At 68.5% G+C, this 55,722-nt stretch carries 56 protein-coding genes and 12 pseudogenes (2 of these 68 cut by a window edge); 37 read left to right on the top strand and 31 right to left on the bottom strand.

Translation table 11 applies throughout. The features are described 5' to 3' along the window. The 3 genes from QF035_RS51290 to QF035_RS51280 all read right to left on the bottom strand — a co-directional run. Positions 1-81: the 5' end (the start) of a DUF2267 domain-containing protein gene (locus tag QF035_RS51290; protein WP_307529666.1), read on the bottom strand. Its footprint begins 363 nt before the window's first position; 81 of the gene's 444 nt are visible here — the first part of the coding sequence; it begins with the start codon at positions 79-81; the stop codon falls past the left edge of the window. Between the two features lie 58 nt (positions 82-139). Further along, entirely contained in the window at positions 140-535 is a 396-nt protein-coding gene (locus QF035_RS51285; RefSeq protein WP_307529664.1) for a DUF2267 domain-containing protein, read from the bottom strand. A 100-nt stretch (positions 536-635) separates the two neighbouring features. Next, entirely contained in the window at positions 636-1,067 is a 432-nt protein-coding gene (locus QF035_RS51280; RefSeq protein ID WP_307529662.1) for an Hsp20/alpha crystallin family protein, read from the bottom strand. Between the two features lie 128 nt (positions 1,068-1,195). On the opposite strand from QF035_RS51280, the gene QF035_RS51275 reads away from it, so the two are divergent. Then, the gene (locus QF035_RS51275; protein WP_307529661.1) at positions 1,196-1,828 is read left to right on the top strand and encodes a type III effector protein; all 633 of its coding nucleotides are present in this window, start codon (positions 1,196-1,198) and stop codon (positions 1,826-1,828) included. A 145-nt stretch (positions 1,829-1,973) separates the two neighbouring features. On the opposite strand, the gene QF035_RS51270 is transcribed toward QF035_RS51275, so the two are convergent. Then, a complete protein-coding gene (locus QF035_RS51270; protein WP_307529659.1) occupies positions 1,974-2,879 on the bottom strand; it encodes an ETEC_3214 domain-containing protein in 906 nt (301 codons plus the stop codon). A 255-nt stretch (positions 2,880-3,134) separates the two neighbouring features. On the opposite strand from QF035_RS51270, the gene QF035_RS51265 reads away from it, so the two are divergent. Next, entirely contained in the window at positions 3,135-3,629 is a 495-nt protein-coding gene (locus tag QF035_RS51265) for a hypothetical protein (protein WP_307529657.1), read from the top strand. Between the two features lie 631 nt (positions 3,630-4,260). Continuing rightward, positions 4,261-5,241, top strand: a complete 981-nt coding sequence (locus QF035_RS51260) for a GNAT family N-acetyltransferase (RefSeq protein ID WP_307529655.1) — start codon at positions 4,261-4,263, stop codon at positions 5,239-5,241. Between the two features lie 324 nt (positions 5,242-5,565). Here the strand turns inward: QF035_RS51260 and QF035_RS51255 are convergent, their stop codons facing one another. Continuing rightward, positions 5,566-6,132: a chromate transporter gene (locus tag QF035_RS51255; protein ID WP_307529653.1), complete on the bottom strand. Its 567-nt coding sequence runs from the start codon at positions 6,130-6,132 to the stop codon at positions 5,566-5,568. A gap of 328 nt (positions 6,133-6,460) precedes the next feature. Then, a pseudogene (locus QF035_RS56020) lies at positions 6,461-6,964 on the bottom strand (chromate transporter); the annotation flags it as partial. A 188-nt stretch (positions 6,965-7,152) separates the two neighbouring features. On the opposite strand from QF035_RS56020, the gene QF035_RS51245 reads away from it, so the two are divergent. The 4 genes from QF035_RS51245 (at position 7,153) to QF035_RS51230 (ending at position 9,631) form a co-directional block, all read left to right on the top strand. After that, a complete protein-coding gene (locus tag QF035_RS51245) occupies positions 7,153-7,683 on the top strand; it encodes a Chromate resistance protein ChrB (protein ID WP_307529649.1) in 531 nt (176 codons plus the stop codon). Then, positions 7,680-8,114, top strand: coding sequence for a chromate resistance protein ChrB domain-containing protein (locus tag QF035_RS51240; protein WP_307529647.1), 435 nt, complete (start codon positions 7,680-7,682; stop codon positions 8,112-8,114). The genes QF035_RS51245 and QF035_RS51240 overlap by 4 nt, the downstream gene beginning before the upstream one ends. A 152-nt stretch (positions 8,115-8,266) precedes the next feature. Next, positions 8,267-8,791, top strand: coding sequence for a MarR family winged helix-turn-helix transcriptional regulator (locus QF035_RS51235; protein WP_307529645.1), 525 nt, complete (start codon positions 8,267-8,269; stop codon positions 8,789-8,791). Positions 8,792-8,797: 6 nt separating this feature from the next. Continuing rightward, positions 8,798-9,631: an EamA family transporter gene (locus QF035_RS51230; RefSeq protein WP_307529643.1), complete on the top strand. Its 834-nt coding sequence runs from the start codon at positions 8,798-8,800 to the stop codon at positions 9,629-9,631. Between the two features lie 42 nt (positions 9,632-9,673). Here the strand turns inward: QF035_RS51230 and QF035_RS51225 are convergent. Beyond that, a pseudogene (locus tag QF035_RS51225) lies at positions 9,674-9,820 on the bottom strand (IS5/IS1182 family transposase); the annotation flags it as partial. A gap of 356 nt (positions 9,821-10,176) precedes the next feature. Here QF035_RS51225 and QF035_RS51220 point away from each other — a divergent pair. Beyond that, entirely contained in the window at positions 10,177-10,623 is a 447-nt protein-coding gene (locus QF035_RS51220) for an SsgA family sporulation/cell division regulator (RefSeq protein ID WP_307529642.1), read from the top strand. Between the two features lie 212 nt (positions 10,624-10,835). Here QF035_RS51220 and QF035_RS51215 read toward each other — a convergent pair. Further along, positions 10,836-10,992, bottom strand: a pseudogene (locus QF035_RS51215) (SRPBCC family protein); the annotation flags it as partial. Between the two features lie 179 nt (positions 10,993-11,171). On the opposite strand from QF035_RS51215, the gene QF035_RS51210 reads away from it, so the two are divergent. The 5 genes and pseudogenes from QF035_RS51210 to QF035_RS51195 all read left to right on the top strand — a co-directional run bounded on the left by QF035_RS51210 (position 11,172) and on the right by QF035_RS51195 (position 12,937). Next, entirely contained in the window at positions 11,172-11,489 is a 318-nt protein-coding gene (locus QF035_RS51210) for a DUF3040 domain-containing protein (RefSeq protein WP_307529639.1), read from the top strand. 70 nt (positions 11,490-11,559) lie between these two features. Then, positions 11,560-11,649: pseudogene (locus tag QF035_RS56015) on the top strand (hypothetical protein); the annotation flags it as partial. A gap of 32 nt (positions 11,650-11,681) precedes the next feature. Then, positions 11,682-11,828, top strand: a complete 147-nt coding sequence (locus tag QF035_RS51205) for a hypothetical protein (protein ID WP_307529637.1) — start codon at positions 11,682-11,684, stop codon at positions 11,826-11,828. A gap of 286 nt (positions 11,829-12,114) precedes the next feature. Further along, positions 12,115-12,294, top strand: a complete 180-nt coding sequence (locus tag QF035_RS51200) for a hypothetical protein (protein ID WP_373466881.1) — start codon at positions 12,115-12,117, stop codon at positions 12,292-12,294. A 460-nt stretch (positions 12,295-12,754) separates the two neighbouring features. Next, positions 12,755-12,937, top strand: a complete 183-nt coding sequence (locus QF035_RS51195) for a hypothetical protein (protein ID WP_307529636.1) — start codon at positions 12,755-12,757, stop codon at positions 12,935-12,937. Positions 12,938-13,249: 312 nt separating this feature from the next. Here QF035_RS51195 and QF035_RS51190 read toward each other — a convergent pair whose 3' ends face one another. Next, entirely contained in the window at positions 13,250-13,900 is a 651-nt protein-coding gene (locus tag QF035_RS51190; protein ID WP_307529634.1) for a hypothetical protein, read from the bottom strand. Between the two features lie 381 nt (positions 13,901-14,281). Here QF035_RS51190 and QF035_RS51185 point away from each other — a divergent pair, with 381 nt between their 5' ends. From QF035_RS51185 to QF035_RS51165, 5 genes are all read left to right on the top strand, one after another. Further along, positions 14,282-15,466: a lactonase family protein gene (locus QF035_RS51185; RefSeq protein ID WP_307529632.1), complete on the top strand. Its 1,185-nt coding sequence runs from the start codon at positions 14,282-14,284 to the stop codon at positions 15,464-15,466. A gap of 455 nt (positions 15,467-15,921) precedes the next feature. Then, positions 15,922-16,449 (top strand): TerD family protein, encoded by a 528-nt coding sequence (locus QF035_RS51180; RefSeq protein ID WP_307529629.1) that lies wholly within the window; start codon positions 15,922-15,924, stop codon positions 16,447-16,449. 359 nt (positions 16,450-16,808) lie between these two features. After that, positions 16,809-18,236, top strand: a complete 1,428-nt coding sequence (locus QF035_RS51175; RefSeq protein WP_307529627.1) for an IS701 family transposase — start codon at positions 16,809-16,811, stop codon at positions 18,234-18,236. Between the two features lie 169 nt (positions 18,237-18,405). Then, a complete protein-coding gene (locus QF035_RS51170) occupies positions 18,406-18,888 on the top strand; it encodes a helix-turn-helix domain-containing protein (RefSeq protein WP_307529625.1) in 483 nt (160 codons plus the stop codon). A 23-nt stretch (positions 18,889-18,911) separates the two neighbouring features. Continuing rightward, positions 18,912-19,439, top strand: a complete 528-nt coding sequence (locus QF035_RS51165) for a transposase (protein WP_307529623.1) — start codon at positions 18,912-18,914, stop codon at positions 19,437-19,439. Between the two features lie 72 nt (positions 19,440-19,511). On the opposite strand, the pseudogene QF035_RS51160 reads toward QF035_RS51165, so the two are convergent. The 3 genes and pseudogenes from QF035_RS51160 to QF035_RS56315 form a co-directional block, all read right to left on the bottom strand. Beyond that, positions 19,512-20,283: pseudogene (locus tag QF035_RS51160) on the bottom strand (transposase family protein). A gap of 219 nt (positions 20,284-20,502) precedes the next feature. Continuing rightward, positions 20,503-21,630, bottom strand: a complete 1,128-nt coding sequence (locus tag QF035_RS51155) for an amidohydrolase family protein (protein ID WP_307529621.1) — start codon at positions 21,628-21,630, stop codon at positions 20,503-20,505. A 506-nt stretch (positions 21,631-22,136) separates the two neighbouring features. Next, positions 22,137-22,367, bottom strand: a pseudogene (locus QF035_RS56315) (transposase); the annotation flags it as partial. Positions 22,368-22,417: 50 nt separating this feature from the next. Here QF035_RS56315 and QF035_RS51145 point away from each other — a divergent pair. Both QF035_RS51145 and QF035_RS51140 read left to right on the top strand, forming a co-directional pair. Then, positions 22,418-22,851 (top strand): annotated as a pseudogene (locus QF035_RS51145) (transposase); the annotation flags it as partial. A 514-nt stretch (positions 22,852-23,365) separates the two neighbouring features. Then, a pseudogene (locus QF035_RS51140) lies at positions 23,366-23,569 on the top strand (SDR family oxidoreductase); the annotation flags it as partial. A gap of 7 nt (positions 23,570-23,576) precedes the next feature. Here the strand turns inward: QF035_RS51140 and QF035_RS51135 are convergent. Then, positions 23,577-24,356 (bottom strand): polysaccharide lyase family 7 protein, encoded by a 780-nt coding sequence (locus tag QF035_RS51135; protein WP_307529619.1) that lies wholly within the window; start codon positions 24,354-24,356, stop codon positions 23,577-23,579. Positions 24,357-24,581: 225 nt separating this feature from the next. Here QF035_RS51135 and QF035_RS51130 point away from each other — a divergent pair, with 225 nt between their 5' ends. Beyond that, positions 24,582-26,492, top strand: a complete 1,911-nt coding sequence (locus QF035_RS51130) for a serine/threonine-protein kinase (RefSeq protein ID WP_307529618.1) — start codon at positions 24,582-24,584, stop codon at positions 26,490-26,492. A gap of 21 nt (positions 26,493-26,513) precedes the next feature. Here QF035_RS51130 and QF035_RS51125 read toward each other — a convergent pair whose 3' ends face one another. Both QF035_RS51125 and QF035_RS51120 read right to left on the bottom strand, forming a co-directional pair. Then, positions 26,514-27,302 (bottom strand): FHA domain-containing protein, encoded by a 789-nt coding sequence (locus QF035_RS51125; RefSeq protein ID WP_307529615.1) that lies wholly within the window; start codon positions 27,300-27,302, stop codon positions 26,514-26,516. Between the two features lie 363 nt (positions 27,303-27,665). Next, entirely contained in the window at positions 27,666-28,154 is a 489-nt protein-coding gene (locus tag QF035_RS51120; protein ID WP_307529613.1) for a hypothetical protein, read from the bottom strand. A gap of 745 nt (positions 28,155-28,899) precedes the next feature. On the opposite strand from QF035_RS51120, the gene QF035_RS51115 reads away from it, so the two are divergent. Together QF035_RS51115 and QF035_RS51110 are read left to right on the top strand one after the other, a co-directional pair. Next, positions 28,900-31,059: a hypothetical protein gene (locus tag QF035_RS51115; RefSeq protein WP_307529611.1), complete on the top strand. Its 2,160-nt coding sequence runs from the start codon at positions 28,900-28,902 to the stop codon at positions 31,057-31,059. Between the two features lie 5 nt (positions 31,060-31,064). Next, the gene (locus QF035_RS51110) at positions 31,065-32,684 is read left to right on the top strand and encodes an ABC transporter substrate-binding protein (RefSeq protein ID WP_307529609.1); all 1,620 of its coding nucleotides are present in this window, start codon (positions 31,065-31,067) and stop codon (positions 32,682-32,684) included. A gap of 464 nt (positions 32,685-33,148) precedes the next feature. Here the strand turns inward: QF035_RS51110 and QF035_RS51105 are convergent, their stop codons facing one another. The 3 genes from QF035_RS51105 to QF035_RS51095 form a co-directional block, all read right to left on the bottom strand. After that, positions 33,149-33,340 (bottom strand): DUF6381 family protein, encoded by a 192-nt coding sequence (locus QF035_RS51105; RefSeq protein ID WP_307529607.1) that lies wholly within the window; start codon positions 33,338-33,340, stop codon positions 33,149-33,151. A gap of 516 nt (positions 33,341-33,856) precedes the next feature. After that, positions 33,857-34,219, bottom strand: coding sequence for a DUF6256 family protein (locus tag QF035_RS51100; protein WP_307529606.1), 363 nt, complete (start codon positions 34,217-34,219; stop codon positions 33,857-33,859). Between the two features lie 16 nt (positions 34,220-34,235). Continuing rightward, complete coding sequence (locus QF035_RS51095; protein ID WP_307529605.1) at positions 34,236-34,478, bottom strand: DUF6186 family protein; 243 nt, start codon at positions 34,476-34,478, stop codon at positions 34,236-34,238. A gap of 505 nt (positions 34,479-34,983) precedes the next feature. Between QF035_RS51095 and QF035_RS51090 the strand changes: the two genes are divergently transcribed. Next, entirely contained in the window at positions 34,984-35,910 is a 927-nt protein-coding gene (locus QF035_RS51090) for a universal stress protein (RefSeq protein ID WP_307529603.1), read from the top strand. Positions 35,911-35,973: 63 nt separating this feature from the next. Here the strand turns inward: QF035_RS51090 and QF035_RS51085 are convergent. Beyond that, positions 35,974-36,124 (bottom strand): annotated as a pseudogene (locus QF035_RS51085) (transposase family protein); the annotation flags it as partial. A gap of 564 nt (positions 36,125-36,688) precedes the next feature. On the opposite strand from QF035_RS51085, the gene QF035_RS51080 reads away from it, so the two are divergent. Both QF035_RS51080 and QF035_RS51075 read left to right on the top strand, forming a co-directional pair. Further along, the gene (locus tag QF035_RS51080) at positions 36,689-37,132 is read left to right on the top strand and encodes a transposase (RefSeq protein ID WP_307529601.1); all 444 of its coding nucleotides are present in this window, start codon (positions 36,689-36,691) and stop codon (positions 37,130-37,132) included. Positions 37,133-37,466: 334 nt separating this feature from the next. Further along, a complete protein-coding gene (locus QF035_RS51075) occupies positions 37,467-37,859 on the top strand; it encodes a VOC family protein (RefSeq protein WP_307529599.1) in 393 nt (130 codons plus the stop codon). Positions 37,860-37,868: 9 nt separating this feature from the next. Here QF035_RS51075 and QF035_RS51070 read toward each other — a convergent pair. Continuing rightward, positions 37,869-38,343 (bottom strand): annotated as a pseudogene (locus QF035_RS51070) (IS5 family transposase); the annotation flags it as partial. A gap of 70 nt (positions 38,344-38,413) precedes the next feature. On the opposite strand from QF035_RS51070, the gene QF035_RS51065 reads away from it, so the two are divergent. Both QF035_RS51065 and QF035_RS51060 read left to right on the top strand, forming a co-directional pair. After that, the gene (locus QF035_RS51065) at positions 38,414-38,722 is read left to right on the top strand and encodes a transposase (RefSeq protein ID WP_307529597.1); all 309 of its coding nucleotides are present in this window, start codon (positions 38,414-38,416) and stop codon (positions 38,720-38,722) included. After that, the gene (locus QF035_RS51060; protein WP_307529595.1) at positions 38,719-39,636 is read left to right on the top strand and encodes an IS3 family transposase; all 918 of its coding nucleotides are present in this window, start codon (positions 38,719-38,721) and stop codon (positions 39,634-39,636) included. Before QF035_RS51065 ends, QF035_RS51060 begins: the two co-directional genes overlap by 4 nt. 30 nt (positions 39,637-39,666) lie before the next feature. On the opposite strand, the pseudogene QF035_RS51055 reads toward QF035_RS51060, so the two are convergent. The 9 genes and pseudogenes from QF035_RS51055 to QF035_RS51015 all read right to left on the bottom strand — a co-directional run. Further along, positions 39,667-39,971, bottom strand: a pseudogene (locus QF035_RS51055) (transposase); the annotation flags it as partial. 274 nt (positions 39,972-40,245) lie between these two features. After that, a complete protein-coding gene (gene istB, locus QF035_RS51050; RefSeq protein WP_093774766.1) occupies positions 40,246-41,019 on the bottom strand; it encodes an IS21-like element helper ATPase IstB in 774 nt (257 codons plus the stop codon). Positions 41,020-41,079: 60 nt separating this feature from the next. Then, entirely contained in the window at positions 41,080-42,555 is a 1,476-nt protein-coding gene (istA, locus tag QF035_RS51045) for an IS21 family transposase (RefSeq protein ID WP_373467034.1), read from the bottom strand. A gap of 152 nt (positions 42,556-42,707) precedes the next feature. Beyond that, positions 42,708-42,881 carry a DUF6480 family protein gene (locus tag QF035_RS51040; RefSeq protein ID WP_307529590.1) on the bottom strand — a complete coding sequence of 58 codons (174 nt, stop codon included), beginning with the start codon at positions 42,879-42,881 and terminating at the stop codon, positions 42,708-42,710. Between the two features lie 47 nt (positions 42,882-42,928). After that, entirely contained in the window at positions 42,929-43,678 is a 750-nt protein-coding gene (locus QF035_RS51035) for a transposase family protein (RefSeq protein ID WP_307529588.1), read from the bottom strand. Positions 43,679-43,852: 174 nt separating this feature from the next. Then, positions 43,853-44,275 (bottom strand): CBS domain-containing protein, encoded by a 423-nt coding sequence (locus tag QF035_RS51030; RefSeq protein WP_307529586.1) that lies wholly within the window; start codon positions 44,273-44,275, stop codon positions 43,853-43,855. A 722-nt stretch (positions 44,276-44,997) separates the two neighbouring features. After that, positions 44,998-45,660: a DUF6766 family protein gene (locus tag QF035_RS51025; RefSeq protein ID WP_307529584.1), complete on the bottom strand. Its 663-nt coding sequence runs from the start codon at positions 45,658-45,660 to the stop codon at positions 44,998-45,000. A 151-nt stretch (positions 45,661-45,811) separates the two neighbouring features. Beyond that, entirely contained in the window at positions 45,812-46,222 is a 411-nt protein-coding gene (locus QF035_RS51020; protein ID WP_307529582.1) for a hypothetical protein, read from the bottom strand. A 132-nt stretch (positions 46,223-46,354) separates the two neighbouring features. Continuing rightward, on the bottom strand, positions 46,355-46,849 hold the full coding sequence (locus QF035_RS51015; RefSeq protein WP_307529580.1) for a hypothetical protein: 495 nt from the start codon (positions 46,847-46,849) through the stop codon (positions 46,355-46,357). Positions 46,850-47,187: 338 nt separating this feature from the next. Here QF035_RS51015 and QF035_RS51010 point away from each other — a divergent pair, with 338 nt between their 5' ends. Next, on the top strand, positions 47,188-48,039 hold the full coding sequence (locus tag QF035_RS51010) for a TauD/TfdA family dioxygenase (RefSeq protein WP_307529578.1): 852 nt from the start codon (positions 47,188-47,190) through the stop codon (positions 48,037-48,039). 43 nt (positions 48,040-48,082) lie between these two features. Here the strand turns inward: QF035_RS51010 and QF035_RS51005 are convergent, their stop codons facing one another. Then, complete coding sequence (locus tag QF035_RS51005) at positions 48,083-48,691, bottom strand: TetR/AcrR family transcriptional regulator (protein ID WP_307529576.1); 609 nt, start codon at positions 48,689-48,691, stop codon at positions 48,083-48,085. Between the two features lie 236 nt (positions 48,692-48,927). Between QF035_RS51005 and QF035_RS51000 the strand changes: the two genes are divergently transcribed. From QF035_RS51000 to QF035_RS50970, 8 genes and pseudogenes are all read left to right on the top strand, one after another. Beyond that, positions 48,928-49,746 (top strand): ABC transporter ATP-binding protein, encoded by an 819-nt coding sequence (locus QF035_RS51000; RefSeq protein WP_307529574.1) that lies wholly within the window; start codon positions 48,928-48,930, stop codon positions 49,744-49,746. Further along, a complete protein-coding gene (locus QF035_RS50995) occupies positions 49,743-50,489 on the top strand; it encodes an ABC transporter permease (RefSeq protein WP_307529572.1) in 747 nt (248 codons plus the stop codon). Before QF035_RS51000 ends, QF035_RS50995 begins: the two co-directional genes overlap by 4 nt. Beyond that, positions 50,486-51,358 carry an ABC transporter permease gene (locus QF035_RS50990; protein WP_307529570.1) on the top strand — a complete coding sequence of 291 codons (873 nt, stop codon included), beginning with the start codon at positions 50,486-50,488 and terminating at the stop codon, positions 51,356-51,358. Before QF035_RS50995 ends, QF035_RS50990 begins: the two co-directional genes overlap by 4 nt. Positions 51,359-51,437: 79 nt before the next feature. Next, entirely contained in the window at positions 51,438-52,544 is a 1,107-nt protein-coding gene (locus QF035_RS50985) for an ABC transporter substrate-binding protein (RefSeq protein ID WP_307529568.1), read from the top strand. A gap of 101 nt (positions 52,545-52,645) precedes the next feature. After that, positions 52,646-53,062 (top strand): annotated as a pseudogene (locus QF035_RS56005) (hypothetical protein); the annotation flags it as partial. Next, a complete protein-coding gene (locus QF035_RS56000; RefSeq protein WP_373466878.1) occupies positions 53,050-53,427 on the top strand; it encodes a hypothetical protein in 378 nt (125 codons plus the stop codon). The pseudogene QF035_RS56005 and the gene QF035_RS56000, both read left to right, overlap by 13 nt. Before the next feature lie 195 nt (positions 53,428-53,622). Next, a complete protein-coding gene (locus QF035_RS50975; protein WP_245697538.1) occupies positions 53,623-53,919 on the top strand; it encodes a hypothetical protein in 297 nt (98 codons plus the stop codon). Continuing rightward, positions 53,916-54,308 (top strand): fic family toxin-antitoxin system, toxin component, encoded by a 393-nt coding sequence (locus tag QF035_RS50970; protein ID WP_307529564.1) that lies wholly within the window; start codon positions 53,916-53,918, stop codon positions 54,306-54,308. The genes QF035_RS50975 and QF035_RS50970 overlap by 4 nt, the downstream gene beginning before the upstream one ends. A gap of 144 nt (positions 54,309-54,452) precedes the next feature. On the opposite strand, the gene QF035_RS50965 is transcribed toward QF035_RS50970, so the two are convergent. Then, on the bottom strand, positions 54,453-55,722 hold the 3' portion of the coding sequence (locus QF035_RS50965; protein WP_307529562.1) for a heavy metal translocating P-type ATPase. Its footprint extends 719 nt past the window's final position; 1,270 of the gene's 1,989 nt are visible here — the last part of the coding sequence; the start codon falls outside the window, past its right edge; it ends in the stop codon at positions 54,453-54,455.

The raw sequence follows: 55,722 nt of genomic DNA, 5'->3' as shown, positions 1-55,722 counted from the left end.
GCGGACCTTCTCCAACATCTGCTCATACGCCGTCCCGTACGGCTGCTGGTGCTCAAGCGGTACGCGCGCGTCGGAGATCACTGCGGTGCATGCCTTTCGTGGAGTGGGGCGGCGCCCAGGTGGGCACCACTCGTCATGGTCAGATGGGCTGGGGGCGGCCGAAGAGGAGGTCGTAGCCGGCGGGAAGCTGGAGCAGAATCTGCCCCAGCAGGTCCACGTCGGCTGCGTCGGCGACGGTGGACAGCACGGCGCTGACGTCCCAGGCCGCGGTCTGCCCGGTGGCGCCCTCGATCCAGGCGGCAGCCGCCCGGACGAACCGCTCCGGCGGGAGCGGTTCGGCGCTCTGCAGCGGGTTGAGGAGGATCAGGGCGTAGCCCTCCGGCAGGCGCGCCGCGAGATGGGCGCGGACGTCGCCGACCAGATGCGCGCCGAGGAGGGCGAGCACCACGCGGGCCGCGCGGTCGGCTTCCTCCGTAGTTCCGTATTCGCCGCGTTCCTTTACGTGCTCGAGGAACACTTCGCGTCGCAGAGTCATCTCGGCCGCCGCCTCTTCCTCTTTGGACTGCCCAGGGGGTGCGGAGGGCGGGGTGGAGGGGGAGATCAGGTGCCTGTCCTCCGCACCCGTCCGGCCGGTGTCAGCCGGAGATCTCGTTTCGGCCGGAGCCGACGCCGATGGAGATCTTGCGGGGCTTGGCGCGCTCGGCGATCGGGATGCGCAGGGTGAGCACGCCCGCGTCGTAGTCGGCCTTGATGTGCTCGGTGTCGAGGGTGTCGGCGAGCACGATCTGGCGGGAGAAGACGCCCAGCGGCCGCTCCGACAGCTCCATCTGCACGTCATCGGCCTTCGCCGTCGGCCGTCGCTCGGCCTTGACGGTGAGCATGTTCCGCTCGACGTCGATGTCGAGCGCGTCTGCGCTGACGCCGGGAAGGTCGAAGGCCACCACGTACTCGTCACCCTCGCGGTAGGCGTCCATCGGCATCGCCGACGGGCGGGACCAGGTGCCTGGGCCCATCAGCTGCTGCGCCAGCCGGTCCAGCTCGCGGAAGGGATCAGTGCGCATCAACATCGTGAGAACACCTCCAGCAAGTTCAGGCAGTTGCTGCCAATGCGCTTCACTGACACCGTTGTAGCATGTCATCCAATGGATGACAAACACGGTGTCGTCCATGTGATGACAACCTGAGGGAGGTGTCCGTGACCGCATCCGACCAACCGGCCACGACCAGCAGGAACGCCCACAGCCCGGCGTCGTTCCTCGCCGCCGCAGCGGCCCTCACCGTCATAGACGACGCCCTGCACGACGCCCAGCGAGACTCTCCGGACACCCCGGCTGCTCCCGGTCCCGGGCCGGAGCAGGCGCTGGCCTCCCTGATGCTGCTGCGGCAGGTTCGCGAGCAGCTCGCCGGATGGGAGACCGGCCTGATCGAAACCGCCCGTGACGCGGGCGCCAGCTGGGCCGATCTCGCCCATCCCCTCGGCGTCGCCAGCCGCCAGGCAGCCGAACGCCGCTATCTGCGCGGCCGCCCCGGCCCCGCCGGGACCACCGGCGAGCAACGCGTGACGGCCACCCGCCAGGCCCGGGCCGCCGACCGCACCACCGCCACCTGGGCCCGCACCAACGCCGCCGACCTACGTCGCCTCGCCGGACAGATCACCGCCCTCACCGACCTCCCCGCCGCCGCTCGCCGCCCGCTCAACAAGCTCCACGCGGCCCTCGCCCACGACGACCCCGCCGACCTCATCGCCCCCCTGGCCGCCACCCGCCCCCACCTGACCGCCGCCCACCCCGACCTCGCCGCCCGGCTCGACACCCTCACACCCCCCTGAACCCACCCACTGTTCGGCCATCGCCCGGCTCCACGGCCGGCGAGGCATCGAGAAGGGGAAGGACCCGGCTCCCTCGACCTGCCGGTGATCTCGTCGACGTAGAACACGGAGTGCAGCCTCGTGCGGCTCGTGAGGGGCAGCAAGGTCACCGGCCGGGCAGAACCCGCTGCTTTTTCTCCCAGCGCTGGTACTTCAGACGCCACTGCCAATCCCGGAAACGCCGGTGGGCTCGGCTGATCCGGCTGTCCAGCGCCTGGTATTCGGGATCGGCGAGCCGGACCAGGTCTCCGTCCACGCCCAGGGAGATGCCAAAGAAGCTGCCGTCCTGGAGTTCCTCGTAGAGGGCGACTCCGCTGATGACCACCGTGTTGATCGGCGTGCTCGCCCGGTAGGCGTCCCGGCTGCCGGACCGGAGCCGGGTGCAGGAGTCGTCTTCGTCGTCGAACAGGTCGGAGGTGGCGGGGATGGCGTTGTAGCCGATGTCGTTAACGCCGACGTACCACGAGCGGTAACCGCCGATGTTTCCGAAGTAGTGGTTTTCGAAGTACCCGAAGCGGCGGGCACCGAGCCAGACCCGATGCTCGCTCTGGTCGTCAAGGGCCGCGAAGGAGGTCTTTCCGAGCCGGATCCGTGTCTGGCCGATCAGCACGCCCGGCCGAAACCACCAACTGGTTGTGGTGATCCCGTACATGACCACGACGTCATCCTCCGACCAGGTGACCAGGTAGCCCAGCCATGACAGGGGCCAGGTGCGGACGGTGATCTCCGCTTCCAGGTCCGCGTCGTCGGCTTCCTCCGGCTCAAGAGGGGCGAGACGCGTGCACGTCAGCTTCGACTGCCACTTCGGCTCACCGAGCAGGGCTTCGATGTACTCGTGCCGGACGCCGGGGGCGATCTTGCGGAGGGGCGTGGTGAGGTGGCGCCTGCGGCCGATGGTGCGGCGCCACCCTTCGGTGACCGCCTTGAGGATGGTCGAGGTGGCGACGAGCACACCTGCCAGTGTCCAGACGTTCAGCGTGGTGCTGTACCAGGGCTCGGGATCGGGCTGCATCGCTGAAGGATGCCGCACTTCCATCCGGCAGGCAGCAGTTGGCAGCCGCAGCCAATGCGGGCTCCCCAAACCCGATGCTGCGGGCATAGGTTGGAGCACGCAGGTGATCATCTTTCGGGGGTGGGTGTGGCAGGCCGGGATCTCAGGGCCCTGTTCAGCACAACCGACCGCGGCCTCAATGCACAGGAGGCGTTTACCAACCGTCAGTCCCAGTGAGAGGCCGTCGCGGCCGCGCTCCCCGACCACTTGCGCGCCGTGGCCGACCGGTCCTTCGACGTGGAGGACTTGAAGGCGCCCCGCACCAACGTGCTCGTGTTCCACGGCATCGGCGGCGTCGGAAAGACCACCCTTCCCCGGAAGGTCGAGGCCGCGCTCACTGGTGCCGAGCACCGGCCCGCACAGTGGGGCGAGCCCGCCTGGAGCGGTGAGCGGATCCTTCCCGTACGCGTCGACCTCGCCCGTTCAGCCAACATCAACCTCGAATGGATCGTCCTGACGGTCCGGCTTGCGCTCACCGAACTGGGCCGTCCGCTGCCCGCCTTTGACCTGGCTCTGCGCCGCTACTGGGAGGCGAACCATCCCGGCCAACCGCTGGAGGACTACCTACGCTGCGGAGGCCTGGCCTCCCGGGCCGGGCAGGCACTGCCCCAGCAGATGCAGTCCGCGCTCGCCGACGTCGCCCCGGCACTGCTGCTGTCGATTCGGACCGGTCGGCCACCCAGAGCGGTATCAGCGAGGCGGCGTTCGTAGCGGCTGTGGACCCACTCACTCGGTGCCCCGCACCCCGTACACCACGCTGGAGCGCGGGCCCGTGTCCGGGCCCGGACCACCACCGCCGGATCAGAGACATCAATCGAGACCGCCAGCACATCCGCCAAGTGCGGTAACAGGCAAGGAAGTTCAACAGTGCACAGTCAGATCCTGCCCATGATGCGGACCGGCCGACCACGGCACCCAGATGATCTCCGCCTACGAAAATCTTGCCAGAGCCGCCACATTCGTCCGTACTTCGATACCGCCTGAGACCCAGGTCGGGTGAGCAGGGTTTCGACAGCACGCAGCGTTACTACTCCACAGAAGATGAGTCAGAGACCGGATCACGACGGCGATTTTCATCACTCTGGGAAGCACCCGCCCGGGGCCGAGTCAATGTTCACGAGAACGGACAGCACCCGTCGGCTGACTCCCCGTCCCGGGCAGGGGGTGGCCTTCCTGGGCCTCGGTACCGCGACTGCTGCAGTTGCCGGCGGACAGGCAAGGCAGACCGGTCCGGTCCCTCGGTCCCTCGGTCCCTCGGTCCCTGGGTATCGGTGGACCTTTCGCCTCGCCTGCGGCGCACGCCCGTGGTGCGATGAAACAGGGGGTCGGGAAGGAGAGAGCGATGACCCCACCGGCAGGGGAACGCAAGAGTGGCACGGGCCCTGCGTCGGTCCACCCGCTGGGTGAGGCGGACCTGGATCGGGCCGACGAGATCTTCAGGGTCGCCTTCGGGACATTCCTCGGGGCTCCCGAGCCGAAGACGTTCTTCGGGACCGCCGACTACGTCCGCACCCGCTGGGCAGCCGATCCACAGGCGGCCTTCGCAGCGACGGTCGAGGGCGAAGTCGCCGGATCGAACTTCGCCGCCAACTGGGGCAGCGTCGGGTACTTCGGCCCGCTGACCGTACGTCCGGACCTGTGGGACCAGGGCATCGGCAGGCGCCTCATGGAGCCCGTCATGGACTGCTTCGACACCTGGAAGAACCGACACCTGGGCCTGTTCACCTTCTCGCACAGTCCCAAGCACCTGGAGCTCTACCGCCGGTACGGTTTCTGGCCCCGATTCCTCACAGCCATCATGAAGAAGCAGGTCACAGGCAGTGCCGCAGTCCCCGGCCGAGTGCTGTACGGCCAGCTGCCCGCCGCCGAGCAGCCCGACGCCCTGAGCCTCTGTCGCACACTGACCGAGGCCGTGTACGAGGGCCTGAGCCTGGAACGCGAGATCGTGGCCATGCACGCGCAGGGACTCGGTGACACCATCCTGCTCCAGGGCGCCGGCTCCGAGCTCGATGGCCTGGCCGTCTGCCACTGCGGAGCCGGGTCGGAGGCCGGAGAAGACGTGTGCTTCGTCAAATTCGGAGCCGTACGCCCTGGCCCGGAGGCCGCCAACCGGTTCGAACGACTGCTTGACGCGTGCGAGCGGCTCGCCGCCGAGCGCGGCCTGGGGCAACTGGACGCCGGAATGAGCCTGGCCCGCCAGGATGCCTACCGGCGAATGGTCGACCGCGGTTTCCGCACCTGGCTGCAGGGCGTGACCATGCACAGACCCAACGAACCCGGCTACAGCCACCCCGACGCCTACGTGATCGACGACTGGCGCTGAGACCTCGCCACACTCGGCCCACGAGGAAGGCCCAGTGCTGCCCGAACCCGTGAACATTCCGCGTCGGCGCCGACGGCCAGACGCCTCCCGGACCACTGTCGAAGTGCTGTCCCTTCTCATGAACAGAGCCAGCTCCTTGATCCTGATGTTCCTGAACCCCACCTTCCCGGTGTGGGCTTGAAGCCCGATGAAGTCCGGTGCCGGGTCAGTGGCGGCGGGCTTGCCGCGCCAGGTCTGGGTGTTCGTGAGCACCATGGAGCAACGCCGCAACGTCACTCTCTCCAGCGAGAGGACGACGCCCGGCTCCTCGGAGAGGGACACGGATCAGCTTCCGGTCAGTCCTGCCAGTGCGGCCACCAGGCCGAGGCCGGCGCACACGCCCAGGGTGCGCAGGACGCTCCAGCGCACTCGGAGGATGAGGACGACGGCGACCAGCGCGATGCCGAGGGCGACAGGGCGGAACGTGGCGAAGTCCGGTACTGCGAGGTGCAGCGGGCCGACGGTGTGGTCGTCCACGGTGGTGAAGAGGGTGTGTTCGGCGAAGTACAGCGCGAGGTTGGCGATGACGCCGACGATCGCGGCGGTGATGCCGCTGAGCGCGGAGGAGACGTGCCGGTTGCCGCGCAGCCGCTCGATGTAGGGGGCGCCGAGGAAGATGAACAGGAAGCACGGCACGAAGGTGACCCAGGTGGTCAGCAGCGCCCCGAGCAGGGCGGCCGCCCACGGGTCGAGCGAGCCGGGATCGCGGTAGGCGCCGAGGAACGCGACGAACTGCACCACCATGATCAGCGGTCCCGGCGTGGTCTCGGCCAGCGCCAGGCCGCGCACCATCTCTCCCGCGTTCAGCCAGCCGTAGGTCTGCACGGCCTGCTGGGCGACGTAGGCGAGCACCGCGTACGCGCCAGCCGAAGGTCACCAGGGCGGTGCCGGAGAAGAACAGCCCCTGAGTGGTGAACACGCTCCCCGTTCCGGTGAGGGCGGCGACGGCCGCGACCGGGACCGCCCACAACAGCAGGCCGATCAGCAGGATGCGCAGCGTGCGACGGCGGCTGGGCCGCTCGTGGTGCAGGGCGTCGTCGGGGATCAGCGGGGCCGGCCCGCCGTCGCCGGAGTCGTGGGCGGTGGGCTTGATGACGCCGGGGGCCCGGCGGGCGATCAACCATCCGGCTGCCCCGGCGACGACGATCACCACTGGGAACGGCACCTGGAACAGGGCGAGTGCGGCGAAGGAGGCCACCGCGAGCCCCACCAGGAGGGGGCGGGTGAGGGAGCGGCGGCCGACCCGCCACACCGCCTGGGCCACGATGGCCACCACAGCGGGGGCGAGCCCGGCGAACAGTCCGGTGACCGCGGTGGTCGTACCCAGGCCGACGTACAGCGCGGACAGGGCGAGCAACGCCACGACGCCGGGCAGCACGAAGAGAGTGCCGGCGGCCAGACCGCCCCGGGTGCCGTTGAGCAGCCAGCCGGTGTAGATCGCGAGCTGCTGGGCCTCAGGGCCGGGCAGCACCATGCAGTAGCTCAGGGCGTGGTTGAACCGCTGCTGGCCGATCCAGCGCTTCTCCTCCACCAGGGCCCGCTGCATCACGGCGATCTGTCCGGCCGGGCCGCCGAAGGTCTGCAGCGAGATCGCGAACCAGGTCCGCAGTGCCTGGCGGAACGGTATGAGATCGCCGCGGTCGGGTGGTGGCTGTTGCGGGGCCGGGTGGTCGGTGGAGGTCATCCGCGGAGGTCTCCGTCCCTGGACTCTCAGAAAAGTGCAACCATGGTTACATCGCAATATGGTGCGGTGGAAGGGAGCGCGGTTGCCGTGCGGATGAAGAGTTTGTTGCGGCCGTCGGCCACAGCCGGTCGGCCTGCTCCCCGTACCCTCGTGGCGATGGGAAACCAGCGCCGTCCGGGAACCCCCGCGTGACCGATCACGAACAGCCGCCCACGGCTCTGCCCGACCGCCCGGGCCAGTGGGTCCTGTTGTCCTACCGTCTGCCGCGCGAGCCCTCGACCCCGCGCATCACCGTCTGGCGCAAGCTCAAGCGCCTCGGTGTCGCCCAGATCAGCGACGGCCTGATCGCCCTGCCCGCGGACGCCCGCACCCGCGAGCAGCTGGACTGGATCGCCGAGGAGGTCACCGACTCCGGCGGCACCGCCACCGTGTGGATCGCCCACCCGGCCGCACTCGCCGAGGAACGCAAGCTCGCGCAGGCCATGGCCGACGCCCGCGCCGCCGAGTACGAGCAGGTCCGCGCCCAGGCCCAACAGGCCCGCCACCAGCCCGACGACGAACGGCAGCGCACCCTGCGCCGACTCCGCGCCGAACTGCGCCGCATCAACCGCCGCGACTACTTCCCTCCACCGCAACGACGCACCGCCGAAACCGCGGTGGCCGCCCTGCAACCCGCCAACACAGGGACCACCCCTGCTCCCGAAGAGAACTCCGCATGAAGTGGGCCACCCGCGCCGGCATCCACATCGACCGCGCCGCCTGCGCATGGCTGATCCGCCGCTTCGTCGACACCGACGCCGAGTTCGTGTTCGTCGCCGACCCGGCCGAGGTCCCCGCCGACACCACCCCCTTCGACATGCGCGGCGCCGAACTCGGCCACCACCACGGCGACTGCAGCTTCGAAACCATCCTCCGCCGCTACGACCTCACCACCGACGCGGCCCTCAAGCGCATCGCCGCGATCATCCACGAAGCCGACCTCGACGACGAACGCTTCGACGCCCCCGAAGCCCCCGGCCTCGACGTCGTCCTGCGCGGCCTGTCGATGATCGGCGACGACGAACACACCATGACCGTCACCAAGCCGGTCTTCGACGGCCTGTACGAGTACTACCGCCGCGCCACACTCCTGGGCCGCGAACCCGCGTGACGTAAAAGCAGCGGGCCTTCGGCCTTGCCGCTCGCCGCGCCGAATCCTGGCGCGCACGGGGCTGTCGAGAAGGGCTGGCCGCTCAGCCGGCCAGCCCCGCGTCGTCGCCTTCTTGGGTTGTGATTTGACTCGGTCGGCGTTATGCATGAGTCATGCATAACGCCGACCGAGTGTCGAACCTTCTGGGCGCTGCTGCGCTGGCCATCACTGATCGGACGCTGGCTCGTATCGCTGATGCGGCGGGGGTCAGTGCAAGCGCCGCGGCCGCCGTGGTCGTTTTGTCGACCTCGCCGGGCTTGGGCGTTACGGAGCTGGGACGCAGGATCGGACTCTCTCAGTCTGCGACTGCCCGCATGGTCGACTCTCTCGAAGCGGCAGGTCTCGCCCGACGCGACCCCAGCGCAGGGCGGCTGGTGCAGGTGACGCTGACGGATCATGGTCGGCTAACAGCCTCGAAGGTGCTCCGCGCGCGCGACGACGCTGTGGCTGAGGTGCTGTCCGGCTTCGACGGCGAGGAAACGACCGCTCTTGAGAGCCTGCTTTGCAAGCTGCTCGCACGCCTGTACCACGGCGTACAGAGCGCTGATCTGCTGTGTCGGCTGTGCGACAGGAGTAGCTGCGTCGAGGGCGCTGCGTGCCCGGTCGGGCAGGCCGAGCGCGACGAGGCTGGCGGGTGACGCTCGATGGGTGTTCTTGCGGCGCTGGGCTCGGCGATTTGCTACGGCGTGGCCGACTTCACGGGGGGTCTGCTGTCTCGGCGCGCGTACTTCGTGGTCGTCGCCCTCGCCGGACAAGCCGGGGGCCTGGTGCTGGCGCTGGTGACCGCCCCTTTGTTGTCCAAAGGCGTCCCGGACGTCGCCGAACTGGCGTGGGGTGCCGCGTCGGGTGTGGGCACGGGGATCGGGATGATCTTCCTCTACCGCGGAATGAGCCGCGGGTCGATGAGTTTGGTAGTGCCGGTCAGCGCCGTCACCGGCGTGGCACTGCCGGTCCTCGTTGGCGTCCTGCTGCTGGGCGATCGCCCGCAGGCTCTGTCCTGGTTCGGACTGACCGTCGCCGTACCTGCGCTGTGGCTCGTGAGCCGTACCGGTGACGGCAACCGCGAAGGACTGGGTTCGGCAGCGTCGAGCGACGGCCTCATAGCAGGGTGCGGCATCGCACTGCAGTACCTCGCTCTTGTGCAGGCTGGAGGAGGCATATGGCCGGTGGCCGCGGGCCGCCTCGCCGCTGTGATCACGTTGCTCCCCCTGGCCGCGCCCACTCGCAAACGTCCTCGAATCACGACGCGGAACCTGGTCGGCGCCGTGGCCACGGGTATGACAGCTGCCCTCGCGCTCATCCTCTACTCGCAAGCAGTTCGACAGCAGCTCACTGTCATCGCTGTGGCTCTGTCCTCTTTCTACCCCGCGATCCCTGTTCTGCTCGGCATCACGCTGCTGCGCGAACGCCTTGGAAGAATCCAGGTAACCGGTCTCGTAGCTGCAGGAGTTGCCATTGCCCTGCTGGCTCTCGGGTGAGGTGAATGCGGCACCAACCAGTTTCATGACGTCCGCAGTCGATCAGGGGGTGAGTCTGCGGTAGTTGATGAGAATGGCGGCGATCGCGGTGAAGGTCAGAAAGCGCTCTGGTTCGCGCTCGTAGCGGTCGTGCAGACGACGGCATCCGGCTAGCTGGGACAGGTATCGCGTTCTCCGTACTGGGAAACGAAATCCCAGATATCCGGCCCGAGCACTCCGGCAGCGGTCAGAAAGAGTCGCAGGCAGCCGACCGCACACCACCGCCGTTTGAATCGCACGCCATGCGGGAGCATCTCGACCCGGAGACGAAGAAGCGTGTCGAGGGCAGGCCCACCATGGACAAGGGCCGACCCGCCTGGGCAGGTGAGGAGATGCCTGTCCTGGCGGCTACTCACCATGAAGGGGCGGGCCTGGGCCTTGGGTTCCAGGAGTCGTTGCACCACCGCAATCGGGGGTACCCGTCATATCCCGTGCTTGAGACGGCAGGTACGAGGAAAGCTGGCGGCCATCGGTCTGTCACAGTCACGCTTCGGAAGTGATCACTCGTGTCAAAGCCAGTCACGCTGACGGAACTTCACCCCCACCGCACCACCACACTGCACCACCGTACGCACCTGGTCCGCGACGGCCGCCCTGCCGTACCCCTCGACCTGGAGTTGCACTACACGTCCCTGGACCCGTTCGCCGTCCGCATCAGCCTCAAACCCGACGGCGCCTCGATCCAATGGTCCCTGTCACGAGACGCTCTCCTGCTCGGGCTGCGCCGCCCTGAGGGGATCGGCGACGTGGCCGTATGGCCCGTCCAGCAGGCGGACGGCCGTGGATGGCTGCGTATCCGGCTCGGGCCTCTCAGAAGCTGCGCCGTCTTCCAGATGGAACTAGACGTGATCTCCAACTGGCTGGACGTCACCCTGCAACTCGTTCCCCAGAACACGGAGAGCCACCACCTGAACTGGGACGACTTCCTCGCGCCTCTGCTCGACCAGGACTGAGCTTGCCCCGAAACCCGGTCCGACACCTTCTGCCCCTGCCTCTTGGTGGGCGGAACGACTGAGGGCTTCGCCGTGGCAAGAACGCTGCCCACGTCATGACGCGGAGCCCACAAGCGAAAGACACCCTTCCATGCCGGAGAACGCTGCCTTGCGCAAGAAGGTCCGCGTGCAGTCTGAGCAATTCGTGACGGAGGGGCGCCGTTTCGAACCTGAGATCCGCTCTGGCGAGTGTCACCGCCCACCCACCGCCAGGTGATGCGGCCGTCCGGCAACTGGTCGACGATCTCGATGTCGAACTCGCCGCACCCCGCCGATCCTGGTGGTCCAGTGATTGTGCCGCTCGTCGAGCTGCCGGGCCTCCTCGACGCCTACGACTTGTGCGAGGCACCGAGCAGCCGGCAGAGCCGTACGAAGCCTCCGGCCCGGCCGTCCAGAGGCGTCGGTCGGCTTTCGCGGGGAACTCGTCCGGTCATCGGCACCAGGACTCCCGCGCCGACCAGGGTGGAGTTGCTCCGGTGCCCCAGCCCTGGACCAGTGAGGTGTTCACCGTGGAAAGCCGAAACGACCCTGATGACGTCGCGCTGTCGTCGCACGAACTCCTCGCCCTGGGGCGCATCGAGGCGGAACTCCGCCAGGACCGGCGCCTGGTCCGGCGGATGCGCCACCCGATAGCCCGGCCGTGGCTGCCCCTGTCGGTGGCCGCCCTGACGTGGACGTCACTGCTCCTCCTCGTCATGGGAATTCTCACCTCCAACGCGGCCGCCCTGTGGTGCCTCATCGCGCTGTGGCCCATCACCCTCCTGCTGGCTTTCCGGATGCTGCGCCGTCCGGCCGGCGCCGAGGACCGCACCAGGTCATGGCCGTGAACTCCGCGCCGTCGCCAGGCGGTTCGCGGCGGCGGGTCCGTTTGCGCGACAGCGACCTCCACAGGCCGGGATCACCCGGATCCGCTGCGGGCGAGGGTTTCGCTACGTCGATCCCGGCGGCCGCTCCATCACCGACCGAGCCGAGAAGCAACGCCTGCGCGACCTGGCCGTACCGCCCGCCTGGGAGGACGCGTGGATCTGCCCCGCGGCCAACGGCACATCCAGGCGACCGGCACCGACGCCGCGGGGATGTGCTGCTCGACCGGCCAGACGTCGCGCTCGGGCGACACGGCGTACAGCGAGATCGCGCTGTGTACGAGGCATACGCGCACTTCATGATGAGCACCAAGGGATCGACACGGGCGAGCAGCCCAGGACCACCGCACTCCTGACTCGGTCATCATCAGCGCGTTGGCCCCAGGGCCTTGGTCCAGCTGGTGCGTCCGATGCCCGTCCGCAGGTGAGAACGTCCTGTCCGGCACAACGAACCCCCGCACGATCCGCTTCCCAGCGCCCTCCGCCGCTCCCCGGACACCGCTCACGCCCCTGTTATGCACCTCGGATCACGGGGTACTCGCCAAGGCGCTCGGAGATCCGCCGCCACATGCTCCACCTGGGAGAGACCATGCCGGACTTCGGATGCTTCCTGTCGGGCGAGGAACACAGCCCGGCGGAAATCGTCGATCAGGCCCGGATGGCCGAGCAGACCGGTTTCGACGCACTCCGGATCGCGGACCACTACCGCCCGTGGGTCCATGGGGCTGCTGTGACGGAGGCATTGGGTCGTCGCGTCAGGTTCTCGTAAGAACTCGCCGCGCTGAGCCGCGACTTCGGGAGGGCTGGGTTGGCTGATGACGCCCGCGACGCTGGAATCAACCCTCACCCCGACTGCGGTTCGCAGGCGTGCGGTGGTACTACGCCGCTCCACAGGGCGCCGGGCAGGTGCGTACGTGGGGTCGGCCTCCGTTGCCGCTGACGTGATGACTGCCAGTCCCAGGAGGCTGTCGGGCCGGTATCGCGGCGCTGCGCAGGCCGAGGGCGCCAGGACGTCGCGTTCTTCTTGACCGGGCTCGTATACGCGGGCCCCGATGCATGGTGAACCATGCAGGTTCGGGTCAACGTAGTTGAAGCGGGAGGCGTACTGACCAGTTCTTACGAGAGGTTGACACGATCATCAACCAACTCCGCTCAGGCTCCTGAAGCGGCAAGCCTGGCCCCTCGCCACCGGACCGGAGTGGCGGTGGCAGAACCGCGAGGAGTCGAGCATGAGCAGGCCCAACGGGCGCGACAACCACAAGCCCGCAGCACCGAGTCCACTGAGTGTCATCGGCGGCGGATATCTGGCGACCGCAGCCGTCCGAGCCACTGCGGCCGTTGCCCCAGCCGACCATCCAGTCCGTTCCGCCACCGAAGCGGACCACGCCCTCGCCGTCCAGGACGACAGCTGACACAGACCGTCGGGAGTTACCGGCAGCCAACGCCGGTCATCCGGGGCCCAGTGTCGGCGGCTGCCACACCGTAGTGACCTGCCACATGTCCCTTCTGGTCGCATCGACTTCCTGCAGCGGTCGAAGACGCGTGGAGCGGCGATCCAGCCGAGGACATGTGCGCCCGCTCCTTGTGGCGCCGAGGCGAGGGCTGTACAGGAGGGTCATGTAGTAGGCGGCCACAGCCGGGGCTCGGTCCAGGCGGTCGCGTTGCCTTCCACGATGCCGGATCGGTAGATGTCCAGCACCTGTTCGGCATGGGCTGCGGCACGGTCACTCTCCGGTCACGTGATCGCCCGCTGGGTGGCGGGGCAGCATGCCGGTCTCGCCGGTGGGTCGCTCAACCACGGTCCCCCAGGCGAGCAGCGCGAAGCCCAGGGCGAAGCCGAGCATCGTCCATACGCCGCGTGGCCAGAAGATGTGGCTGTCGACGAAGGACCAGCCCGCCGCCAGGAGCACCACCGTGCCGGGAAGTACTCGGACACCGTGTTTCGCGAGCAGCGCGACCGCGGTGGCCGCGATGGCGCCGATGAGGGCGTAGGCGCCGGCCTGCCCCAGCGCCTCACCCGTGTCGTAGAGCGGGCGCTTGACCGGTCCGAGGCTCGCTGTCGCGCCGGCGTGCTCGACCGCGGTTCCGGCCGCGATGCCCGCGACCGCGTCGAGGCCCGTGTAGAAGGCCGCGTAGACGAAGGCACCCGCCCAGGCCACCACGGTGGCGAAACCCGCGAGGCCGAGGCGGGGCCGGTGCCACAAAGGAACCAGGAGACCGACCGTGAGCAACGGAAAGACCGGCAACAGTACGATGTGAAGGTGCGCCCAGTCCGCGGCCGTCGATCGGGACAGCCCATGCGGATGCGCGATGCCCGCCGCAGCCAGGACCAGTGGGGCGGCGGTGACGAGAGCAATGCGTCGGATGGTCGACATGCCTGCGAGCGTAGGTGCGTGAGGGCATCCGAAACAGCCGCGTAAGAGTTCCGTAAGACGCTTGCCGTCCTCAGACCGAGTGACTCGGTGATTCGCGAACACAGGGCTTGCCGGGCACGAGAACCCGCGCCCGGCGAGGAGGTTTCGTCGCCTGCCCGCGCCAGGGGTAAGCCCTGTCGTCCTGCCACCAGGACCGTGTTACAAGAGTCTGACGCGGCCACCGTTCCGCATCGGCACACCGCTCCCACTGGCCACTCTGGTGTCGTCCACAGCCGTGTACCGCACTGCGCCGACACAGAGGAACGGGACATAGATATGCACAGCAGCCGCAAGACCCACCGTCGCACGAGCCGGCCCGCCGACATACATGGCGGTCACCGGGTGAAGTCCAGGACACGGCGCATCGTGGTCGGCGGCGGGGCCCTGGCCATCGCCGGGGCCGCGACGGTGGCTGTGTCACTGGCCTCGGCGAGCCAGTACTCCGGGAGCACGGCCGGGGCCGACCATGCGGTCTTCGTCCAGGGCAACGAGCTGGACGGCAACACCATCCATGTGTTCGCGCGGGACGACGACGGCAAACTGAGTCCCTCGGAGACCTACGCGACCGGCGGCCAGGGCGGTGACCAGGTCGACGCACCCACAGACTCGCTCGCCTCCCAGGGCTCACTCGTCTACGACGACCCTTCGGGCATGCTGCTGGCCGTCAACGCGGGCAGCGGCACGGTGACCTCCTTCCGCGTCGAAGGGCAACAGCTCAAGGACCGACGCGTCGTGCACTCCGGCGGCAAGTTCCCGGCAAGTATCGCGGTGCACGGCACGGTCGCGTACGTCATGAACGCCGGCGGCGAGGGCAGCGTCCAGGGCTTCAGGGTCACCAGCAAGGGACTCAAGCCCCTGAAGGGGTCCTACCGTTCCCTGCGCCTGGACAACGAGGATATTCCGCGCTTCGACACCTCGCCGGGTGAGGTCGAGTTCGCCCCGGACGGGCGCAATCTGATCGTCACCACCAAGGGGAACAACACCGTCGAGGTCTTCCCGATGAAGCCGAACGGCCTGCCGGCCGTCGCCGACCCCGTTGTCAACGAGTCGGCCGGCGGCGTGCCGTTCGCGATCAGCTTCGACAGGACCGGGAAGCGGGTGCTGGTCGCCGAGGCCGAGAAGTCCACTGTCACCACGTACCAGGTGAAGCTCGACGGCAAGCTGAAGGTCCTTCAACAGCCCCTGGCCAACGGCCAGGAGGTCCTGTGCTGGCTGGAGCGCGCGGGCGACTTCTTCTACGGCGGCAACACCGGAAACTCCACCGTCACCGGATACCGCATGGACAAGCGGGGCAAGCTGGCCCTGACCAACGAGGTGGGCATCGCCACCCCGCCCTCCGCCAACTCGCAGGGCGTCATCGACCTCGCCGTGACCGAGGACGAGAAATTCGTCTACGTCCAGAACGCCGTCTCCGGCACCGTCGACGGCTTCCGCGTCGAAGCCAACGGTGCCCTCACCAAAGTCACGACGGCCGAGGGCCTGCCCGCCTTCGACGAGTCCGGCATGGAAGGCATCGCCGCCGTCTGACACCGGGACACGACCGTCACAGAGAGCCCCATCCAGACGCACAGACTTCCGCGGCCGCCCGGAGGGTTCCTCTAAATCGGAGAGCCGCCGTCCACAACGGAATCCCCAGGCCCTGAACTGGGGCTTCTCGTGGACCGGGTGACGTTGAACGAACTGCACCCTTGCATGCGCGGCCAAGAAGCCAGATGCTCACGCCCGGCGGTGCTGAGCGACGCGGCACCAGTTGCAGCCCCGGTCACGGGCCGCCGACGAGACGAGGCACTGCAGACGATCCAAGTCGTGCGCCGCCCCGCAGGTCGCCATACGCCTCAACCCCCTGCGCCGGCCAAAGCGTGTGCACACCTCGAGCCCATACGCGAGCTGCCGCCCGAGGCTTCAACAGGATGCCCGAGAGCCATACTTGACCATGCGGGGACCATCCTTTGACGACTCGATACGCGAGAGGCAGCAATCCGGTGAGCAGCGGCAACCAGGGCGTGCGGAAGGCCGAGGTACGACTCAAGTGGGACCCAAGTCCCTGGAACCAGCCACCCCACCATCTCGACATCATCGCCACGACCTACTCGGCGGACGCCCCGTACGGGAGACCGGTGTACATCGTCCACTTCGACAGCCGCTCACCGGACGGCACCATCAACATGAGCCGGCACAGCCAGACCGGCCAGGGCTTCGGCTACGTCGAAGTGATGACCCTGGAGCTCGATCGCCTCGCCCCCTCCTTCGCACGGGTGGTCGTGGGCGTGGCAATCCACCAGAACAGCGGCCCCAAAACCTTCGGTGACCTGTCGAACGCCGGAGTGCTCGTCGCCGAGGGCTACAAGGAACTCCTCAAGGACAACTTCGCGCAGGTCTCCGGATGCACCGCCACAACGGTCGCGGAGTTCACCCGGGACGCCTCCACATCATGGGAGTTTCACAAGATGGTCCGGGGGTTCGACAGCGACCCCGAAGTCTTCACCTCGGAGATGGGCAGCACCCCGTAACCCGACCGGCCGGCAAAGCCCGAGGCGCGACCGATCGCGGTGGCCCCGCCCCGCCCCGCCGCTGTACCAAAGCCGAGGATCGTCTACGCAGCAAGGCTCCGTCTTCCTGCGCCGCTCCATGGCCGATCTGTCATGGATACCGGCTGCGCCGGCCTGAGAACCGTACTCCGGGACCAGCGCTCGCGTGTTCGCTGCGGCGCCCGGCCTCTCAGGAGGGCGATACCGAAGGGCAGCAGGGCCATGGTGGACAGGCCGATGCAGCACCAGAAGAAGACCACTAGCGGTGGTTTGTTGACGGCGGGTTCGTGCGGGTGTAGGCCGTGAGGTGAAGGCGTCAACTACGGTCTGGGGAGCCTGAGATGACGAAGCGGCTGCCGTGTCCTCCCGCACCGGGCCCGTTGGAGGCGTACGCCGCCGGCTTCGACGATCTCTTCGGGACGTTGGCCCAGCGGCGGGGGTTTCGCGAATACCTGGCCGGCCTGTTGCTGCCCCGGGACCGCAACAAAACGCTCACCTGCCTGGCCGGCACGGAGCCCGTGGCGGGTGCCCAGCATGCGGCGGTGCAGCGCCTGCAGTTCTTCCTGTCCGAGTCGACCTGGGACGGCGCGCAAATCAACGCCCGCCGCCTTGAGCTGATGCTGGCCGACCCGGCGACCGCGCCGCATGACGGCGGGGTGCTGGTCATCGACGATTCCGGTGACCGCAAGGACGGCAGCGCAACCGCGCACGTGGGCAAGCAGTACCTCGGCTCGGTCGGGAAGATCGACCGTGGGGTGGTCACGGTGACCACCTGCTGGGCCGACGAACGCCTCTACTACCCGCTGCATGCCGTGCCCTACACCCCCGCCCACCACTTCCCCGGCGGGAAGAACGACCCGGCTTTCCGCACCAAGCTGCAGATCGGGGCCGCCCTGGCCCGCGCGGCAAAGACGGCCGGCGTGGTGTTCCGGGCGGTCGTCGCCGACTGCGCCTACGGCGACCACAACACCTTCCGCACCGAATTGTCCGACGCCCGGATGCCGTTCGTGATGGCCCTCAAACGCGGCCACGGCACCTGGCAGTACGAGGACGCCTTCCGGCCCGTCGACGCCGCCCGCGAACTGGCCTGGCACGGCCCGGAACAGAGCGGCGACTGGCAGCCGGTGACCCGCACCTTCCGCAACGGACGCACCGCGACCTGGTGGGCCGCCGACGCCCAGCTGGACTGGCGGGGTCCCAACGGTGTGATCCGGCTCGTGGTGGCCACCACCCACCCGGCCACTTTGCCCGAGACGTCCACCTGGTACCTGGCCACCAACCTGCCCCGGCCCGGATCACCCCGCGAGGCACACAGCCGCCACCCGGCCGCCGATCTCACCGAAGTGGTACGGCTCTCCGGGCTGCGGCACTGGGTCGAACAGAGCTACAAACAGGTCAAGGACGAACTCGGCCGGGCCGACTTCCAGGCCCGCTCCGACACCGGCATCCGCCGCCACCAGACCCTCGTGAACTGTGCCTTCAGCTTCTGCTGGAACACCTGGTTCACCCCCGACCCACTCGCCGGTGAGCACAAGCCGGCTCCTGCCCCAGAGAGGGGGCACACGACCGCCCCACCGGCCTCAGGCGGCCTGCTGGCCCCGGGCCATCCGCGCCATCCGTGGCTGGTTGATGCCCTGGGCCACGCTGCAACGCTGCTGCCGAGCCTGGACGACCAACCCCCCGCCCGCCGAACTCAATGCCCTGCTCCACGCCGTCAGCACCGGCAGACCCCTCGATCTCTACTGCCCGACCTAACAAACCACCGCTAGTGCTGGGTTCCTCTTTCGCTGGGTATATGTCCTGGTGGCGGGGTAGTTAACGGTGCTCGGGGGCGGGTGCTGGATCATGGCGTTACGGGCACGACCGGGGCGTGACGAGGACGAACGGGCCGTCGTTCGTCGATTGTCGCGGGCGCGGAAGGCTCCGCAGGATGCAGTGATGCGGGCCCGGATGATCGAGCTGAGCTGGTCGGAGCTACGGGTGCCGGCGATCGCCGTGGAGCTGGACTGCAGCCAAAAAAGGTTCGGTGCTGGTTGCACCGCTCCAACCGCTCAGGCCTGCCAGGGCTGGATGATCTGGGGTGGGCAGGGCCGCAAGCGACGGATCACCGAGGAGGAACGATCTCGGATCATCGCCCTGGTCAAGACGGTGCCACCGGGACGGCTGCGGTGGGAGCCCGTCGGAGAGCTATGGGCCTTCGACGAGTCCGGGCCACCCGAGTGGACTCCGGATTCTCTGGCCGCGGCAGCGCGGGCCGAGGGTATCGAGGTGGGCCGCTCACAGGTCCGGCGCATCCTGCTTGCCGAGGGCGTGCGCTGGCGCCGCACCCGGTCCTGGACGCGCTCGAAGGACCCGGACTTCGTCCCAAAAGGACAAGGATCATCGGCCTCTACACTCACCCGCCCGACGACGCGACGGTGATCTGCGCCGACGAGCTGGGGCCAGTGATCCCACGGACCTTCCCGCCCGCACCCGCCTGGTCACCCGACCGGCACCGGATCAAAGCGGAACTCGACCACAGCCGCGGACCCGAGAAAACCTGGGTCTACGGGGCCTTACGCATCCGGGACGGCCAGCAGATCACCATGGCCGCTTCCTCCCGCAACAGCGTCTTCTACCAGCAGTTCCTGCAACAGATCGAAGACGCCAACCCGACCGGCGAACTCTGGATCGTCACCGACAACCTGTCCAGTCACAACAGCCTGTCCACCCGGACCTGGCTCGAGGACCATCCCCGCATCCACCACGCGTTCATCCCCGTCGGCGGGTGCCGGCTCAACCTGCAGGAAGGCTGGTGGCGCATCTTCCGCAAAGCCGCCCTCGCCGGCCGGTCATCCGCGAACCGTGACAACATCGAACACGCCACCACCCTTGCAACCAGCCAGCTCAACTCCCGTGCCAAACCGTGGATCTGGGGCAGACCCGCACCGCCAACCCGCCGACTACGGCGCCGATACGTGTACGTCGTTTGAGGAACCCAGCACTAAAGGGTGTTGCAGAAGGCCGTGTTTTGGCAGGTCAAAGCCCGACCGCGGCTGTTGTGATCACGAGTTGAGGGCGAGGTTGTGCATGTGGGCGACGGCTTGGACCGCGTGGTGGAGGCCGTCGCCGAGCTGACGGCAGTCGCGGAGGATCTTGTAGTTCTTCATCCGGCCGATGACGTGTTCGACGCGGGCGCGGACCTTGCGGTGCTCGGCGTTGTCGGCTTCTTCGCCGGCCAGCAGGGGCCGGCCGGGTCGTTTGCGGTGCGGGACGGCCAGGCCGGTGTTGATGTAGGCGCCGTCGCCGAGCACCGTGACGCCCTGGCACCGGTCCGGCAGGCCGGAGTTGCGCCACACATGGGCGCCGGTTTTATTACCCGGGGCCGGACGGGCGGTGGCCACGACCAGGCGGGTGTCGGCATCAATGATGACCTGCACGTTCGCGGAGAACCGGTAGTTGCGGCTCGAAGCACCGACCTTGCGGTCGCGGACCGGAACAAGCGTGCCGTCCACGATCCACAGCCGGTCCGCAGCATCGACCGGACGGGAGGCCGGCTCGAGCGCGAGGAGGGGCCGCAACCGCTGGATGACCCGGCACACCGTGGCAGGCGAGACCCCGAACAGCGGAGCGAGCTGCCGCATGGTCAGGTTCGTCCGGTAGTAGACAGCCACCACCAGCACTCGGTCGGCAAGCGACAGACACCACGGACGGGCCGATGCGCGGCCCGTCACCACCTCGCTCCCGCACTACCTTCAGCAACCGCTCGAACTGCTTCATCCGCAGTCCCGCGACCGTCTCCACCCACAACGGATCAACCCTCAACACCCCACGCATACAAGGGAAATGCCCTGATCACAGCCTTCTGCAACACCCTTTAGCGCGACCCTTCGATCTCTAGAAGAGCATGCGATCCGCCGTTGTATGAAGACCGCGTGATGCGGCAGCCGCCATCGTATACTTTGGCTGTACTCTCGCCTTACAGACAAAGCATTCTCCACTTCTGCCGACGCTGGCGCGTCACTTCACGGGCATCATTCTGCCCGTCGGGACGTGTCAGACTTTAATTCCGAACAGTTTTTCCGCATTTCGGAACGCAATTTTTTCCTTGGCTTCGCGTGGCAAATCGACTCCCCGGAACCAGTCGGTTTGAGTTTTCATATTCGCAAACGGGTAGTCGGTTGCAAACATCACTCGATCCACACTTATGTACTTCAGCAGGAGATCGAGCAGTTCAGTCTGGGGGAATGCGCTGGTTGTGAACCAGGAATTTTCATGGAAATACTGCTCGAACGGCTTGTCCAGGCTCTTCTTGGTCACTTCGCTCATCTTCTCCACGACGCGTTTATAGAAGAACGGAAGGCCCTCTCCCATATGGCCGATGATAATCTGGAGCTTGGGATACCTGTCGAATACTCCTGAGGTGATCATTCGGAGGCACTGAGTAACGACTTCCTGGTGCCATCCATATGCAGAGATGCTGAGAACCTGGTCCTGGAACTCCTTCTGATATTCCGGCCGCATATTGCTGTAGTAGATTTCGAAAACCTCGTCAGGCGGCAGGCCCGGATGGATGTATATCGGCACATCAAGGGCTTCGGCGCGCGCCAGCAGGGGCTCAAAGTCGGGATGGTCGAGGAATTTCTTCCCGATGATTCCATTGGTCAAACATCCCAGGAAGCCATCTTCCCGAACTGTGCGTTCCAGTTCGTCTGCCGAGGCCTCCGGATTCTGCAGAGGCAAGGTTGCAAATGCCTTAAACCGCCCCGGATAGGTGGCCATCGGTCCATCGACAAGCAACTTGTTGAGACGATACGCAAAATCGATGCCCTTCTGACCTTTGACATTCTGCACACCTGGCGTATGTGCGGAGAGGATTTGAACGTTGAGCCCCGCCTCATCCATTGCACCGATGCGGCGCGGGCCGAGCTCGGCAAGACCAGTATCCTCGAGGAACAGCCTGTCGTTCAGCACCATCAACTCATGGGTGGAAAAGGTCTCTTCCGTGCCGATGAAGGGCAGGTCCTGGTCTCGCTGTGAAAAATCCGTAGTCTCGTTCGCTTCCGCGCGGGAGGCAATGGCATGCGTGGACAAGCCGGCACCAATGCCAAGTGCTGCCGTGCCGGCTAGAAAGCCGCGGCGTCCCGTCGTGAGGTGCTTCAGAGGGTTTGCGTTGGACTTCATGTCAGTTTCTCCTCAGGTGTTTATGTGGTGCGGCATCCGTCTGCAAGACACTTTCAGATCGACCCTTCGTCGTTACCAGGCGCGCCCAGGTGTCCACCCACGCCGCGTCCCCCTCAACCGCCCGGGCGGCGCTTTCCCTGACGGCGCTGCGTTGACTGCCATCACTAGCCTCCTACACACGGGTTACTTCGCTTATCTGGATGCCTACTTCCTACCAAGCGAACCTGAGACGAACGTTAATACGGTGCTCAGGCCGGTTGGCCGAACCAGGTGCCCAGCGCACGCACCAGCGTGGTGGCGTCGAGCTCAACTCCCGTGCCAAACCGTGGATCTGGGGCAGACCCGCACCGCCAACCCGCCGACTACGGCGCCGATACGTGTACACCGTTTGAGGAATCCAGCACTGGCAGGACTCCGTTAGGTTGCTCTGGCTCTTGGGTTTGGGCTGGTGGCGGATGTTCTGGGCAGGGGGCGGTGGCAGGTGGTGCAGGTGCCGGTCCAGCAGTTCAGCAGGTCCTGGATGGCGTCGAGGATCTGGTAGAGAGTGAGCCCGCTGTATCGGCTTTTGGGGCCAAGCGCTGTTCGGTGAGGAACGCGTGGGCTGCGGTGACCAGGGTGACGTGGTGATGCCAGCCGTTCCAGGATCGTCCCTCGAAGTGGTCCAGGCCCAGGCCGTGCTTGAGTTCGCGGTAGTCGTGCTCGATGCGCCAGCGGATCTTGGCCAGGCGGACCAGTTGAGGGTCTGTACGCTCACCAGTGCAATTGATGATCATGGAAGAGACATCAAGTGACTGACACGGTGACCGAGTTCGTGGCCGCCGATGACCAGGCGGAACCGTCGCCGGAGGCCGCGACGGTCGAGCAGAAACTGATCGACCAGCTCGTCGAGCAGGCCCGCAGCAAGGGGCTGCAGCTAACCGGCGAGGGCGGGCTGCTGCAGCAGCAGCTGACCAAGACGGTGCTGACGGACATCGGGCCGGTCGAGATCGACGTGCCCCGCGACCAGGAGGGCTCTCCTTCGAGCCGGCCATCGTCAAGAAGCGGCAGCGCCGGCTGACCGGCGTGGACGAGATGGTGCTCTCGCTGTCCGCAAAGGGCCTCACGCACGGGGAGATCTCCGCGCACCTGGCCGAGGTCTACGGCGCGGATGTGTCCAAGACGACCATCAGCACGATCACCGACACGGTGATGGACGGCATGGCCGAATGGCAGAACCGGCCACGGCGCGTCCCAGCAAAGTCCGCGAACTGTGCACCGCCCACGGCCTCGCAGCAGCCTGACCTCAACCAGCCGACTTCGTCAACGGAATCAGGCCCACGCATTACGAGACCATGGGGGTTCGTGACACCTGGTTCCGGCTCGTGCTCGGCAGTGATGTTTCGCCCGATCAGGACACGTGCAGGCAGTTCTGCCATGACACCCTGTGCTACCTCGTCCAAAAGGCGTCCGGCCGCACACGGCCACACCTTCGGGTGTGCGAGCCGCCAGAGTGCGGTTGGTGGAGACCTACAGAGTAACCACGACTGCCGCCGGCCGAGTGTGCACGACTCCTCGACCTGGCCATACCGCGGGAGTATGCGCCATGGCGCGGTGGGCCGCCCGTGCGCCGTGTCCACGGAGTACGATTTGGTTGCCGATTCGGGCCATAAGGGGATGCCAGCCCAAGCCCATGGCATCGCCGCCCCGCCATCGGTCTCGCGGCCATACGGCAGCAGTGCGGTGTGCGGTCTCAGGAGTGCCGGGCTTCGTCATGTCACCGCTGGACACCCGCCTGTCATCCGACCCCGAGAAGGTGACGGCACCGGCCGCGCGCACGGCGGTCGGGCGCAACGGCCTGGCCGAGGACTTCGCAGGTGCTGCGATGTTCCTGGCGAGCCGCGCCTCCGCGCACGCCACCGGAGAGTCGATCTCCGTCGATGGCGGGCTCTCCGTTCACTGAGGCGTCCTCAGGAGTGGGTGACCTTGATGCGGGAGATGCGGACCTCGCCGTAGTTGTCGTCGGCACACGGCTCGGAGTTGTCGCAGTTGGCCTGCGTGTAGACCCCTGCCTTGAAGTAGTTGGTGTCGCCGTCGTGGGAGATCGTGGTCTGCAGCCGGCCGTTGTAGTACGCGTTGATCTCTCCGTCTTTGGCCACGAACTTGGCCTCGAACTCGGTGCCCAGCTCGTAGTCGTCGGTGACGAGGCGGTGGTGGCGATCGTCGCCGTCGGTGATGTAGAGGCTGCTGCCTTCGAGGCGGAAGACGGTGACGTCGTCGTCCCCGCCGTGGACCTGCGCGCCGACCAGGTACGGCCTTTCCTCGGGCAGTGCCATGAACGCTTCCCTGACCACGAGGGTGTGGGTGCCGTCCGTGGTGGACCAGGCGGCCTCCTCCTCGCCGTCGTCGGTCATCTCCCGCAGCTCGGCGCGCGGGTAGCTGGAACCTCCCGTCGTCACACCGTTGACGGCGGCCCGGAACCTGACCGCGTCGCAGTCGGCGTCGGCCCGGAACCAGGGATCGGCGGAGAAGGTCGCCAGGTCGGGCTGGGTGATCTCGGTGGGGTCCTCGTCCTCGCCGGTGGGCAGGGTCAGCTTCCAGTCGGTCAGGTCGAGGACCTCGGACGGGTAAGTGCAGCCGGCTGCCCGCTTGTGCGGGGCCGGTGTGCCGGCCTGGGCGGGCAGCGTGAGCGTGGCGACCGAGACAGCGGCGGTGATGCCGGCCAGCACGATGCTCCGAGTGCTTGGCATGAAGGGTTTACTCCTGTCGCGGGATCGGGTTGGGTCGACGCGTACCGTAGGCGCCGTTGTCGGGACCGGTCCCGGAACCCGTGATCTCACGACGTCTACGCATGAATGCGACTGATGAAGGCTCTGGGTAGACCCTGCGTACGGCCCGCCCTACGCAGTAAGTTCGAACCATGCGCGCGGCCCCGAGCCGTGTTGTGATCCGGACTCGACCGAGGGGGAAGATCCGTGCGTTCCGGTGACGGGTTCGCCGACCGTTATGTCCTTAAGGAGGTCATCGGCGCGGGGCGGGGCGGCGATGTGTGGCTGGCCCACGACACGGTGGTGGGCCAGGACGTCGCGTTGAAACCGGAGCGTACCGACGGGGCGGGCGAGACCGCGGTGCGGCGGCTCCTGGGCGAACCGCGTGCCATGGCCAAGTTCCGCGACCATCCCCACGTCGTGACCCTTTTCGATGTCGTGACCGCGGAGCCGGAAACGGCCTGTGCGCAGACGTTCTGGTTCGTCATGGAGTACGTGCCCGGCGGCGGCGTGGACCGGCAGCCGACGGTCTCTCCCGCGCGGGCGGCCCGCATCGGTGCCGAGCTCGCCGACGCGCTGGCCGCCCTGCACGAAGCGGGCATCGTCCACTGTGACGTCAAGCCCGCCAACATCGGCCTCACCCGACACGGGGCCGCGAAGTTACTGGACTTCGGCGCCGCCTACCGGGTCGGCGGTACCGAGACCATCACCGTCAACGGCCCGTTCAGCTTCACCCCGGACTACGCCGCCCCCGAGCTGGCCCGGGGCAACGTGCCCCGGCCGGCCTCGGACGTGTTCTGCCTCGCCACCACCCTCCACGCGCTGGTCACCGGCGCGCCGCCGCGCGGCAGCCGACCCGAGGAGGACGCCGAGCGCGCCGGGACGGAAGCCGAGCGCCTGAGGCACTGGAAGGCGGAGCAGGGTGTAGTCGAGCTGGACGCCGCCGCCCTGGGACCGCTGTACCCGGCACTCACCGCCATGCTGCAACGCGATCCTCGGCAGCGCCCCGACGCCGCCGAGGTCAGGCGGCTCCTGGAGGACGTCGCCGGATCCGACCCGAAAGCCTCTGGGGACACGGCCACCACCGTCACCGGGCGACGAAGGTGGGGCCGGCCGCTGATCGTGGCCGCGCTCGGCATCAGCGCCGTACTGGCCCTGGGGCTCGTCGTCATCCCTGACGACAACGGCGGGAAGGCCGCCACTCAGCCCGGCCAGAGCCGGCTGGAGGAGGACGCCTCGGGCGGTGAACCGCAGGCCCTGATCGGCGATCCGCACATGGCCGACGTGTGCGCCCTGGCCGACCCCGCCGCTCTCGACCAGTTCGGCGACGGGGACGTCGAAGTGGACGTGGACTACGGCAACTTCGATCGCTGCGACGTGCTGGTGAGCATCGACGACAAGACCCGGATCGACGTGTCGATCAGCCTCCTTCGGGGCTCGCCGCCCGAGGGATCGAAGCCCTCCCGCACCATCGGGAGGATCGGCATCCGCCAGGAGCAGGCCGAGAGCGACGAGTGCGAGCTGCTGCTGACGTCCGACGGCGACACCGACGGCACCCAGGTCGGGGTCCGCGTCAACATGGGCAAGGGTTCCGTGGTCGGCGGCAACGCGACCCTGTGCACGGTCGCCGAGAAGGCCGCCGAGAGCGCGGCCGAGGTCCTCGACCGGGGTCCGGTCCCCCGTCGTTCGCCAGCCTACCCGCGCGCGTCGCTGGCCTGGGCGAACGCCTGCCGACTCCTCGACGCCAAGGCGCTGTCCGTTGTTCCCGGCCTCAAGGTCGACGTGCCGGACGTAGGTGTCGCGAACTGGAGCTGCGAGTGGTCGAGCGACGTCGACGAGCTGGATGCCGAGATCGGCTTCTTCCGCGATCAGCCCAAGTCCGCGGCGGACGGCGCCACCACCGTCAGGCTCAGCGGATATCGCACGGTCGTCGAACCGAACGATGACGGCGACACCTGTACGGCCTTCGTCGAGTACCGCAGGTACAGCGGCCAGGACGCCGAGACCGCCGCCGAGATGGTGCGCCTGGATGTCGGCGGGCGACAATCCACGGACAAGCTCTGCGAGATGGCCGAAGACCTCGCGGCCTCCGCCGCCGCCGAACTCCGCGCGCGATGACGCAAGGGCGTCGGCGCCTGCTCAGGGCGCGGAGTCCGGCCAGGCCGTGTCGTCCTCCATCAGGTCCAGGTCCGGCGGCACGAGCGTCGTGGACTCCACCAGCCCCCTGATCAGGTTGTGCAGCAGGCTGTTGTCGGCGGGGCGGCCCTGCGACTTGTCGTGCAACAGCTGATACCGGAAGCCGGTGTGGTGCAGGCGGCGGCGTACGGTCTCGATCCGGTGCTCGATCCGGCGCTCGCTCCAGTTGCCGTCCGGGCGGAGGTAGGCGAGCTGCTTGGCGGCGGTGGCGTACGTCAGGGGGCGCGGGTCCTCCTCGTACAGCAGATACCGCTGGCCCAGGACGACCAGCAGGAGCCGTTCGTCGTCGTCGAGCGCCCAGGTCTCCGGCCGGACGGTCTCCGCGCGCCGCCGGGACACCGGACCCTGGTCGTCATGCCCCGCGACATACAGCTCAACCAGGTGCTCGCGGTAGCCGGAGCCCTTCACGAACAGCGGGGTGTAACCGGTGGCGAGCGGGATCGGCTCGGTGGCGAGGTGCATCATCCCGCCGCGCGGCAGCCGGACGAGCTGCTGCCCGGTGTTGCGCAGCCACCACATGCCTTGACGGTACGTCAGCTCGCCGTGCCGACGGCTCACCCGCAGGTCGTCAACACCGACTCCCAGGTCCACGTCCGGCTTCTCACCGCGCCCGAAACGGACCGTCAGCCCCTGACGGGGCGGTGCGCTGAGCTCACCAGTGACCGTACGGGCATGCAGGGTCCCTGGCGTGGTGGGCGCGACACCACGTGCGAGGCTGGCGGAGAGGGGCATCGCGGGTCTCCTCAGTTCGTGGGCTTCGGATTCGACGGCTCCCGGTTCGCGAGCTTCCGGGGGCCGACAGTTTCTGGGTTCGAGAGCTTCTCGGCAGACGTCCGACGTACTGACCACCATCCGCACCCGTTGCGGGACCCCTCCCCAAAACGGGAGTCGGTACGCCGACTTCAGCGCTCCTCCTGGACGCTCCCTCCCGTCCTCCCGGTCCACGCTGCACAGCACCCACCGGAACCCGGCACCCCACGCCTTGTCCGGGGACCACCGGCCCGTATCTCCCCCGGTCTCGGTCATGAAACGGTCCGAAGCCCGCACTGACGGTGCGGCTCCGTTCCCGGGAGGGGTCCCGGGAGCCCGGTGGCATCAGGAGGCGAGGTACTCCCACTTCTGGGTCTTCGCACACTCTTCGAACCCGAAGCGTTTCGCTGCCGGGCCGACGGCCTTGGCCGCGTCCTCGTTGACGCCCATCTGCAGGGCCAGCACCAGGTCCATGCCGAGCCGGTAGTTCTGCAGCTGGCCCCTCAGATCGTCCAGGCCGGTGATGTACACGCCTACCTTGTCAAGCCAGCTGTCCAGTTGTGCCTGGCCCTCTCCCGGGTTGGGCATCTTGCGAACCTGGTCGCGCAGGGCTTTCAGGAGGTTCACCCGTTCACGCAGCTTTGACGCGTCGCCGGCACCGAGGCCCTGTCCGTACGCCAGGTCACCAGCGAACCGCTTGTTGATCGTGCGGCATGTGTCGTCTGCGTTCTGGATCAGTTGCTGCTTCGGCGAGCCGGGAGAGGAGGAGCAGCCGGCGACGGCCGACACCACAAGTCCCAGGACGACGGCGACCACACTCATCACCTTTGGCATGTCTTCACCATGATGCGTCCCCTCCGGGAGGGGTCCCGGATCAGGCACCGGATGCTCCTGGCATGGGCACGGCGCGGATGACTCGCAGATGATTCGGACCGCGGGGCCACTGCACATCCTGCTGCGGCAGCCGTGGCCGCGGCCTCACGCCGGATTGCCGTACGCGTTAGGGCGCGCGACTACCGAGAGGGAGACCACAGTGAAGTGGGGAGTTCGGCGGGCGCACGTCAGTCCTGGTCAGGTCGCGCAACTTCACCGACACCGTGAGCCAGGACCTGGTCCTGCTCAATCTGATGAACATGCCGCTGCCGGCCGGCCCACCTTGGGGCGACCAGGCCGGGACCAGCAGGAGGTCCCGGAGGTTCGGATCGGTCGTCTTGTCTGTCTCGTGGAAGGTGACGGTGCCGGACCGCAGCTGGGCTCGTGCGGAGCGCGAGTCCCGCTTCTGGTCCACTGCCTCCGATTCGAGGTGCGCTCGAGCCGGTCCCATCGGGGCGATCGTAGCGGCGGAGAGGATCCGAGATGCGAACTCCTCACCTGTCACCGCGACATACCCATGGCGTCACCAGCCTGACCGAGTCCATCGCTGCGTCACCACTGGGGCTCCGCATTCACTACTCCTCAACTCCCTTTCCACGTAAGCATCGTTGTCCGACAGAAGGACTCGTGTGCCACTGATTGTGTTCTGGCACATCGGTCACCGGTCATCCGCTCGCGGGCGGGAGAGCTCTTCCATGGGGGGTCCGTGGGTGAAGACCTGGGGTTCGAGAAACTCCTGGACGACGAGGAAGGGTTCTTCGCGCACCTGTTCGCGCGGTCACCGAAGGGAGCCAGCCGGGATCCGCTGTACGGCCTCGACCTTCCCGTGGTGCTGCTCACCGGCGGCCCCGGCATGGGCAAGGGGCGGCTGCTGCGCGTGGTGCGGGATCGTTTCGCCCCCAAGGTGCCGGTGATCCATCTGGACTGCGCCTCCCCGATGTACGCGGACCGGGCCCGGCCGGAACGGGGCGCCCGCTCGGACGTCACCGAGGCTCTCTTCGAGGTCGCCCGGCGGCTGTGCACCTGGCGCGGGACAGGCGGCTCGTTCGCCTTCCCGCGGCTCTTCGCGGGCCTTGCGATGATCGCCACCAACGTCACGGCGGGAACCCCTGCGGCGATCGCGGCGGAGGTCCAGCGGTACGAGGAACTGCCCCAGCGGGGCCGCCTCCACGGCCTGGGCACGGGCGACTTCTGGCGGGGCGTGCTCCGCGGCACCATCCGCAACCTGCTGACGACCCTGACCGGGCAGATGCTCGGCCCCTACCCGGCGGCAGCGGGCGCCGCGCTGCTGGACGCCCTCTTCGAGAGCCTGGCACCCCGGGGCAGAGCGGAACTGGAACGGATCTACGGCGCGTATCCCAGCGCGGGTGGTCAGCGCGAGCACGGGCTGCTCGATCTCGCCATCGACTTCAAGAAGGGCGGCGAGGACCGCAAGCTCGCGGAGAACTTCCTCTTCAGGGCCCTGCGCGAGGACCTCGAGGCGTCGTACGCCGGGGCGTTCGGCTGGCTGAGCCGGGTCGGCCGTCCGGGGTTGCTGCTGGACCACGCCGAGACGCCCCTGGGGGAGCGGCTGCTGAGCGCCGTACTCATCGACCGCCGGCGCGGGCAGTGCGACCGCGTGGTGATCGTGGGCACGGCGTGCCGGGAGGACGGCGGTGCCTTCCTTCACGGCGGCCTGCCTGCCCGGGTTCCCCCGACGGAGTTCCGGCCCGCCGACGGCGGCCCTCCCGCGTGGTCCCGGTCCACGCCGTCGGGAAGGGACGGGGCACCGCTGGCCGAGGGGGTGCTCCTGCTGCGCATGCCCTTGCTCACCGACGACCAGCTCACCGAGGAGACCCAGCGAAGACAGCAGCGCGGGGAACCGGAGGGCGGCGCCAACCGGCGCCGTATCGATGCCGCCGTGGCCCGGCTGAGCGGCGGACGGCCGCACACGGTGATCCGGCTGGCCACCGCTGCCGCCGCCTTCCGCATGCCGGCCGACGCCAACGACCGGGACCTCTTGGACGCCCCGTTCCCGTTCCCCGGAGGCGCCGCCGAGCGGCCGGTGGCGGACGTACTCCTGAAGGAACTGGTCGTGGACCAGCTGCCGGTGCGGCTGCCGGACGTACACCACGACCAGTGGCTCGATCTGCTCACCCACCTGTCGGTGGCACACGACGAGGAGTGCGCGGACGTCCTGCTCCGCCACCATCAGGCGGGCCGCGTCCATCACTTGACGGCGCATCAGGTCTCCCGGCATCTCACCGACACCGGATGGCCAAGCTGCGAACGGCACTTCATCGGGGACTTCGGACTGCGCCAACTGCTGGTGCACCGGCTGTACGGCCTCAGCCCCGACGGCGCCGTCTGGTACGCCGACCACCACCTGCTGCGCGACCACTACACAAGCCGTACGGCCGCCGAGGAGACGCCGGGCGGCGGGGCGTTCCGCTCGGTCACGGCGCACCGGATGAACCACCACCTGGTCTCCGGCGGCGTGGACGACGTGGTCCGCCATCTGACCACCACCCTGCCCGGCCGCCCCCAGGAGTGGTCCGCTGAGCTGCTGGAGATCGCCCAGGCGCCGTATCCGCGCGGGGCGGACGCCCGGCGCAAACGCGCCCAGGGCCTGGTGCCGGTGGACGGACCCGCGCTGCGCCGCACCGTCGACCAACTGCTGCACGCGGTGTGGCTGTGCGAGGAGCGCACCAGATCGACCGGCGAGACGGCCGAGACCCTGTCCACACTGCTCACCCGTCTCGTGGGCATGGACTTCGACGGCGCCGGACAACTCGACCCGACCGCCACGGAGTGGAAAGCCCTGGCAGCGAACGAGCAGCCGCTGCTGCGCTGCACATGTACCCCACGGCTCGGGCAAGGGAGATAACCGGGATGCCCAGATGGAAGAAGATCCTCATCGCGGTGCTGGGCCTGGGGCTGATCGTGGCGCTCGGCTTCACCGCCTGCGAACTCTCCCAGCGGGAGGACACCTGCGCCGACGGCGTCGTACGGACCGGCGGCGAGTGCATAGGCGTCAACAGCGAGGGCTACGACTTCGGCACCCCCGAGATCAAGGACGTAGCCCGGGCCATCGCCCAGGAGAACAAGAGGATCGACGGCCAGCCCCACGTCACGGTGGCGATGATGCTGCCGCTCCAGTCGGACAAGGCGGCGCTGCGCCGGCAGATGCGCAGCGACCTCCAGGGCGCGTATCTGGGGCAGCGGCAGGCCAACGAGGGCGAGGGGGAACCGCCCAAGATCCGAATGGTGCTGGCCAACCCCGGGCGGAACTACGAGCAGCAGGAGAAGGTCGTGGGCACCCTGCTGCGGATGGCCGACTCGCCGGAGGACCAGCTGCGCGCCGTCACGGGCTTCAACCTCAGCCTCGACACGACAGAGGAAGCCGTCAAACGCCTCACGGAGCACAAGATCCCGGTGCTCGCCTCCCGGATCAGCGGGGACCGTATCGCCAACGAGGACACGGCGGACGGGATGGAGAAAGCACGGTTCCCCGGCCTGGCCCGGATCATCCCCACCAACCACGACGCGGCCCAGGCGCTGGCCAACTTCAACGGCGAACGGGGCCGGGAGAACCTCAAGACGGTGCTGGTCTACGACAAGCGCGCCGACAGCTACAACGAGTCGCTGGCGAAGGCGTTCAACGGGATCAAGGAGCAGGGCCAGGCCGGTCCCGCCCCGATGCCCTTCGAGTCCCCGGCGATCGACGAGGCGGGCTCGACCGGCAACCAGTTCACCCAGCTGGCCAACAACATCTGCGACTCCCAGGCCGACATCGTCTACTTCGCCGGGCGCACGCTGCACCTGCGGATCTTTGCGCTCAAGCTCGCCCAGGTGGGCTGCAAGGACCGGCACTACACCATCGTCAGCGGTTCCGACGCCGCCTCGCTGCGGCAGGACATGGCGGAGAAGGACTGGGCGCAGCTGCGCGGCGCGGACGGCCGGGCCAAGGTGACGGTGCAGTACGCCGCCCCCGCGCACCCGAACTCTTGGAGTGCCGAGCTGGCCCGCTGGAACAACAAGTGGGACGCGGCCCACGACCGCAAGCCCACCGCGGAGGAGCTCCCCCAGTACCTCACCGAACCCAAGGCGGCCCTGAACACCCTGAAGAAGCGCATCGAGACCACACGCGGCGAGGGGACGAGCCTCGGCTCCGCCCCGAACCTGGAGGACTCCCGGACGATGCTCGTCTACGACGGCCTCACCACCATCGGCAAGGCACTGCACCAGGTGCAGAGCGGCGGCGCCGAGGCGGTGCCCAGCCGTGAGGACGTCGGCAGGCAGTGGTCGCTGCTCCAGTCCCGCCACCGGGTGCAGGGCACAAGCGGCCTGATATGCCTGACCAGCGGCGGAAACGCATACGACAAGCCGGCCGCGGTCGTCGAGCTGGACCCGGGCCGGGAGGGCCACGGCAAGCTGAAGTTCGTCGGCCTGGGCTGGCCCACCGGCAGGGAACAGCCGAAGAACTGCGTGATCCCCAGCGGCACTCCCTGACAGGTGTTCCGCAACTGCTGGTCCTGCGTGAACGGAACGGCGAAGGCCCCGACCACTTGGCCTCTTCTCATTTGAAATTGCCGGTCGCAGAGCTGTTGCGAACCCTTGGTCGTGTACTCGCGCTGCACGTGGGCAGTGCACATGCGGATACCGGTCTCCGTCCGCACCGTGGCCAGCACCTGTTGGCGGTTGGGGGCGCGGCGCACCACCGCTGTTGCGAAGGCGGACGGGGCGGCAGCGTTCCAGTCCTGGGCTGTTCTACCGGCAGCAGCCACAGCATGGACAGCCGCTCCAACGCCTCATCGCCGATCGTCTCGTCCGGCTGGACCTGCTCGGACAGCCGCAGCTTCCACGTGACCGCACCGGCAGCGGCACACCTGCCTCCTCATAGATGACCGGCCGGTGGCCTCGCGCGCTTCTAGGGTCGCGGGGGTGCCACCGGCCGGTGCAGATACAAAGGGCTGTCACACCATGGGGTCGGTGTCCCCACTACGCGTGCCGCCCTGCTGCTCGCTCTGCTCCGTGAGTCGGCGGGCCTTGTCCTTCAGCCGCTGACGCTCATCCGGGTCAGTGGCACGCTCCGCGGCCTGTTCCATCTCCCGCGCCTTCTGGCGCATCTGCTGGGCACGACCGCCGGACTCGCCTGCAACGCTCATGATCACTCCTTGGGTGACGGGGAAGAGCGGGCCCCACCAGCGAAACAGCGACCCCGCATCCGCGCATCTCGAACGCTCACCCACCGTCATCTGCACAGCCCCTGCCGGCCCATGAGGGCGCGAGAATCTTCCGGGCCGCGTCCGTCCACACAGTCGTCGCCGGCCCCGCAGCATTCGGCGCGTCCGTCTCGACTTCGACCGCTGCCGGGAACACGGCTTGCGGGCCGAAACCGTGTCGCCAACGGGCTGGGCGGAGGGCGCTGCGCGCCCGGCTTTTGGGTGTCGACGACGGCCCCGACGCCGGGCAGGAATCGGGGCCGCCAGCCCGTACGGGTCCCGCAGTCGACCAACGGGATATCTGCACGTGCAACCGGATAACGCGCCCGACCCCACAGAGGTCACGATTCTTCCCTCTTCTCACGGAGGCTGGTTGCTTCCGTCGTCCTGCACTGCGCGGCCCCGGGCGCCAGTGAGGAACGGTCCGCCCCGGTGGCCGCCACACCGTCACTTACATACTCACGGGCCAGCCCCACTTGAGACGGCCCAGGAGGCCAGGAAGTACACCGGCAGGCAGATCCCGACCAGCTGTGCGGCGCCGGTGACAGCGCTCAGGAGGAAGCGGTCTCCCAGGCGGGCGATGTCCTCGTACCAGCCGACCACCACGGCCATCAGCATCAGATAGCCGCCGATCGCGGTGCCCACGGTGTTCCGGACCAGTGCGGGCCAGCCCCGCCGGGCCGGTGCGGGAGCGAGCCGTCGTGCAGGCGCCCAGGACGTGGTCGGGCGGAGTCGGAGGAGGTGCAGGCCGAGGCCGAGATAGGCCATGACCAGGACATGGCCCGTCAGCATGACCGCAATGTTGAGATGTACCGGGAGCATGGCAGGCTCCTTGCGGTCAGGTGGGCTCTTGGAGCAGGAAGTGCCAGCCTCGTACGAAGGTGTGCCAGCCGAGCCACAGCCACAGCCACAGGGCGAACAGGGACCAGCGGCCTGCGGGGTAGCGCATGAGGGTGTTGGTTGCGTCGCTGAGGGTGGGGAAGCCGTCGTCGGGGCGCAGCAGACCGATGCCTTCCCAGGCGAAGATGGCGCCGAACAGCACTGCCCAGACGGGATAGCCGACCACCGGATGCTCTGCCACTGTGTCTGCGGCTCTGGTGGGGCATCGGTGGCTGTCACGTTGATGAGCGGTCACGGCAGGCTCGCCGCGCCGGACCCGGCCCGCGCATCAAGCCGCCGAAGAGCTGCCCTCCATGACGCGCCCTGACGAGGCCCACCCGGCGACGGGCTGCGGGCTGTCCCTGGCCGTCGCCGGGTTGCCGCATCGTCGACGGCCCGAGCCCAGGCCGCAGCTCGCGCCACGCCCTGCGCCCTGCGGCAGGGGCGGGAGGCGATTCCCGGCAGGGCAAGCGTTCGGCAGCGCGCCGGCCCGCGGAGGCCCCTGGGACACGGAAGCCGGCACCCCGGTGCAGGAGGTCGACGGTGCTCTCGGAGAAGACGCCGGACTGGACGGTCCAGATCCCGCCGCCCCCGTCGAGGCCATGAGTGCGCCCAGCAGGGAGCGGGCGCCCCGCCCGGCCGCGGGTATCGGGATGGACGTATCCCGGGTGGTGCACGACACGCGCCGGCCCGCGAGGGAGGGGAGAATGAGAGAACATCGCGGAGCGCTGAAGGCGGTGGGAACCATGGTGCTGCCGATGGTCGTGGGTGTCGATGGCTCGGAGCCCAGCCTCCATGCCGTCGACTGGGCCGTGGACGAGGCGGTCCGGCACGGGGTGCCGCTGAGGGTCGTCCACGCCTCGCTCTGGGAGCGGTACGAGGGTGCGGCCCTGGCGGACACACCCGATGTCGCCTCGGATGCGGTGACCGGACACGATCTCGCCGAGAGCGTCGTGGCGGGAGCGGCCCGGCGTGCCGGGCTGCGCGCCCCGATGCTGGAGATCAGCACGGGCGTGGTACCGGAGGATCCCGTGTCGGCTCTGCTGCGCGAGGCACTCCGCGCCAGTGCCGTCGTGACCGGTGTACGAGGCAGGGGACCGATCAGGGAACTCCTGCTGGGCTCGGTCAGTCTCTCCCTCGCCGCCCGTGCTCCCTGCCCGGTCGTCGTCGTACGCGGCCGGGCACAGAACAGACAAGCCGCCATCGGCCGTATCGTGCTGGGCGTCGGAACCGGTGCCACAGCGCCGACAACGGTCCGGTACGCCTTCCGGGAAGCCGCGGTGCGCGCGTGCGAGATCGAGGCCGTACGGGCCTGGCGTCGCCCGGCGCACCGCACTGCGCCGCATCCGCTGCCGGCCGGGGAGCCCGCCCACGCCGAGGAGGACGACGCCGCAGCTCTGCTCGACAAGGCATTGGACGCCGTCGCCCAGGAGTACCCCGGCGTAGTCGTACACCGCACGCTTGTTGAGGGCTCCGCACGCCACGCGCTGGTGGCCCGGTCCTCGGCGGGCGACCTCCTGATCATCGGCGCCCGCCGGCCCCGCGGCCTCCTCGGACCGCAGCTCGGCCTGGTCGGACACACAGTGCTGCACCACTCCGACTGCCCGGTGACAGTGGTTTCCCAACAGGAATGACATGGTCGACAGACTGCGGCCGACACCAGGCGCGCCTGAGTCACTCCACGCGCCTGAAGCCGGCCCTCGGCCTCGGCATCCAGGGATGATCCGGCAGGTGCGGGCAACGGTCAGGTCATGCGCGGCCGGGCAGTGAGGGTGAGATCCACAACAGTCGGCCGTCCGGATCGGTCACCACCTGCACGTTCACCCCATGTCGGTGGTGTTTGGCGGATACGCCCAAGCCGCCACCGCGTTCATCGACCCCGTGCTCAACTCAACAGCCGTCGGCAATCGGAACCCACACCACGCGGCCTCGGACCAGGCCGACGCTGGTTCAGCGTTGGGACGACCCTCCGCCGGCCGCGCACGGTTCAGCGCTGGCGGCCGAACGGCCACCGGCCCCGACGCGTACGGCCGCGTGGCGGCGCAGCGCTTCTGTCCCAACATTCCCGTCAGGTAGGGAAGTTGAGGGGCCAGCATGCGTCACCGCAGCAGGACGACGACATTCCTCTTGGGAATCACCGCACCGGTATGGCGCATATACGCCATACGGCGGGGTGGCGCAACACGGCGCTTTCGCTGGGAGTGACAAGAGGGCACATGCGCGCGGCGCGTGCACGGCAGACTTCGGGCCCACGGACCGCAGCCGCGGCCGTCCAGAGCCGCTCTGCCCGCAGCGCATGCCCGTCGCCCGCTACATCGAGGCGTCGCTCATGGCAGCCGGACATGACGCGTCGCTGCACCGTCAACCTTCACAAGGAGCAGGCGCACCCGCCTGACGTGCGCCGTTACAACGATGCTTGGCCGGGCTCAGGACCGGCACTGTCGAACCTGCCCGCGGCGCTATCCCGAGCCCACGCAAGATCACCACCTGGATCATGCTGCCCCGTGGCGCTCTGAAGCTCCGCGAGGAGGAACACTCCTCAATGTGCGGCTGACATGCCCCGACATCGCCCGGGCGTGCGACCTCGCCTGGCCCTTCCACGACCTGCTCCAACAACGGCGCGGCCACCAGCTGTTGACGCGGATATGCGAAGCCGAGCGCGACGCGCCGGCGCCCATCTTGTCCTTCGCGCAGGGCCTGTGCCTCGACCTCGATGCCGTCACCGCCGGCCTCAGCCTTCCATGGAGTTCGGGCATCGTCGAAGGCCATGTCAATCGCATCAAGACGATCAAGCGGGCCATGTACGGCCGAGCCTCATTCCGCCTCCTCCGCACCCGCATCCTGCCCCGATCATGAGCCCGGGATTCACGGAATCGCGGCCTGAACCAATTCCGCGACCGCTCACACGTGGAGTAAATCATCCGCGCATCGCTGATAATTCCGGCCCGGACCAGGTCTCGCACCCCGCTGGCCGTAGGCGTGCGCGGCGGCAGCGGGCGGAAGTTGGCGCGCGGACGTCCTCGTTCGCGAGACCCAGCGAGAAGGAGGCCGCGCCCAGAGTAAGACGTCGTCTTCTTTGGTGCTGATGGGACGGATCGAGGGGTCGTAGGAAGGGGTACCACGAGGCGCTGGCAGCGGTCAGCTGGCGGACGGCTGGCCTGTCAGCAGCGGAACCGGGCAGCAGCACTGCATGAAGCCCCAACCGCGTTTCACGTTGGCCGCGACCACTCTTGATGCACCGAACCCCCTTGAGCTGGCGCAGTTCTATCAGGGCCTGCTCGGGTGGCTGGTGCGGAAGGAGGAACCGGGCTGGGTTGAGATCGCAGCGCCCGACGACAGTGCCGGACTATCGTTCCAGACGGAGCCGCTCTTCACACGTCCGCAGTGGCCTTCCACACGGTCAGAGCAGCAGATGATGATGCATCTGGACATCGAGGTGGACGATCTGTCAGCAGCCGTCGAGCATGCTCTTGCTCTGGGGGCAACCGTGGCGGACTTCCAACCTCAGGCCGACGTGCGGGTCCTGTGCGATCCCGCGGGCCACCCGTTCTGCCTCTTCGTGCGCACCGGCCCGAGCGCCTGACAGGCTGGTTCAGGTAGTGAGTCCCCGGCATCTGATGAGAGCCGCGACGATGGCGAGGAGGTGCTCGGCCTTGCGCTCGTAGCCGCGGTGCAGGCGACGGCATCCGGCCAGCCAGGACACGGTGCGTTCGACCACCCGACGGTGCTGGCCGAGCCTCCGGGAGGACTCGATGCCCTTGCGGCGATGCGGTGGCGGATACCTCTCTTGCTCAGCCATCGACGCAGGCGGTCGTAGGCATAGCCCTTGTCGGCGTGGAGCTTGGCCGGTCGCCGCTGGCGCGGTCCGCGCCGGGAGCGGATCGGCAGGATCCCGCTCACCAGTGGCTTCAGGCCGAGACTGTCGTGCATGTTGGCGCCGGAGATGCCCAGCGACAGGGGCAGACCGTTCCGGTCCGTGGTGAGGTGGATTTCGATCCGTTCTTGTCGCGGTCGGTCGGATTCGGTCCGGTCAGTGGCCCCCTTTTTGCGGCCCTGAGGCTGCCAGAGTGAGGTTCCCCCGGGATGCGGAGGAAGTTGACAGCAGGTCAGATGGGACTCATGAGAGGACCTGTGACCATGGCTGCACCCCGGAAATACTCGCTCGAGTTGCGTGAGCGTGCGGTACGTATGTATCGCACCGCTGAGCCGAAGCCCCAGATCAAGAAGCTGGCCGTCGACCTCGGCGTGCACCCGGAGGCCCTGCGTGGCTGGATCCGCCAGGCCGAGGCGGACGCCGGCGAGCGCGACGACCGTCTCACCAGCGACGAACGCGCCGAACTCACGGCCCTGCGCAAGGAGAACACCCAGCTCAAGCGGGCCAACGACGTCCTGCGGACGGCCTCGGCGTTTTTCGCGGCGCAACTCGACCCGACCCGGCCCAGGTGACGGCGCTCGTCGACGAGCATCCCCGCCTGGGAGTCGAGTGCGTACTTCGGGAACTCCACATCCCCTCCTCCACCTACTACCGCTGGCGCCGCGCGGAGAAGGAGCCCTGCGAACGGCGGCGTCGCGACGTCGAGCTGACCGAGCGGATCAAGGAGATCCACGCCGACTCCACCGGCGTCTACGGCTCTCCGCGCGTGCACGCCGTGCTGAAACGCGAGGGCACCCCGGTGGGCCGCAAACGGGTCGAGCGCCTGATGCGTGAGGCCGACCTCGCGGGTGTGAGCCCGCGGCGGAAGGGCTTCACGCGCCGGGATCCGAAGGCCACCCTGGCCCCGGACCTGGTCAACAGAGACTTCACCGCACCGGCGCCGAACCGGTTGTGGGTCACCGACCTCACGATGATCTCCACCGGCGAGGGGCCGTTGTGGCTGTCCGCGATCCGCGACGCGTTCTCCCGCCGGGTCGTCGCGTGGGAGACCTCCGCCCGCGCGGACGCCGACCTGGTCCTGACCACGCTGGAGTACGCGCTCGCGTCCCGCGAGGTCGAGCCGGGCAAGCTCATTCACCACGCCGACCACGGCTGTCAATATACGTCCATCAAGCTCACAACTCGGCTCATGCGGGCGGGAGTTGAGGCGTCCATGGGTTCGGTCGGGGACTCGTACGACAACGCGCTCGCGGAGAACCTCTGGATGCTCATCAAAACCGAGGGCCTCCGCGGCCGCACCTTCACCACGAGGGCCGAGGTGAATCTCGCGCTCTTCGAGTACGTCGACGGCTTCTATAACTCCCGCCGCATCCAGGAACGGCTCGGCTTCCTCAGCCCGATCGAGTTCGAGGAGAAGTACTACGCCGAGCAGGCGACGGCCGAACCAACGAATCTGAACACCCGTCACCCCCTGCTGACGAGCTGATCAGCGGCTCCCGCATGACGGGGGAACCTCAGAGTCGATTGCACACCGCGACCAGTCCAGCTCACCGCGGGCGCCAGGCTCGTCCAGGAGGACGCGGTGAAGCCGGGCCCACACCCGGTACCGGCTCCACTGGGCGAAGCGGCGGTAGACCGTCGGCCAGGCCCGGCCGAACACCGGGGCCAGCTGCCGCCAGGTACACCCGGAGGTGGCTACGAAGATGATCGCAGCAGGCATTTTCGGTCACCGGCCCGCCGCCGTCGACCACCACCCCGTGGACGTACGACCTCCCTGGGCGGAACCACACGCCAGAACAGTGTCCATAATTCATCCGACACAACTGCTCAACCAGATCCGTCATACACAGATCAACTAGCGATCACGCCAAGGAAGCGATGTCTAAAGCGTTACGCGATCAGGGCTACCACCATGGCGATCGCTATCGGCGCCACCACCGCCATGATCAGGACGAGTGGCATCGGCCCCCATCCCTTGCGCAGTTCGGGCGGTGTCAACGGTCATTGAGATGCCCAGGTAGGTGGCCGTTGGAGGCCCAGGCTGGTGGCCATCAGAAACCCAGGCGTGTGGCCGGTGGTGTTCCCGGGGTGGGGGTCAGTTCAAGGGGACCACTCCCTTCCCGGCGAGGGCCTCGGCGAGGCGATGCGAGTCACCGGTGGTGGTCACGAGGTGAGCGTGATGCATGAGGCGATCGGTGCTCGCGCCTGCGAGGGTCTTCGGCATGATCGTGTCGAAGCCCGAGGGGTGGATGTTGCTGGTGACCGCGATGGACCGGCGCTCGTAGGCGGCATCGATGATCCGGTAGAACGCCTCGGCGGCGTCCTCGCCGACGGGCAGCAGGCCGATGTCGTCGATGACGATGAGGTCCGCGCGGCAGATCCGGGCGACGGTCCGTGCGGTGGACCCGTCGACCTTCGACTTGCCGATCGCGGCGCTCAGCGTCTCCAGGGTGAACCAGGACACCCGCATGTCCTTCTCGATCGCGGCCTGGGCGAGTCCCTCGGTGAAATGACTTTTCCCTGTGCCGCTCGGGCCGGCGATCACCAGGTTCTCGGCGCGGCCGATCCATTCCAGGGTGGTCAGGGAGTTCTGGGTGGGCTCGGGGATGGTGGAGTCCTCGGCCCGCCAGGAGCCCAGAGTCTTGCCGGTGGGGAAGTTCGCCGAGTGGCGCCGCAGACGCCGGGTGGCCGCATCGCGGCCGGTGACCTCCTCGGCTATCAGCAGCCGCAGAACCTCGGCGGGGTCCCATCGCTGGGCTCGGGCGGTGGCCAGAACGTCGGGAGCCGCCTTGCGCATATAGGGCAGGCGCATGCGGCGCATGAGCTTGTCGAGTTCCTCGGGGATCGCGGGCGGGTTGGGGAAACTCATGGAGGTGCCGTTCTCTTTGGTGACGTTCAGTCAGGATCGTGTGGTGGGCGGCGTGTTGGGTCAGCGGCCCAGGGCTTGCCAGCCACTGGTTCCGTTCTGGACGGAGTGGGATTCGTCCGCGCGGACGACCTCGCCGGCGGGCTTGCTGTCGGCGATGTGTCCCAGGATCGAGAGCAGGTCGCCGTCGGCGAAGCGCCCGGCCGTGGCCGCAAGTCCGAGGGCCTGGTCGACCCGGTCGTTGCCCAGGACGGTGGCCAGCTCGACCGCGCGGGCCATCTTGGCGCGGATGCGGGTGGCGCCGGCGGGTCCGGCCTCCTTGAGCCAGCGCCCGGCTCCGGGGCCGATGCCCACGAACGCGATCTCCGCTTCCGAGCGGGGCCGCAGCCTCGGCTGGTGGATGCTGCGGCCGTCCGGGTGGTCGGGGTAGTGCTCGTCGATGATCTGCGGAACACCCGGGGTGGACAGCTCGTGGCGCCAAATCTCCGACAGATCACCGGAGTTGGTGCGGGCGGTGATGGACAGTTCCTCGCCGACCACCCGGCACCACACCCTCGAGCCGGTATAGCCCGGCGGGGTCGAGTAGCGCACCGCGTTGAAGCTGATCGTGCGGTCCGAGCCGACCAGCCTCTCCTCGCCCAGCGCGAGCGCGAGCGGCTCGATGGGCAGGACATGCAGGGTGGTGCGTTCGATGTCCAGACGGTCCGCGGGTATCTGCCCGGTCGCCCGGTGACGGCGCGAGTTCACCGCATCGCACCAGGTCAGGCAGGCATCGGCGAGCTCGGCGAAGGTGTCGTAGGCGGCCAGCAGGTTCGCATCTGTGGGCACCAGGTCGGCCTTCGCGATACGGACCGTGGCCTCCGCACCGCCCTTCGATTCGGGGTCGTAGGGCACGCAACTGACCACCTGGCAGCCGTAATGCCGGCCCGCGGCGACCATCTGCGGATGCCGCACCGGGATCCCGGCGATGTGCTCGACGGTCACCGTCTTCGCATTGTCGGTCAGCACATACGTCGGCGCCCCGCCGATCCGCCTGAGCGTGGTGTCCAGGCAGGCCACCAAAGTGCCCAACGTGCAGTCCCAGACCGGGATCACCACCCGAAACCGCGACCAGGACAGCCACGCGCAGAACAGCCAGGTCCGACGCCCCGCGATCCGCGGACCCTCGCCCCAGTCGAACTGCAGCCACCGGCCCGGCTCGGGAATCCACGGCCGGTACGTTCGGCGCTTGCCCGCCTTCCACGCCAGTTTTGCCGCGTTCACCGCCCGTCTCGTCGAGCGCGCGCTGCCCCGGTAGCCCATCTTCACGAGCTTCTCGTGGACCACATCGGCGCGGATCGTCGCCTTCCACTGCTCGACCCACTCCTCGACCTTCTCCAGGAACGCGTCGATCATCTTCGGCCGCGGCTCTCGCTCATAGGGATTGCGCCCGCCGTTGCGGGCCTCGACATACCGCTTGACCGTCTTCGGGTCGTGCCCCGTCAAGGTCGCCGCCGACCAGACCGTCCCGGTCAGGTCGTACGCCTCAAGGATTTCCATAATCTCCGTGTCAGACTTCGTCACAGGACCTCTCCGGCCGGTAGCTGATGCGCGCAAACACCAGCAAACGGTCGGAGGGGTCTCCTCCAGTTAAGGAAGTGATCAGGAACACCACTGGTCAGACGGCCATCCACCTGGAATTCCGGTGGCCATCAGCCTGGACTCGGCTGGCCGCACATCTGGACTTTGCCACGGCCGCCGTCAGGCGGCTCCAGATGCGAGATGCCGTGAGTGCCCCCTTTGGCGGGTGGTATCTCACCAGGGGGGACACCGCCGCCCGGTTCGATTCCCGGGGTTCGCCTCGGGTCGGGATCAGGGGTAGTCATGGCGCACGCTCCCTTCGGGAAGCTCAGCAATCAGTCACTGAGCGTTTTCAGCGTTGCCGCTCCAGAGTGAGGATCGCGGCGGCGATTGACGTCATTCGGTTCGGGCTGTATCGGGCTTTGCGGAAGATCCGCCAGGACTTCAGTCGTGCGACGCCGCGCTCGACCGGTGCCCGTGCCGCGGACAGCGCGCGGTTGACGGTTTGCTGGGTTGGCGTGAGGTCGCGGCCGGGTGGGCGTCTGCGTGGTGTGGTCACCCATGGGCCGGCTCCGATGTAGGCGCGGTCGGCGAGGACTGGGATGCCTTGGCGTTCGCAGATTCGGATGATTCGGTGGGTGCGGGCCGCGGTCAGGTCGTGGGTCCGGCCGGGCAGTGCGGGCGAGATCCACAGCAGTCGTCCTGCTGGATCGGTTACCACCTGGACGTTCACGCCGTGGCGTCGGTGTTTTTGTGAGTAGTCGGCCCGGCTGTCGCCGACCCGGTCGCACTCTGCGAGGGTGCCGTCGAGCAGGACGTAGTCGGGGTCGGCTTCGCGCAGGGTCCGCAGGAGCCCGGGTGCCCGGTCGGCGAGCAGGTCGATGACGGTTGCCGTGTAGGCGTGGGCGGTGCCGACGGAAATGCCGAAGCCGGCCGCGAGTTGGGCGAGGGTGTCGTGCTTGCGTAGGTACACCAGGCCGACGAGGGCACGCTGGTGCGGTGGGAGCTTGCAGCGGCGGTCACCCTCGCGGGTGACGATGAGCATGGTGACCCACTCGACCAGGGCATGAGGCAGGTCGAGTGCGGCAGGATAGGGAACCAACAAGGCTCCTGTGCCAATGAGTTGAGACGTCGAACACCTCTCTCAACGGCATAGGAGCCTTGTCCGTTGCGGACGCCGACATCGTCACCCGATCAGTGGCCACGCTGAAAGAGCTCACTGGTTCCAGAGGAGCAGTCCGATCGAGTCGACCGCCCTTCTTGGGACGAGGCACCTTTACTTGTTGGGCCTCGCGGCGCTGATGTCACCGAGAGCCGACTCGGGGTCGCGCTCGATGGCCAGGTCACCGATGGAGACGATGCCCACCGTGTGCTGCCCTTCGTCGACGACCGGGACACGGCGGACAGAGTGCTCGCGCATCACCTCCACCGCACGGGCCAGGTCGTCGGCGAGCCCCACTGTGACCAGGTCATCGCTGCACGCCTCGGCCACAGACATCTGGTCCGGATCGCCGCCCTCGGCCAGGGCGCGCACCACCAGGTCACGGTCACTGACCAGTCCGCGCAGCTGCTCGCCCTCAGCGACCAGAACTGCACCGATGTTCTTGTCTCGCATCATCCGGGCCACGACCGTCACCGAGGTCTGCGGTTCGACGGTCTCCGGGGCACGCGTCATGACGTCGCTGACATGCTGAGTCACGAAAGCATCCCTCCGTGGGGTGGGCGGCCCTTTATCCGCCTCGTGGCCTCCCGAGTACCCGTGGACGACCAGTCCTCACGCCGTCACCAGCGGCGGGTGAAAGACGATCCAAATCCGTGATTGTTCCAGTACCAAGGGTGGCTCTTCGAAGGGAGCGTTGGGTGCGTCTTCACCACAGACGCCCCACCGAGCCGGGGTACTGCCATCGACGTCACGGCTGCGGCGCCCGTCACATCGATACCGGAGCACTGCCGCTGCCCTATCGCGTAGTAGCTGGACCGGATGCGGGGCTGCCCCTTCTGCCGGGCGCCGCCAGTACGTCCGCCCCCGGCAGTTCGGTGCTGGCGCTGCCGCGGCGCCGGAACGGCGGTGACCGGCTGCTGGCCGCCTGGAAACGTGCGCGCCCGGCATGACGTCAGCGGCCAAAACTAACTAAGCTGTCTCCCCGATCTTCGCAGAATCGCGGCAGCCACGTCTGCGGAGGCCCCGCCGCTCATACGTCAGCCTCGCGGCCCTCTTCGACAACACTTCAGCCGCTGCCCTCGCGGCCACCCCGGACGCAACGGCTCTCAGGCCGCGCCGACCACCGACACCGGGCACCACCCCAGCCGCCGCCCACCAGCTTGTTTACTCGGCCGCCTCGTCCAGCGAGGACCTGCCAAGGGCGCGGTCCTCCATGTCGCCGATTGTCGATTGCGCCTATCAAGCAGCGTGTCTGCTTCTCAGCCTTCCACACCTGTGGCGTCGTGGGCCGCGCCCACCGGCTTCGACTCCGGGGACCCGCGTTGTCGCAGGTAGATCGAGAGGACGGCCATCGAGGCGACGGCCAGGAGTTCGGACTGCCAGTTCTGAAGCGTGCGGTTCCAGAAATCCGCCGCGCCCAGGTAGTCGGCCCAGCTCAGCGGCGCCTGCAGCTGCCGTAGCCGCTGTTCGTTGTAGGCGGCCGTGCCGGCGATCGACTGGACCAGCCAGGACAGCAGGAAGACCGTCCCCATCACCAGCAGCAGCGAGTGCGAGTACACCGCACGCCGCCATCCGCCGGCCCTGGCCCACCTGGGCGAGCCCTCCTGGGCGTACTCGCCGACCAGCTGCGCCTCGTCCGACTCGGTGCCGCCCTTGTGCAACTCCTTGGACTCCGGGGAACCGCGTTGCAACAGCCAGACAGTCGCCCCGACGTACAGGAAGAACTGCAGGTACTCCGACTGCCAGTTCTCCGACACGTCGACGGCGAAGTCGGAGGAGGTGATGTATTCGCCGAAAGACACCTGCTGGAGCTGGTCTGCGGCCATCTGGTTGTTGAAGTCGACGTGCCCGGCGATCGCTTGCCCGACCAGGGCCAGCAGGAACGCGACGGTGAAGAACAGGCCGAGCCCGTTGTCTCGCACGAAGCCCCGCAAACCCCCGCGCCTCGGCGATGTGGCCCCGGCCGAGTGCTCGGTCAACTGTTCATCAACCCCAGGGCCGGGCCGGGGCCACCAGATAGACGAGACCGACCGTGATGATCCCGACGACCACGGTAAACATGGTCCGCACGACTCACCCGCCCTTGATCCGGCACTGGTACGGCTCCTGCGGCCGCGGCTCGCAGCCTGCGGCCACGACCTTCCAGCCGGTGGAGAAATGAGAGAGAAACAGGGTGTCGGCGGAGAGCACCGCCCGTGCCTGGTTGCCGTACACATCCGCGTTCCGCAGGGCACCGCCCGGCCGCAGAGACTCCTCACGCAGCGCCTTCGCGCACGGGCTGCTGGCCGACTGCTCCAGCTCTTCCACGGTCGCGGGCGCGAGAACGGAGCACGCACGGCTGTACGCACCTTCGCTCAACGCCGCCTGGAACGCTGCCGTCGTGTCGCGTACGTCGTCCTGCCGTTCTGCCGCCGTGCCGCAGCCACCGACGGTGCCGACGGCCAGCAGGACGCACACCGCCACGCCGCACGTTCGCCCGCCCATCCGTCCACCTCCACCTCCACCTCCACCTCCACCTGGCAGTACACAGCAACGAACCGCACTCGAGCGGCCACCGCGCATGATGTTGGAGCCCGCTGTCGGATTCGAAGCGACGGCCTACGCGGCAGTGCGCACTCAGGAGATCCGGGAGATGCGGACCACCGCCCGGTTCCCCTCGGCGTAGACGGTGCCGAGGCTGATCCCGCCATTGATCTCGATCCCGCCATAGGCGGTCGTGGTCACGCCCGAGGAAAGCAACAAGGTGGGGCCGTTGCGGGTAACACCCACCACTGTCAACGAGTCAACCCTGGGCTTGGTCTTGACCTGGCTGCCGAACCGGATCACATCCCCGGTCTTGATCTCGACCTCGCACGCGCCATCGTTGCAGGCATCGAGATTTGCACCGTCCGCCGCCTTCGCGCGCGCAGAACTCGTCGCGGACAGTGAGGGTGATGGAGAGGGAGAGGGAGAGTTTGACGCCGTCGTCCTGGCGTGCGAGGGAGGCGTCGCGCGCTTCGTCGCCGCGGACGCGTCCGGCCCATCGCCCCCGCATCCCGTGAGCAGCAGCGCAGCAGCCGACAGTGGCGCCACGAGGGTCACACCATGTCGTGCCAATAGCTTCCAGTTCATCGTCTCTCCCGCAAGGCGGCGGCCCAGGGAACTTCCCTGGCGGCCGACCCAACTTGGCACGGGACCCCCGGGACGGGTCCCGAACTGCCGTCACGCAGGCGTAGGCCCGTCCTGCCGTGGCGTCCTGATCGCGGGCGCGGGGCTGACGGGTGGAGGGGGGCGGCAGCGCGTAGCGCCACCGTTCTGAGGCGGCCGATGAACCGTGTCCAGATCCCGTTCCCGGCCGGCTTCGGGCCGTTCTCCCCAGGTTTTCCACGCGTTCCGGGAGGGACACCCGGTCGAAACACAGCACCTCTATCTTGAGATGAACCGATCGGTTCAACGTTGAGGAGTCAAGGATGGACGTCAGCTCCGCAAGCTTCGTGCCACGCCGGGTGTCCAGTGCCGAAGAGGCCCGTGAAGTGCTCGCCGCCGAGGGCGCGGTCATCGTGACCGGCCTCACCGACGAGCGGTCCGCCGTCGCGTACGGCCGTGAGGTCATGGGCGACAAGGCGATCCGCATCGGTACACAGTTCGAGGCCACCAAGGCGCACGGTGAGCGCGAGGCGGCACAAGTGGCCGCGCAGCCGGCCGACTCCCGTGGCCGCAAGCGCAGTTTCGCTCCGACCGAGGAGCGCATGGTCGCCCACAACGACGGCTTCGCGTTCGGCGACTACGCCCCCGACCACCTGTTCCTGTGGTGCGAGCGGCCTGCGGCCCTGGGCGGTGACTCCTTCCTCGTGGACACCTCCCGGCTGCTCGACCTTCTCGCCGCCGACCCGGCGTGGGCGGCCGTGGCGGAGTTCTGTCGCACCACCGACATCGACCACTCCGAGCCCAACTACCCGCAGGACACGTACGCGCCGATCGCCCGAACCGTGTCCTCCGGGCGCTTCCAGGGCCGCTACCACCCGTATCTCGCGCCGGTCGAGGGCCCTTCGGAGGACGAGCACATGGCCTTCCTGCGCAAGTGGGAGGAGGCCGTGGTCGCGGCACGGGACACCGGACCGATGTTCCGGGTCGAGGCCGGCGAGATGATCTGCCTCGACAACTACCGTGTCCTGCACGGCCGGGACGGGCACAGCGATCCCGGGCGCCGCGTCTGCTCGATCTGGGGCTGGTCCACGGACGCGGTCGCGATCCCTGACGGCCCGCTCGACATCGTGGTACCGAAGATACCCAAAACGCCGAAGCTGCCTCTGAGCGCGTAACGCCCGCTGAACGAGGGGTGGCCGACCGCCGCGCCGCTCGGCGTCAGCCGAGCGAACGGCTGCACGCGGCAGCCCCGGCTCTGGCGGCGAAGGAGGCGACCGCCGCCGCGTTCACGCGCAGGGTCGCCGTGCGGTCCCCGGCGGTGAGCAGGTCCAGCTGGAGTCCACGCCAGAGCGAGACCAGCTCGCGCGCCAGGTCGTCGGCCTCGTCGGCCGGTACGCCCTCGGCGCTCAGCGCGGTCGCGACGCGGCCCCGCCAGGTGGTGGCGACGGCGTCGAGGAAGGCGTCGAAGCGTCCTCGCTGATAGCCGGCGAGGCCCAGCACTTCGAAGAAGACGCGGTGGAAGGGGAGGTTCTCGTCCGCGGAGAGCAGCTCCCAGGCCGCCTCCAGGCGGGTGCGCAGCGGCTGGTCGCGGTCGTCGAGCAGTTCGAAGATCCGTTCCAGGAGCGGGAAGCGGCCGCCCGCCTCGGTGAGAGCCGCCGCGATCAGCTCCTCCTTCGACCCGAAGTAGTACAGCAGCATGCGGTTGTTGCTGCCGACGGCCTTGCCGATGCCGCGCAGCGACAGACCGGCGACACCGTGCGCCAGGATGTGGTCGGCGCTCAGACGCAGCAGCCGCGTGCGCTCGTTCTCCTCCGGGGGCTGGGACATGGTTCGCACTTTATCCGGGCGCGACCGAATGATCAGTAACCGGTCACCTGTCCAGGTGGAGAACGCCCGGGCAGCTCGCCCCAGTTGCCCGCCGGACGGCCGGCGTCCCTCGCCCGGAGGGCCCACATCCCCTGGACGAAGGGGCGTAACGGCCCGGCTCAGCTCCCGCAATGCGGGGGAAACGGCGCGGCCCTACCGTCCATGAACCGAATGGTTCATGAACGAGGAGGGCCGCCATGGCCGCCACGGGAATCAGTGAGTCCCCTCCCGAAGCAACGCCCCGGACCACTCCCGCAGCGCTTGAACTGCGGGGGGCGACCAAGGAGTTCAGGCTCCGTCGGTCACGTACCGTCACCGCGCTCGAAGGCGTGGACCTTGCCGTCGGCAACGGCGAGTTCGTCGCGCTCCTGGGACCGTCGGGCTGCGGCAAGTCCACTGTGCTGCGCATGCTCGCGGGCCTCGACACCCCGACACAGGGCGAGGTGCTCGTCAACGGCGGCGCCCCCGCCGAGCTGGTGCGCGGCCACCGTCTGGGCATCGCCTTCCAGGAGCACGCGCTGCTGCCCTGGGCGAGTGCGTACGACAATGTCGCGCTGCCCTTCCGGGTGGCGGGCCGCCCGGTGGACGCCGACCGGGTCAACGCGCTGCTGAGTCTCGTCGGGCTCGAAGGGTTCGCCGACGCCCGGCCGCGGCAGCTCTCCGGCGGTATGCGGCAACGCGTCGCCATCGCGCGGGCCCTGGTGCTCCAGCCCGAAGTCCTGCTGCTCGACGAGCCGTTCGGGGCGCTGGACGCGGTGACCCGGCGCCGTATGAACTTCGAACTCGCCCGAATCTGGGCCGACCAGCAGATCACCACGCTGCTGGTCACGCACGACGTCGATGAGGCCGTACTGCTCGCCGACCGGGTCGTCGTCCTCACCGGCCGGCCCGGCACCGTACGCCATGTCGAGGACATCACGCTCCCGCGGCCCCGTGACAAGACACTGACACGGGACGCGGAGTTCCACCACATCGTCGACCGGCTGACCGCCCTCCTCGACGAGGGGGCCGAGTGAACCGCGCCCGCACCACTCTGCACACCGTCGCCGGAACACTGCTGCTGCTCGCGGCCATGGAGGGCGTCGGGCGGCTCGGCGTCCTCGGCGAGAGCTGGCCCCCGCTGACGCAGGTCGTCGCGGCGCTGGACGATCCGATCACCCGTGATCTGCTGGGCCGCGCACTCGCCGCGACCGCGACCGCCGCGGGCACCGGCTTCGTCGCCGGCACGCTCATCGCCCTCGTCGTCGCCCTCGTCGGCGCCTTGCTGCCGCCGTTGCAGCCAGGGCTCGACCGGCTGGCCGCCGTCGTGCACGCCGTGCCCCTCATCGCGCTCGGCCCACTGCTGATCACCACGGTCGGCCGGGAAGGCACCCCCGCGGTCATCGCCGCGCTCGCCGCCGGCTTCGCGGTCTTCGTGGCCGCCACCTCCGGGCTCGGCGCGGCCGGTGCCGCCCACCGCGACGTGTTCCGCGCGCTGGGCTCTTCACGGCGAGCGACCCTCCTGCGCCTCCAACTCCCGACCGCTGTCCCGCTGTTGATCGACGGACTCGCGCTCGCCGCACCGGCCGCGGTGCTCGGCGCGGTCGTCGGCGAATGGTTCGGCGCCCCGCGCGGTCTGGGAGTCCTGCTGGTCAGCTCGATGCAGAACTTCCAGACCGATCTGATGTGGGCCGCGGCCCTGTCCGCCGCCGTCATCTCCCTCACCGCGTACGCCACCCTGGCCGGCCTGCGCGTGGCGGCCGCCCGGAGGTTCGTATGAGCAGGAGGGAGAGCGCGGTCGTCGAGGGCCCGAGTGCGGGGCAGCACCCGGTCGGGAAAGGCGACAGGACCGCACCCCGCGCCGACGCCGCAGACGGCGGCAAGCAGCCCTGGCGCGTCGTTCTTCGCACCCTGACCCGCCTGCTGTCCCGCTACTGGACCGTGCTCGCCCTCGTCGCCGCCTGGGCGGTATGGGTCCGTACCCAGCAGTTGAACCAGATCGTCGCGCCCACACCGGCCGCGGTTTTCGGCGACGTCCTCGGCCACCCGGGCGCCTACCTCCCCGACCTCGGCTGGACGCTGCTGAACGCGGCCGTGGGCCTCGCACTCGGCCTGGTCCTCGGGGTGACGGGCGCGCTGCTGGTGTGGGCCTCTCCCCTGCTGTCGGGGCTGATGACACCCATGGCGCTGATCATGCGCTCGGTCCCCGTCGTCGCGATGATCCCGGTGATCGCCAGGGTCGTCGGATTCGGCATCACGGCGGTGCTGACCGTCACCACTGTGGTGTCCTTCTTCCCCGTCTTCGTGATGGCCGGCTCGGGGCTGCGCGCCGCGCCCGCCGCCACCCGCGACGTCTTCACCGTCCTCGCCGCCACCCGCCTCACCCGGCTGCGGCTGCTCCTGCTGCCGCACGCCGTCCCGGCCGTCCTGGTCGGCCTCCGGCTCACCGCGTCCACCGCGGTCCTGTCCGCAATGCTCGCCGAGTACCTGCTCGGTACGCACGGCCTCGGCCTGCTCTTCGCCCAATCCGTCACCTTCATGGACCCGGCCCGCGCCTGGGGCACCGCCCTGGTCGCCACCGTCGTCTCCGTCCTGTGCTTCATCGGCGCCCGGGCCGCCGAACGGCTCGGCTCGGCCCACTTCAGCTGATCAGCCGTCACCACCTTGGCCCGGGCCCACTCCCCCTGTGGAACTCGTCGAAGTTACAGAACCTGTGGAAGGAACCACCGTGGCACCACGCACCGATCCCGCCCGTCTGCCCCACCTCTCCCGTCGAAGTCTCCTGCGTGCGGCGGGAGCCTCGGGGCTCGCCCTCGGGGCCGGCGGGCTGCTCAGCGCCTGCGGCGGCGATTCCGGCGCCAGCTCCTCGTCCGGATCGGGCGACGGCAAGTCGACCACCGTGAAGGTCGCCCTCGGCTGGATCAAGAACGTCGAGTTCGCGGGATTCTGGCTCGCCGACGAGAAGGGCTACTACGCCGACGAGAACCTCACCGTCGAGTTCCAGGCGGGCGGCCCCAACACCCCCGACCCCACGCAGTCCGTCTCCGCAGGATCCGCGGACCTCGGCGTGCACGCCAACATGCAGACGCTGCTCCAGGCGATCCCCAAGGGCAACGACTTCTCCCTCCTCGGCGCCGTCTTCCAGACCAGCCCCGGCGGGCTGCTCTCCCTCGCGTCCGACCCGGTGAAGGAGCCGAAGGACCTGCTGGGCGCCAAGGTCCTCGGCCAGCAGGGCACCCAGCCCCTTATCGACGCGATCCTCACCAGCGCCGGGCTCAAGAAGTCGTACGACTTCACTCCCGTCGGGTACGACGTGAGCCCGCTCGTGCAGAAGCAGGGCAAGGCGTACACCTGCTTCCTCACCAACCAGCCGATCACCCTGGAAACCAAGTACGGGATGAAGAAGGGCAAGGACTACGAGGTCGTCACCTACAGCGACCTCGGGCTGCCCTCCTACTCCTCGATCGTGTTCTGCAAGCGCACCATGCTGACCGGGAAGGCGGACGTCCTGGAGCGGTTCATGCGCGCCACCGTCCGCGGCTGGCAGGACAACGCGAAGGACCCGGAGCAGGCGGCGAAGCTCGCCGTCACCAAGTACGGCGTGGACCTCGGCCTCGAACTCAAGCAGCAGGTCCGGGAGAACGACCTCCAAATCCCCTTCACACAGAGCGCGCTGACCAAGAGCAAGGGACTGCTGCGCATCGACGAGAGTCTGCTGGGCGGCGACATGTACGACGGGCTGAAGGCGGCCGGCGTCAAGGAACTGCCGGACGCGGCGAAGATCGTCGACCAGTCGGTACTGGACGCGGTGTTCGGCAAGAAGGCCACGGTGTGACGGCGGAGGCCGTCGCCAGCAGCGCGGGGGCGACGGAGCCGTTGCCGGGCATCGCTCAGCCGCCGGCGTCGGATGTCGCCGAGTGGCCGGGCACAGCGGGAATGCCGGCAGGCTTCGCAGCGGCGCCGTTGGGTGCAGTCCCCGCACCCGCCGACGCGGGGACCGCCCTCCCCCGCGATCTCCACCGGCTGCCGAAGGCGCATCTCCATCTGCACCTGGAGGGCTCCATGCTGCCCGCCGCTCTCGCCGATCTCGCGCGCCGACACGGCGTGCACGTGCCGGACATGGATGCGTACAGCAGCTTCCGCGAGTTCGGGCTGCGCTATGACGAGGCGGTGTCGCTCGTCCGGTGCGAGGACGACCTGCGACGGGTCGTACGCGAGGTCGTGGAGGACGCGGCCACGGACGGTGCGGTATGGCTGGAGCCGGCCGTCAACCCCGTGCGGTACGGGCAGGCCTTCGGCCGAAGCTCCGCTTACGTCCTCGACCTCCTGATCGATGAAGCGTGCGGCGCGGCAGCCCGGGCCGGCATCGGCTGCGGACCCTCGTCACGGCCCTGCGCCACCTCGACCCTCGCGAGGCCGTGGACCTGGCGCGGCTCGCGGCCACGCGGGCGGATGCCGGAGTGCCCGGATTCGGCCTCGCCGCGGACGAGTCGCTGCACCCGCCCGAGCCGTTCGCCGATGCCTTCGCGCTCGCCCGCGCCGCGGGGCTGATCGCGGCGCCGCACGCCGGCGAACTCGCGGGTCCCGCGAGTGTGCGTCCCTCCCGCCGCCCTGGTCCTGGCGCCCAATGTCCCAGTCGTCACGCCCACACAGGGCGGCCCCGGTTCTACCCGTGCCCGTCGGCGTTGCGCCGACCGCGATCAGCACGTGGACGTTGATGGTCGAGAGTGGTCGTTCCAGGAGCTGATCGTGTGGCCAAGGACCCGTTGGATGCGACCCGGAGCATGGGACCGCGCCGCCGACTCGGCCGCTCTGCGGGGCGCCAGACAGTCGCGCCGGGCTGCCCGGGCCACGGTCAGCAGCAGGAGCCATACCCGTGGACACCAAGTGATACCACTGATACCGTAGGTACCATGTCGACTTCCAAGGCCATGAGCCTGCGCTTCCGGGACCCCGAACAGCAGGCCGCCATCGTCGCCGCTGCCAGGCAGGCCGGGGTCAGCATCCAGGACTACATCCTGTCCGCCGCGTACGCCCGCGCGACTGCGGTGGAGGACAGCTTCCTCAAGGCGTTCAAGGACTCGATGGACCGCAGCGGGCATGCCTTCGCCGCCGAGCCCAGCACCGCCGACCCCGCACCCGAGCAGCGGGCCGCCGAACAGCAGGCCCGCCGCGAGATGGAGCCAGGCGAGCGGGGCCACGCCGCGTGAACCAGCCCGACCCCCAGCAGCCCCATCCCCTCGATGTGCCCTTCCTCCTGCACGCAGCCGAGCTCCTCGACGGTGACCCCCAGGTCGACGACTACGGTCCTCTCTACGCGGCCGTCGCCCGCGCCAACGCGCGGGCCATGCAACGCGACATCTACGGCTCCCTGAACCTGAAGGCCGCAGCCCTGCTGCAGACCCTGCTCAGACTGCCCGCACTGGAGCACTCCAACGACGCCTTCGCCTGGCACTCCTGCGAGGCCTACCTCGCCCTGAACGGCCGCCGCCTCACCTACCAGCCCAAGGACGCCGTGGCCCTGGTCCGCGACGCTGCGGCCACCACCATCGGCGTCGCCCAGATCGCCCGCCAACTGCGCACCTGGGACGCCGCCTGAGGAACCCCTGAGGCCCCGCACGACCACCTCATCCGAACTAGTGACCTCTTCGGGTGTTGTGTTGTTTTGTCGGGGGAAACTTCTTGACGCTCTCCTCCCTGAAGGGAAGGAGAGCGTCAACGATGCATCTTCCATGATCGGGAGTTACACCGAACGTCTTACAGTCCCTTCCTTTGCTGCGCGGTTCCAGGCGGCGTCGCGCAGCAGGCGCAGGCCGTTGAGTCCGACGATGACGGTGGAGCCTTCGTGCCCCGCGACGCCGAGCGGCAGCGGGAGCGTGGCAATCAGGTCCCAGGCCACCAAGGCGGTGATGAAGATCCCGGCGATGACCAGGTTCTGCACGACGAGGCGGCGGGCCTGGCGGGAGAGGGCCACGACGGCGGGGATGGCGGCGAGTTCGTCGCGGACGACGACGGCGTCGGCGGTCTGCAGTGCGAGGTCGGAGCCGGCCCTGCCCATCGCGATGCCGGTGTGCGCGGCGGCCAGCGCGGGCGCGTCGTTGACGCCGTCGCCGACCACCAGCACGCAAAGGCCCTCGTCCTCCCACTGCCTGACTGCCGACACCTTGTCCTGCGGAAGCAAACCGGCGCGGACATCGGTAATGCCGACCTCGGCGGCAAGTTGGCGTGCCGCGCGTTCGTTGTCACCGGTCAGCAGAACCGGTGTCTGGCCGGTGAGTTCGGTGAGCGCGGCCACTGTCGCCTTCGCGTCGGAGCGGAGCCGGTCGGCGATGCCCAGGACCCCGACCGGCGTGCCGTCGCGCCGGACGAGGACCGCGGTGCGGCCTTCGTCTTCGAGCGCCTGTACCGCGCTGCCGATGTCCTGGCCGTCGACAGCGACGAGGCGGGCCGGGGAGCCGACCTGGATGGTGCGGCCGCCGACGGTGGCGGTGACACCCGCACCGGGGGCGGAGGTGAAGCCGGTTGCCGCGGCGAGGGTGAGGCCGCGTTCGCGGGCGGCCTGGACGACGGCGCGGGCGAGGGGATGCTCGCTGGGGTGCTCGGCCGCCGCCGCCAGCGCCAGCAGCCCGTCCTCCTGCAGACCGGAACCGGGCTCGGGACGGATGTCGGTGACACGTGGCGTGCCCTGGGTCAGGGTGCCGGTCTTGTCCAGCGCCACGAGGTCGACCTGACCCAGGCGTTCCATCACGACGGCGGACTTCGCCAGGACACCGTGGCGGCCCGCGTTGGCGATGGCGGACAACAGCGGCGGCATCGTGGACAGCACCACCGCGCACGGCGAAGCAACGATCATGAAGGTCATCGCCCGCAGCAGAGCGGGCTGGAGCGCGGAGCCGAAGGCGAGCGGGACCGCGAAGACGGCCAGCGTGGCGATGACCATGCCGATCGAGTACCGCTGCTCGACCTTCTCGATGAACAACTGGGTGGGGGCCTTGGTCTTGGACGCTTCCTCG

The sequence above is a fragment of the Streptomyces umbrinus genome, assembly GCF_030817415.1.
Lineage (GTDB): Bacteria > Actinomycetota > Actinomycetes > Streptomycetales > Streptomycetaceae > Streptomyces > Streptomyces umbrinus_A.
The sequence above is the reverse complement of the archived record's forward strand: the minus strand, read 5'-3'. Positions and strand labels throughout refer to the sequence as shown.

Coding starts and splice junctions, on each gene's coding strand:
- QF035_RS51230 (WP_307529643.1), top strand. CDS start 8,798: ATGGGTGTTCTTGCGGCGCTGGGCTCGGCGATTTGCTACGGCGTGGCC.
- QF035_RS51015 (WP_307529580.1), bottom strand. CDS start 46,849: ATGAACTGGAAGCTATTGGCACGACATGGTGTGACCCTCGTGGCGCCA.
- QF035_RS51010 (WP_307529578.1), top strand. CDS start 47,188: ATGGACGTCAGCTCCGCAAGCTTCGTGCCACGCCGGGTGTCCAGTGCC.
- QF035_RS51040 (WP_307529590.1), bottom strand. CDS start 42,881: ATGACTACCCCTGATCCCGACCCGAGGCGAACCCCGGGAATCGAACCG.
- QF035_RS51235 (WP_307529645.1), top strand. CDS start 8,267: ATGCATAACGCCGACCGAGTGTCGAACCTTCTGGGCGCTGCTGCGCTG.
- QF035_RS51065 (WP_307529597.1), top strand. CDS start 38,414: ATGGCTGCACCCCGGAAATACTCGCTCGAGTTGCGTGAGCGTGCGGTA.
- QF035_RS51100 (WP_307529606.1), bottom strand. CDS start 34,219: ATGCTCCCGGTACATCTCAACATTGCGGTCATGCTGACGGGCCATGTC.
- QF035_RS51240 (WP_307529647.1), top strand. CDS start 7,680: ATGAAGTGGGCCACCCGCGCCGGCATCCACATCGACCGCGCCGCCTGC.
- QF035_RS51175 (WP_307529627.1), top strand. CDS start 16,809: ATGACGAAGCGGCTGCCGTGTCCTCCCGCACCGGGCCCGTTGGAGGCG.
- QF035_RS51270 (WP_307529659.1), bottom strand. CDS start 2,879: ATGCAGCCCGATCCCGAGCCCTGGTACAGCACCACGCTGAACGTCTGG.
- QF035_RS51110 (WP_307529609.1), top strand. CDS start 31,065: ATGCCCAGATGGAAGAAGATCCTCATCGCGGTGCTGGGCCTGGGGCTG.
- QF035_RS51190 (WP_307529634.1), bottom strand. CDS start 13,900: ATGTCGACCATCCGACGCATTGCTCTCGTCACCGCCGCCCCACTGGTC.
- QF035_RS51155 (WP_307529621.1), bottom strand. CDS start 21,630: ATGAAGTCCAACGCAAACCCTCTGAAGCACCTCACGACGGGACGCCGC.
- QF035_RS51120 (WP_307529613.1), bottom strand. CDS start 28,154: ATGCCAAAGGTGATGAGTGTGGTCGCCGTCGTCCTGGGACTTGTGGTG.
- QF035_RS51170 (WP_307529625.1), top strand. CDS start 18,406: ATGCGGGCCCGGATGATCGAGCTGAGCTGGTCGGAGCTACGGGTGCCG.
- QF035_RS51105 (WP_307529607.1), bottom strand. CDS start 33,340: ATGAGCGTTGCAGGCGAGTCCGGCGGTCGTGCCCAGCAGATGCGCCAG.
- istB (WP_093774766.1), bottom strand. CDS start 41,019: ATGAGTTTCCCCAACCCGCCCGCGATCCCCGAGGAACTCGACAAGCTC.
- QF035_RS51200 (WP_373466881.1), top strand. CDS start 12,115: ATGCCGGACTTCGGATGCTTCCTGTCGGGCGAGGAACACAGCCCGGCG.
- QF035_RS51090 (WP_307529603.1), top strand. CDS start 34,984: ATGAGAGAACATCGCGGAGCGCTGAAGGCGGTGGGAACCATGGTGCTG.
- QF035_RS51195 (WP_307529636.1), top strand. CDS start 12,755: ATGAGCAGGCCCAACGGGCGCGACAACCACAAGCCCGCAGCACCGAGT.
- QF035_RS51075 (WP_307529599.1), top strand. CDS start 37,467: ATGAAGCCCCAACCGCGTTTCACGTTGGCCGCGACCACTCTTGATGCA.
- QF035_RS51125 (WP_307529615.1), bottom strand. CDS start 27,302: ATGCCCCTCTCCGCCAGCCTCGCACGTGGTGTCGCGCCCACCACGCCA.
- QF035_RS51005 (WP_307529576.1), bottom strand. CDS start 48,691: ATGTCCCAGCCCCCGGAGGAGAACGAGCGCACGCGGCTGCTGCGTCTG.
- QF035_RS51260 (WP_307529655.1), top strand. CDS start 4,261: ATGACCCCACCGGCAGGGGAACGCAAGAGTGGCACGGGCCCTGCGTCG.
- QF035_RS50975 (WP_245697538.1), top strand. CDS start 53,623: ATGTCGACTTCCAAGGCCATGAGCCTGCGCTTCCGGGACCCCGAACAG.
- QF035_RS50990 (WP_307529570.1), top strand. CDS start 50,486: ATGAGCAGGAGGGAGAGCGCGGTCGTCGAGGGCCCGAGTGCGGGGCAG.
- QF035_RS51000 (WP_307529574.1), top strand. CDS start 48,928: ATGGCCGCCACGGGAATCAGTGAGTCCCCTCCCGAAGCAACGCCCCGG.
- QF035_RS51285 (WP_307529664.1), bottom strand. CDS start 535: ATGACTCTGCGACGCGAAGTGTTCCTCGAGCACGTAAAGGAACGCGGC.
- istA (WP_373467034.1), bottom strand. CDS start 42,555: ATGGAAATCCTTGAGGCGTACGACCTGACCGGGACGGTCTGGTCGGCG.
- QF035_RS51020 (WP_307529582.1), bottom strand. CDS start 46,222: ATGGGCGGGCGAACGTGCGGCGTGGCGGTGTGCGTCCTGCTGGCCGTC.
- QF035_RS51135 (WP_307529619.1), bottom strand. CDS start 24,356: ATGCCAAGCACTCGGAGCATCGTGCTGGCCGGCATCACCGCCGCTGTC.
- QF035_RS51280 (WP_307529662.1), bottom strand. CDS start 1,067: ATGTTGATGCGCACTGATCCCTTCCGCGAGCTGGACCGGCTGGCGCAG.
- QF035_RS51080 (WP_307529601.1), top strand. CDS start 36,689: ATGCTTGGCCGGGCTCAGGACCGGCACTGTCGAACCTGCCCGCGGCGC.